The sequence below is a fragment of the Empedobacter sp. UBA7611 genome (assembly GCF_002484365.1).
Classification (GTDB): domain Bacteria; phylum Bacteroidota; class Bacteroidia; order Flavobacteriales; family Weeksellaceae; genus Empedobacter; species Empedobacter falsenii_B.
Map to the genome: position 1 here is coordinate 1 of NZ_DLJR01000017.1, position 43,297 is coordinate 43,297.

Genomic DNA, 43,297 nt, shown 5'->3' on the forward strand with positions numbered 1-43,297 from the left:
TTTAAAATGCACAACGGGTTAGTAAATATATTGTTTTATCTCCTTCTTTAGATATTTAATTTAAATGCAAAATCATATTTTACTCTTCTTTTTATAAAAATACCCCCAAATTGTTTCTAACTTTTTGGGGGTAGTGTTAAATTATTGAGCTTTTTTATTTTATAAAAGTAACAATAACTTTAGAATCAACTTTCTCATCTAAATCTACATCTTCTTCAAGAAGTAAAACCATTTTATTAGATGAAATTTCTTGAATTTTAAAAATAGTTTCGTCATCTATTATGTGTAAGTTTCCTTTTTCTATTTTATATATACCTCCATAAACCTCATTGATACATTTATCAGTTTGATAATCGGTATAATACTCATCACTTTTATAAGTATTGTGTTTATTAAAAGTTGTTGTAGACTTTTTAGCACAATCATCAGGATATTCTACTTCATCTGGTGTACCTGTCTCCTGATAAACTGTTTTTTCAAGTTTGCAGATTCCGACAATTTTATCATCTAAAGATTTTCTTGAGTCATCATCATCTTTACAACTAAAGAAGTTCAATGATAAAGCTCCTATTGTTAAAAGACAATAATTTTTTCATATTATTTAAATTTACATTGTTAATTAAGAAAAATATAATTATTATCTAAAAAAAACAATAACTATTAAAAGAAAACTACTACAAACGAATTCCAACTCCGCCCAAAACATTAATTCCGGCTTGTGGAAAATAATATCCTCCTCCATAATAATAACCGTTTGATTCGTATTCTACATCAAATAAGTTATTAATCAAGAACGAAAATTCAAGGTTTTTAATTCCTTTTACTTTTGGCGAATATCGAATCAAAAGATCCGAAACCAAATAACTATCTAATTTTCCATCTACTGGTTCTGTATTTGATAAATATTGTTCACCAATATATTTATTCGTCAAATTAATCAACACATTTTTGAAAGGAATAACTTCAAAACCAAAAGCAGAAATCACATCAGGTGACATCGAAATTTTTGTTTTTCCATAATTTTTTATAGAAGAAATTCCTTTTTCATCCCAAACCTCCTCTTCGTAATTTATATTTCTATTTTGACTTAAAGTTAAATTTCCAAAAATATTCAAGTGATTCGGAATAACCTTATAATTCGCATCCAACTCTATTCCTCTTCTATAGCTATTTCCAGAGTTAACACGCTTTCTTGCACCTACTTCATTTAACTCTCCTGTTGCAACCAACTGATTCTGGTAATCCATATAATACAAATTTGCACTCAAAGAAAGTTGTCCTACTTTTCTATAACCAAATTCATAATCTTGTAGAAATTCTTCTTTTGGTTTAGATTTAGAATCTACATAATCATTTCTCAAAGGCTCACGATGTGAAATACCATAAGAAGCATACAATACATTCGAAGAATTGATTTTAAAATTTAACCCAGCTTTTGGATTCACAAAATTGAATTTATCCGAAAAAGGTCTAAAATCTTCCAAATCATTTTCTCCATTTGGCAAATATTTCGCATCATAATCAACATAACGATATTGCAAATCACCAAACAATTCAAATTTATTCAATTGATACAACACTTTGGCATAAGCAGCCAATTGTTTTTTCACAGAACGATTGTTGTAATATTTGAAATCCTTATCTTTAAAATCTGTGCCTTTTACCCATAAGACATTTCCATAATGATCGCCATCATATTCGTTTGCAGATAATCCGAAAAATACTTTAAAATCATTTAGACGTTGATTTTCAACTTCAAGATTAAAACCATAAAAATCATTATCAAGATATTCACGATTAATTAAATTTCTTTTTTCTGAAGTTAAATAATCCAATTTATAACGTTTCAAACTGCGATTATTTTTATAGCTCTCGTAATAACCTTTACCTTTTGTGTAATGAACTGTTAAATTTGATTTCCAATTATTCCCAAAATCTTGTAACCACGAAAGAAAATAATGATTTTGACGGTAATTATCAGTGTGATTTTTATAAAAACCTTCAACCTTTCCATTTTCGTCTAAAATTTCTCCTTCAAAATTATATGTTCTATCTTTTTTTAAAGTTTCAGCATCTACACCACTCCATGCCTGATACGTTTGTTCTTTTCCAAACATATTCTGAAATCTAAACTTTGTTTTTTCATTCAATTCATATAAGGCAGTAAAATCATAAGAGATTAAATCTGACCAAGATCTGTCTACATATCCATCCGAATTTATCTTAGAAAAACGTCCATCAATACTCAACTTATTATTTAGTATTTTTCCCGTACCAGCCTGAACTGTATATTTTTGCGTTTTATAATTTCCGAAAGAAACATTTGCTTCTGCAAAAGGAACGGTAGACGGATTTTGAGATTCGATATTAACACTTGCTCCGAAAGAAGCCATCCCGTTTGATGAAGTTCCAACTCCTCTCTGAATTATCATAGAGCTTGTAGATGAAGCCAAGTCTGGCATATTCACCCAAAAAACACCTTGAGACTCAGGATTATTAAGCGGAATTCCATTTAATGTAACGTTGATTGATTGTTCATTAAGTCCACGAATTTTGATAGACGAATAACCAATTCCTGTTCCTGTATCAGAAGTTATAGAAACAGACGTAGCAGAATTTAACAAAGTTGGAATATCTTGTCCCAAATTCTTCTTTTGTAACATTTTATCAGTTACCTTTTCAACTGTAATCGGAAGTTTTTCGACAATTGAAACTTCTCCTAATTGAATTTCTTCTTTTTGAATAGAATCTTTTTCTTGTGCATAAAGAATAGATGCACCAAATAATGACAATAAAAAAATCGACCTTTTCATAATTAATTTTAAAAAATATTATGAAAGGAGCCATCTTACACTTTTATAATTTACGCGCGAATGTAATTTGGTGAAGTACCAGTTCCCTTAGCAGCATTACCTGCCCAGGTTCTTTGGGTATAATCTCAGCCTCTTGTAAAGAAGCACCCCTTTCGATTGAACTTCAAAGGTAATCTTTTTTTTGAAATTTAAAAATTAACCCAAATTCTTATTCTATCTTAAGTTCTGCAACTATTGGAAAATGATCCGATTTTATATCATCTCCACGATAAAAATTGGTCACTTTTATTTTCTTCGAAACCCAACATTGGTCAATATTTGTGCGGAAAATCGGAATGAAAGCATTCCAAGAATTATTCAATCCAAAACCAGAACGAGCATCTTTCATTTTATCTGATTGCACCAATTTGAAATTCGGTGAATAAACTGTAGAATTCAAATCTCCAACTAAAATGATATTTTCATTCGGTAAAGCATCAATTTCCTGCTTCATCAATTCGTATTGTTTATTTCGTCTTTCAAAACGAGCCTGATTTGGTAAAGGTGGAACAGGATGCGTTGCCAAAATGCTTAATGGTTTAGCGTCTACAAGAATTTCCGCTAAAATAGACGGATGCATCTCATCAATATAATTTTTTGTAGACACTTTTGTAAACGGTATTTTAGAATAAATCGCAATTCCAAAATTGTTACTTCTTACTTCTTCTTTATAATATGGATATTCTTTTCGGATAAACTCTACATGTTTTTGCCAAGCNNNNGTAATTTTAAAATTAGATTTTTCTCCTTTCGCATTTTCTCCAAAATAGAAATTTCCTAAGTTTTTGTACGTAATAATTGGAATCGCAACCAAAGGAATCAACCATAAAATATTTTTCTTTTCTTCTTTTCGAATTGAATAATTGTAAATCAAACACAAGAAAAAAGCAATAATCAGCGCATAAATAGAATATTGCACCAACATATCGAATACAAAATATTGATAAAAACTCTTGCTCGTTAAATAAATTCCAGCAAATACAAAAAATAAAATTCTACTCCATTTTGTTAACATCTCGTCAATACTTTTTTAATTCTCGTAAAAATAGAAATTATATTATTCATTAACTTCGCAATATGATAAAAATCGGAATTTTAGGAGGAGGACAATTGGGATATATGTTTTTGCAAAATGCATTGCAATATCCTTGCGAGATTAGTATTTTAGATCCAGCAGCTGATGCACCTTGCGCGCCACATGCACATCATTTTGTACAAGGCGATTTCAAAGATTATGAAACGGTTGTTGCATTTGGAAAAGATTTAGATGCGATCGGAATAGAAATTGAGCATGTAAATGTTGAGGCGTTACGTTATCTAAAATCAATTGGAAAACGCGTTGTTCCAGATCCTGAAGCTTTAGCGATTATTCAAGACAAAGGAGTTCAGAAAGAATTTTATGTCAAAAATAATATTCCGACTGCGCCTTATTTTGGATTAGATGATTGGAAAGATTTAAAATCGAAACAAGATATCAATTATCCGATTTTTCAAAAATCTCGAAAAGATGGTTATGATGGAAAAGGTGTTCAGTTCCTAAAATCTGAAGTTGATTTAGACAAAATGCTTCAAGCTCCTTCAATTTTCGAAACGCCAGCCGATTTAGATCGTGAAATTGCGGTTGTTACGGTTGCCGATCATTTAGGAAATATTGTCACTTATCCAACGGTAGAATTTGTCATCAACGAAGAATATAATTTGTTAGATTATTTATTGATGCCTTCTACACTTCCGAAAGAAATCACTGATAAAGCGGAACAAATTGCGCGAGATGTTGTAAAAGCATTGAAATCTCCAGGAGTTTTCGCAGTTGAATTATTCTTAAACAAAGATCAATCGATTTGGGTAAACGAAACTGCTTCTCGTGTTCACAATTCTGGACATTCAACAATTGAAGCGGCTTATTCATCACAATTCGATCAAATGTTAAGAACGTTAATGCAATTACCACTTGGTTCTACAAAATTGTTTACAACTTCTGCAATGGTCAATTTGATTGGTGCTGAAGGACAAACTGGACAAGCAGAAATCGAAAATATTGAAGAATTATTGACGATTCCAGGAACATTTTTGCATTGGTACGCAAAAACTATCACAAAACCAGGTCGAAAAATGGGGCACGTTACATTGGTGAACGATGATTTAGAACAATTAAAACAAAACATAAAACAAGTCAATGCAACGGTAAAAGTCGTAGCAAAAAAGTAACAACTATGGTAGGAATTATAATGGGAAGTGATAGCGATTTGCCTATCATGAAACAAGCAGCCGATCTATTAACAGAACTAAATATCCCTTTCGAATTAACAATTGTTTCGGCACATCGTACGCCACAACGTATGTTTGATTATGCAAAAACAGCACATGAACGTGGAATAAATGTTATTATCGCTGGAGCTGGTGGTGCTGCGCATTTACCAGGAATGGTTGCGTCTATTACGCCGCTTCCTGTGGTTGGTGTTCCAATTAAATCGTCTAATTCGATTGATGGTTGGGATTCTATTTTATCTATTTTGCAAATGCCAAATGGAATTCCAGTTGCAACAGTTGCTGTAAATGCAGCGAAGAATGCAGGAATTTTGGCAGCGCGTATTTTAGGTGCGACTAATCCAACTTTACAAGAAAGATTAATCAAATATCAAGAAGATTTACAAAAAGCTGTAGAAGCGAAAATAGAGCTTGTAAAAGGCGAATATCCAAATGGGTTTGATCAATAATAACTAATTTGTATGATTGAAAACTATATCCAATACTTAGGAGGTTATAATAAAGATAATATTACATTTTCTGATATTGAGAAAGCTATAATTGAAATTAATGAAACAGATGATGAACATGGCGTATTTTGGGTTTCTGTAATTTCTGATGATGATTTTGAAAATGTTATAGAAACTTCAAAATCATTAGATTTAATTATAACATTTGATGAAATAGGTACTAAGTATAAAGCTAAAGACTGGAATGAAGTTAAAGAATTATACAAACTACTTTTAGAAGAAAAGTTTGACTTAATAAAAGCTCAAATTAAATAAACCAAAAACTCCCAAACTTTATAGCTTGGGAGTTTTTTATGGTAATTTATTTATATGAGTAAAAATTGTATCGAGAATTAAGAAGAATTTTATCTTATAAATCCTTATTCTCGATACAAAATTCTAAACGAATTTCACTCGAATTGACGGTTTTATTGATAAAATTAATCTAAAATAATATTCATACTGTCACGCTTAAGTTTATTATCCAGTAGAATAACTTTTTTATTATTTTCTTTCTCTACAATCAAATTCACTTTAGGACATTTAAAACCACAAGGTATTAATATTGTCCTAGTATTGAAAAAGCCGTTTTTATCTGTAAATAATACTTTTGGTTTATAGTATTCTCCCATTGCATTAATATAGAAATCGTCTTTAATACCCTTTTTTCTTAATTTCTCTCTTTCTTCTGATAAAATTGTATCCAACTCAAATCCTACTTTTTTTATAGTATCATTTTTTCTCAATAATACGGTTATCTTAGCATCAGAAATAGGTTCATTTTCGGAATTATAAACATTACCATTAAATCTTATAAATGATTCACAAGAAATTAATGATATTAATCCAAAGAAATATAGAATATATTTTGCGTTTATCATAAATCTAATTTATCCTTAAATATAAAACAAAAACCGCCCGAAGAATTCTTCGAGCGGTTTTTTTATTTATTATAAGAAATTTTTTAAATCTTAACGTAAAGCTCTATCGCGGTTATCAACCACATCAGCAGCTTGAATCAATGATTGTAACAATGTTTGTTGGAAACGTCCTTGTAATTGACGGTTTAAATTATCCAAAATCATTGAACCTTTTTGATTCTTTTGAATTTGTTGGTTTAAAGGAATAATGTAGAAAACTCCAGCATTACCTGCAATCGCTTTAGAAGATTGATTTGGTTTTACACCAAACGCAGCTCCTACAACTTTAGGCTCTAAACCAATTCCTGTTAAATTAGAATTAGAGAAGTTAACCGTAGCATTTCCTTTTTTCGCTCCAAATTTAGATGCAAAAGCATTTAATCCACCATTCGCAACTTGCTCATCAACCAATTTAGCAACTTTTTCGTGCATCAAAACTGGCTCTACATATTGGCGAACAACACTTGGATGTGCTAAACCTTTGTCAAATTTTTCAACTAAATGAACAACGATGTAATCTCCTGTAGAAGATGTAAACAAGTTTGTCGCTCCTTTATCTGTTTTCTTGTCAAAAGCCCATTTTAAGATATCTCCATCCTGATCGTTTGGAATATCTTGACCAATTGCAGCATAACGCTCAATACCTTCTGTTGTATTATTTAAATAACCACCTTTTTTCGCAGTATTTTTGAAATCATTCAATGATTTTCCTTCAACATTCTGAACATATGTTCTAGCATTTGTAAATGCTTTTTCTGTTGTTGCTTTAGAAGGCTCGATCGTTTTTACAATGTTTGCAACTTGATAAGCTGTTTTGTTTTTCGCGTCATCAACTTTGATAATGTGAAATCCGAATTGAGATTCTACCAAATCAACTGTTCCAACTGGTTTAGAGAAAATAAATCCATTGTAAGTTTGATCTAATTGATTGTTTTTTCCAACCCAACCAATGCTTCCTTTTTGTACAGCAGATGATTTATCATCAGATTTTGTTGAAGCAACTTCTCCAAAAGAAGCTGGATTAGCTTTTACTTCAGCTAAAATTTGTTCAGCTAATTTTTTTGCTTCGTCTTTTGTACGTTTTACTCCGTTTCCAGCAGCGCTTCCTGTATAAGAAACTAAGATATGGCTAGATTTTACAGAATCTTTTACTTCTTTCGATTTCGAAAGTTTGTATAATTGGTATGTATTTCCAATTTTGAAAGGTCCACCAATTTGTCCAACTGTTGCAGTTTTCAAGAAGTTTGTTGCTTCTGGTCCTAATTGAGCTTGTTCTAATTCTGCTTTTGTAAAATAATTTGGAATAAATGGTTTCTCAGAATTTTGAGTCACATAAACCGAATCACTTTTTGCAGAACCAAACGCTGCAATTGTATCTGTAACATTGTTCACTTCGTCATGAACAATTTGAGTTGATAAATACTTTTTGATATTTGCTAAAGCAACAGCGTCATCAGCAGTAGATGCTCCCGCAGGGAAATAAGTGTAACTTAATTTTACTAAACCTTCTGCTTTGAACAATTTTGGATATTTCGCTTCGTAAGCAGAAATTTCTTCGTCTGTTACTTTTACATTTAATTTTTTAGCCAAAGTTGCGTAATCAACAAATGCATACTGAATATTTGCATTCGAAATATTGTATCCTTGTTGAATATCCGCTTCTTTACCTGTAACCGCTGTACCAGCCATTACATAACCAAAATATTTTTGAGATAAAATCTGTAATTTTATTTGTTCAGCAGTTTGCAACCAACCTCTATATTGTTGTTGCGCTTCTGGGCTTGATGCCGCATTCGCTTCTAATTGAGCAATCTGTTGTTGTGCTTCTGCACCAGATGCCATTCCGAAGTTTTGAGCTGTATAGCTCCAAAATTCATCATCAGAAACTTTTAAACCTAATTTTTCAGCATGTTGTTTCAACACTTTCTGACTAACTAAGCTGTTCCAAGTTTGTTGAGCAATTTGATTTGGAGTTGCAGTTTGACCTTGATTTTCGTACATCTTTTGTGTTTGATCGTACGCACTCTGATATTCTGCAATACCAATAGGTTCTCCGTTCACTGTACCAACTACAGACGGATCTCCAGTAAATAATTGTTTTATTTTTGAATTCTCTCCGAATAAATCTCCTGCAACGAAAGCTAACATTGCAACTCCGATTACCACGAAGATCAGCCAAGTTTTTTTACGAATTTCTCCTAAAACTGCCATTGTTTTATTTTAATGTTATTTCTATAATAGGTGGCGAAAATACGACAATACATTGAATAATAAAATAGAAGAAGCGACAAGTATGCGCTTTTTTGTTAATTTTTTTAACGCTCTTTAGAATTTTTGATTATCATCAACATACTTAAATCCTTGATTATTGAATAAAGTATAGGTTTCTAAATCGTCAGTAGCTTGCAAACCGTTTTTCGCTGTTAACGAATCGCCTTCCTTGCTAATTAAGTAAACTTCTTTCGATGTATAAACTGTTTTATTTTTCTTATTCCAAAATAATTGCTCGCTTTTCAACGAATCACCTTTCTCATTTACGATAATTACATTTCCTCTACATTCGTAGATTCCTGTTACATCACTTAATCTTCCCCAATCTGCCTGAAAATAACCTGGTTTCACACTTCCTTTTTGATAAAAGTCAAGGTTTAAACCTTTTCTAAAAATCGTGTAAGGAGAATCTACGGTTGTATATTCTTCGATTAATGGTGAACGCAAATTACCCGAAATTCTTCCAGAATCTTTGTTGATAATATTTGCATTGATAAGTGTGCGTGTTGGGAATTCTACCTTCTTTTTACTGATAGGAGGAAGTTCTTTTTTACAAGAAAAAAGCAAAACGAAAACGCTAATCAGACCAAATACAATACTCGGTTTAATTAAAACTTTTTCGTTTGCTTTTTTATACAATTTTTGTTTGTCCAAAATTAGTCAATAACTCTTTTTCTAAACCAAATATCGTTAATATCAAATCCAACTTTAACTCCTAAATAATTTTCTTTGATTAAGTTGTTTGTTGTTTTTCCTTTTTGTCCGTACTCTAACGAAATATTCATCATAGAGCCATCATTTTGTTTTCCAATTGGAAATCCAAAACCTAAAGTTGCTCCATAAGCATCAATATCTGTTCCGTGAATAGAATACTGAGCTGATTGATAATACATCCCAGCGCGATACGTTACACGATTAAAATAACTTTTGTAACTGTTATAATCTGGAATCCAATATCCTCCAACTGCCAAACGTACATTGTTTTTGTAATCTACTGCAGAAGACATTGTAGTATTTTGACCTTCTAATGGTTGAGAGAAATCTTTCCAATTATTATATTTCGCTTCTACAGCTAACGACCACGTATTATCTTTAGAATATGATGCTCCTAAAGTAAATTGTTGTGGAATCTTAGTTTTTCCATTATCAATTCTAATAATAGAAATTGTATCTACAGAATATTGTGTTGTTCCGATATATGTGTAAGAAGTTGTAAGATCTGTCACATCTGTTCTTAACTTAGTTCCTAATGTATAAGTAGCACCAATGTTTAAATTGTTATTTTTTCCAATTTTCTTCGTATACATAGATCCTAACGTAAATTGAGCACCACGATAGTTCGATTTATCGCTATAATCTACAGCTAAACTTGCTCCATCTACAGCTAAAATCTCGTTACGTTGCAACTCTCCGAAAAGATAATTAACACGCAAACCTAAAGAAAATCCTTTTGAAAGATTTCTTGAATAAAAAGCATGAAGACTATTTAACCCTCCATCACCTTTCATCTGTACAGTTTGTTTGATATTATTTTTCTCAGAAGTATTCATAATATCATATCCCAACGCTGTGTAAGGTTGAAAACCAACTCCGAAACTTCCTTTTTCACCAACTGGAAAAGCCAATGAAATATTAGAAACATTGAAACGACCTGCATTTTCTTTATCTGTTCCAGATTTGAAATTATAATTAGTTCCACTTCCACTTGCATTGAAAGTTGTCATACGCAAGTTTTGGTTTGCTGCAGGATTCGAAAAATTCGCACTTTGTCCAAAAGGATTCGTAGGAACCGTTGAGATACCGCCCATACCAGCTTGTTCAGTATTATTATCAAACAATTGCTCCCCTACTCCGTATGCCGAATAAGGTGAAACTGATATTGACTGAGCTTTTATTGTTACCACGCTAAATAGTGATAAACTACAAATAATCCACTTCATTATGAATGTATAATAGAATTCTAAGACGCAAATATGATGATTTGTTGCGAATTGTAAAAATTAGATTGCAAAAATGAGTTGTTAAATCTCTATTAAAATATTAAAACCACTCATTTTTTGCAAAGATAAAAATATTTTAAAATTTATTTCTCGGTAAATGAACAAGATAGCTTTTTCGTCTAAAAAATATTTTAAATAATGTTTGGTAGAACGGATTTTCGCTCTATATTTGCATCACAATTAAGGCGGTGCCTTAGCTCAGTTGGTAGAGCAAAGGACTGAAAATCCTTGTGTCCCTGGTTCGATTCCTGGAGGCACCACTGCTTAAAACCTCAATCATTTGATTGAGGTTTTTTTTGTTTTAATATTTAAATGTTAATAATATCTTAATTATTTTTTTAGTATTTTTCTTGAGATTACTTCATTATTAGTATAGAAATTAACAATATATTCTCCTTTTGGTAAATTAGCTATATTTATTTGGTCGCCTTTTACTTCTTTAAGAATTCTACCTGTAAAATCCAGAACACGAATTTTTTCTACTTTCTCTAAACCTTTTATGTAAACAATATCCGAAGTTGGATTTGGATAAACTGATACATGTTTTTTATTCGCTTCGTATGTTCCTAATGTTAATGCTTCTACTTTTACATTACCCAATTTTAGTATCATAGATTCCTTATAATCAGTCTTATAATGCCTGAAAATTATTTTTACTTTTTGACCAGCATACTCATCTATTGACAAATTAATATCTTTTGGAACTTCTGAATAATCTTGATCGAGCTTTTCAGTAAAAATAGGCTTTTCATTACCTGTAAACGTAGAAGTAGAAGGTAATATATAAACACTATAATTCTCTTTTGCTAATTCTAGCGACATATTAGAAATGCTAAAAGATAGTTTTAAATCCTTTTCAGAAGGCAATGTTATTTCAGGGCTAACTAGAATATTATCAGTATTTATAGGCATAAAAACTATATTAGATATAGAAATAGCACAAGAGCCAAATGGTGTTGCATCATTATAAAATTCCCACATAAAACCATCACCATCTAGTTCTGACCTTGTCCATAAATTTCTTGTTCCTTCTGGAGAAAAATTTTCTTCGAAAATAATAGTATTTTGCGCATTAGCAAATCCTAATATAAATGTAGTAAGTAGTAAAAAGTTTTTTTTCATATTGAATTAATTATTAATGATTTAAAAATACAATTATTTCACTAACAAACATTAGTTTTAAAAACAAATCTATAAAAGCTTATTTAAATAAAAAAAGCATCAATATTTATTGATGCTTTTAGTAAAATATTCTAAAATAACTGTTTACACATTAAACAAGAAATGCATAATATCACCATCTTGTACGATGTATGCTTTTCCTTCTACGTTCAATTTTCCTGCTTCACGACATTTAGATTCTGATCCGTAAGTGATATAATCATCAAATTTGATTACCTCTGCACGAATAAATCCTTTCTCGAAATCGGTGTGAATAACTCCTGCCGCTTGTGGTCCTGTAGAACCTTTTTTGATTGTCCAAGCACGAACTTCTTTTACACCTGCTGTGAAATAAGTTTCTAAATCTAACAATGTATAAGCAGAACGAATCAAACGATTAACTCCTGGTTCTTCTAATCCTAATTCTTCTAAGAAAATTTGACGTTCATCAAACGTTTCTAATTCATTGATGTCAGCTTCAATTTGTGCCGCTAAAATCAAAACTTCAGCATGCTCATCTTTTACAGCTTCTTTTACTTTTTCTACCCACTCGTTACCGTCTTTTGCAGCAGATTCGTCTACATTACATAAGTACAAAACTGGTTTAGAAGTAATCAATTGTAACGAATCCACAATTTCTTGCTCTTTTTCGTCCAAATCCATCTCACGAACATTTTTCAACTCTTCTAAATGAGAGATTACAGCTGTTAAAACTTCTACAACTTTTTGTTCGTCTTTATTTCCCGCTTTCGCTGCTTTTTTAGATTTATCGATACGTTTTGTAACTGTGTCTAAATCTTTCAATTGCAACTCAATATCGATTGTTTCTTTATCGCGTAATGGATTAATAGAACCGTCAACGTGTGTAATATTTTCGTTTTCGAAACAACGTAAAACGTGAATAATTGCATTACACTCGCGGATATTTCCTAAAAATTGATTTCCTAAACCTTCTCCCTTACTTGCTCCTTTTACCAAACCAGCAATATCTACAATTTCTACAACCGCAGGCACAACGCGCTCTGGATTTACAATTGCTTCTAACTGATTTAGACGAGTATCTGGTACAGAAACTGTTCCTACATTTGGTTCAATTGTACAGAAAGGATAATTCGCCGATTGCGCTTTTGCATTCGACAAACAGTTAAATAAAGTAGATTTACCAACATTAGGCAATCCAACAATTCCACATTTCATATATGTTGTCTCTTTTTTTTTAATGATTGAATATTAGAACGATGTTCTAATAATTTTGTGCAAAGATAATGATTTCCATTAAATTTATTTAACCGAAGAAACTCTGTTCAATTTTATGTTTAATACATTTCCAGAATATGATTTCATTTCACCATAAAAACAATCGCAAGTCGCATTATAAGTTAAATCATAATAATTAGAAGTTTTATCAAGATTTATTTTTCTGAATTTGAGTTGAGGAAAATTAAACACAACAGAATCTGTCACATCTTTTTCATAATCGTCATGAAAATCAAATTCTATTTTTAATTTTGATTTATTTCTTGAAACATCCATAATCGCATCACTTTTCGACAAAGGAACTTCTACCACTTTCGATTTATAATCCAAAAAATCTTGTTTCCATTTTCCTTCAATTGTTTTTATGTTATTGGGTACGCAACTTGTGAGAAATAGCAAAAAGATAAATACTAAAAAATGTTTCATAAGTGTTAATTTTTTATTGAAAATACAATTATTTATTTACATTTACTTAAATACTTATTACAATGAAATTAAAAGCCTTAATCGTAAGTTTTATGATTGCTTTCGCAGGAATCGTAAACGCGCAAACAGCAACAGAAATATTAACAAAAGCTCAAAATCAAGCGAAAGTTGAAAATAAAAATGTCTTCTTAATTTTTCATGCTTCTTGGTGTGGGTGGTGTAAAAAGATGGAAAAAAATATGGACGATCCAGCTGTGAAACCATATTTTGATGCGAATTATGTCAAAACATTTATTACTGTTCAAGAACGTGCTGAAAAGAAAAATTTAGAAACGCCAGGCGGAGATGCTGTCAATGAGAAATTAGGTGGAAAAGATCAAGGTTTACCTTTTTGGGTAATTCTAGATTCGACTGGAAAAGTTCTAGAAGATTCTCGCGTAAATGGAGAAAATCTTGGTGGCCCAGCTTCTGAAGAAGAAGTAAATCATTTGATTGCAAAACTTGAAAAAACATCGAAAAACGATAAAGTTGATCCAGAAAAAATCAAAGAAGTTTTTATCTTGAAAAAGAAATAGATGACTAGTCCTAAAATAATATTTAAGCCCGAAGGAATATGTTTTTTTCAGTTTTTTTATATTTTTTTTGGAGTCTTATTTTTAAGACTCAAGAGAGATCTTAGACTGTTATAGAGATAAACACTTTGTTTAAACATATTACTTTAGTTCATCTATATTTTCAGGTTTTCCTATCAAGAATTCTTGTTTTAAAACATTAAAATATTTTGTGTAATTTCGTCTTACCATAAATTGGTCACACATTTGAGAAAATTATGTCTCAATTCATTTTCTAGAATTTCTCAGTAAAGTGAATTGAGATTCAAATTGTTTTAGATTATTTTAATTATAAAAAATCATAATGCACAACATATTGTTATAGTGAGTTAAGAGAGGATTTGAGCTCATTATTATAATAATTAATTTTTAATCTGTTCAAATTTCTCGAGCTTTTTTTATTCTTCAATATAATCAAGAGGAATATGCCAAATTTCATTTTTATTTTTTTCTCGAAAGAAGTCTAAATGTCCAATTTCATTCAATCCATATTCTTTTGGAATGATATTTAAACGTTTTTTCTTCGCATTTTTCAAAACTAATTGCGCAAATAAATCTACAGATTTTGGCGTTGCCATAAAATCATCATCCAAACTAATGATTAAAACAGGTTTTGTAATTTCATCATACAAATTTTGAGTTTCATCTGCATAACCTAAAATAGAAGTTTCATTCAGAATTAACTTTCGCCAATCTTTCGCAATTCCGATTGGAATTGCTTCGCCCATTCCGACTTTTTGAGAAGGAAAAAATCCGTAAAAAGCAGATAAAATCGGAATTGCAATGCGAAAAAAGAAATTCACTTTTGGTTTATCTTTTTGATGAAAATTTTTGATATAACCGTATTGTGAGCCAATCGTTACAATTTTATCATACACTTTGTAAGCGCGTGTTAAACCAATCATAATTCCACCGATGCTATGACCAATTAAGAATTTTTCGTGATTGGGATAAAATTCTTCGATATATTGCGTCAAACCTAAAAAATCTTTGTCCGCCCAATCTGTAAAATGCGCTTCAAAATCTTTCATTTTTTTTGGTTTCGATTCTCCAATTCCGCGATAATCATACGTAAAAACTAAATAGCCTTTGTTGGCTAAATATGTTGCATATTTTGCGTAAAAGGTTTGTTTAACACCAATTGCAGACGAAATGACAATGATTTTTTTTGTTGCATTATTTTCGCCAAAAGAGGTTACTGTAATCTTGAATCCGTCGGAAGTATCGATTTGAAAAGTTTTCATATTTCAATGGTTTGAAGGTTAAAGTTAAAATTTTATCTCAAATCTTTTTTATAAACTGAAAACATCATTCAAAATCTTTATTTTTACCACATAATTATTGAACCGAATGAAAAATATATTCAGCCTATTTTTAGCATCAATTTTATTGCTTTCAGTTTTTTCGTGCAAAGAAGACGATTCGTTGGCAATATCGCAAGATCAATTGTTGCGATCTGGAAAATGGCAATTGAAAGAAATTAGAAAAACGAAAGGGAATATAACGGAAACAGACAAGTTGTTGTCTTGTGAGCGACAGTCTACATTAGATTTTTCGGATGTTACGAATTATAATTCTAACATGTATAAAACCGAAAAAGGAAATTGTGTACAAGAACAAACGACAGGAACGTATGTGTATAATACGTCTAAAACAAAACGTTTGTTAACGATGTCTCTGAATGATACAACGTACAATTATTATGTGAAGCAGTTAGATCCAAAATATTTGGTTTTGCAAGATACGTTGAGTAAAGTAGATACGATAAAGCTTCGTTTGCAAGTTTTTGAAATTGTAAAATAATAATGAAAATACCTTCCATTTTGGAAGGTATTTTTTATTCGAACATTTTTCGTGTAATAAAATCTTTGTCTAAACTCCAAGCGCGTGCAGGAGAATATTCACGTCCATAATAAATGATTTGAATATGTAATTTGTTCCACAACTCTTTTGGAAAGATTTTCTTCGCATCTTTTTCTGTTTCCTCAACATTTTTACCTTTTGTCAATTTCCATAATTTCATCAAACGATGAATATGTGTGTCGACAGGAAAAGCAGGATGACCAAACCATTGAGACATCACAACCGAAGCGGTTTTGTGTCCAACACCAGGTAATTCTTCTAATTCTTCAAAACCTTCTGGAACTTCGCCATCGTATTTTTCGATTAAAATTTCAGATAATCGTTTGATATTTTTGGCTTTTGTGTTTGATAAACCAATTTCGCGGATATAATATTTTATTTCATCTACTTCTAATAACGACATTGCTTTTGCGTTAGCAGCTTTCGCAAATAATTCGGGTGTTACTTGATTCACTTTTTTATCTGTTGTTTGGGCAGATAATAAAACGGCGATCAATAATGTAAAAGCATCTTGATGGTCTAATGGAATTGGTGGAACTGGATATAATTTTTCCAATTCATCAATCACAAATTGGATACGCTCTTTCTTTAACATCATAAGTTCTGAAACTTTTTGTGTAAAAATAATGAAACATCTTTAATTATGCTTTAAATAATCAGCCACAAGCTTTCTTACAAAAAAATAAAAGTAAATATTTAGCGACTTATTTTGGCGTTGTATAACATTACATTTGTAGTATAAATAAAAGATTAATTAGTTAAATCAGTTACGATTCAAGATTTAATCATTATTTTTACGAGAAGTTCTAAAGACAAATCAAGATGTTAAAAATAGGAGATAAAGTTCCAGATTTTAAAGGAATTGATCAAGATGGAAACGAAGTTTCGTACCAAGATTTTGCAGGAAAAAAATTAGTCGTTTTCTTTTATCCAAAAGCAAGTACACCAGGTTGTACAGCCGAAGCATGTGATTTACGCGATAACGAAAATGCGTTGAAGGCGCAAGGTTATCATTTGGTTGGAGTAAGTGCAGATTCTGTGAAAAGACAAAAGAATTTTGCTGAGAAAAACAATTTACGTTTTCCTTTGCTTGCAGATGAAAATCATGAAATTCTGAATGCTTTCGGTGTTTGGGGACCAAAGAAATTTATGGGACGCGAATTTGATGGAATTCATCGTACAACGTTCATTATTGATGAAAAAGGAATGATTACGGATGTAATTGAAAAAGTGAAAACAAAAGAACACGCAAAACAAATTTTAGAAAAATAAAAAATAATATAATGAGCGATTTAGACAATAAAAAGAAAGCGTTACAGCTAATCTTAGATAAGATGGACAAAGCTTACGGAAAAGGAACTGTAATGCGTATGGGAGATTCGGCTGTTGATGATAAAATAGAAGTAATTCCTTCTGGATCTTTGGGATTAGATTTAGCGTTAGGAGTAGGAGGTTATCCTCGCGGACGTGTTATCGAAATCTATGGGCCAGAATCTTCTGGTAAAACAACATTGACATTACACGCTATTGCTGAAGCGCAAAAAGCTGGTGGTATCGCTGCTTTTATTGATGCTGAGCATGCTTTTGACCGTTATTATGCAGCGAAATTGGGTGTTGATGTAGAAAACTTAATTATTTCTCAACCAGATAATGGTGAGCAAGCATTAGAAATTGCAGATAACTTAATTCGTTCGGGAGCGATAGATATTATCGTAATTGACTCTGTTGCGGCACTTACTCCAAAAGCGGAGATTGAAGGTGAAATGGGAGATTCTCGTATGGGATTACAAGCGCGTTTGATGTCTCAAGCTTTACGTAAATTGACAGGAACAATTAATAAAACGAAATGTACAGCGATTTTCATTAACCAATTACGTGAAAAAATTGGTGTTATGTTTGGTAATCCAGAAACAACAACTGGTGGTAATGCCTTAAAATTCTATGCATCTGTACGTTTGGATATTCGTCGTTCTACTCAAATCAAAAATGGAGATGAGGTAATCGGAAATCATTCGAAAGTAAAAGTGGTTAAAAATAAAGTTGCTCCTCCATTCCGTCAAGCAGAATTTGATATTATGTACGGTGAAGGAATTTCTAAAGTTGGAGAAATTTTGGATATGGGTGTTGAGAAAGGAATTGTAAACAAATCTGGTTCTTGGTATTCATACAACGATAGTAAATTAGGACAAGGTCGCGATGCTGTAAAAGAAGTATTGAAAGATAATCCTGAATTAGCAGAAGAAATTGAAGCTAAAATTGTCGCATTAATCAAAGGTGAGCCAGTAGATGGAAAACCTTCTGTTGATAATCCAGCTGACGAAGCAGAATTATTTGCTGAAGATTAATTCGAAAGAATTTTTATATAATGATTTTTAAGCTCTGAGGAAACTCGGAGCTTTTTTTGTAACTTTTCAGATTACTTTGAGTCTTTAAATAAAACAAAATGAAATATTTTCCATTGATATTAATCTTTTTTAGCACAATGCTTTTAGCTCAAACTAAAAAATCATTTCTTAAAATGAATCAATCAATTGATTTAGTAAATTTAGAATACATAAATAATTTACCTTTTATAAAAGTTTCGATTAATAATAAAGAGTATAATTTTTTGGTAGATACTGGAGCGTTGACATTTATTTCAACGTCAATTCAGAAAGATTTAAATTTAAAAGTACAATCTTCATCTAGTATAAGGGACTCACAAAACAATCGTGAAATCATTAATAATACCTTTGTTTCAGAAATTAAAATAGGAAAATCCTCTTTTTATAATATAGAAGCACATATTTATGATTTTAAAGGTTTTGAATTTGATTGTCTAAATATTGATGGAATTATAGGGGAAAATTTAATGGCTTTAGCACTTTGGAATATTGACTATTTAAAAAGAAATATTACTATAACAGAAGATTTAAATAATTTTGATTTATCAACGTATTTTTTAAAAATTCCTTTTTCAACAGATGGACAAAATACACCATTACTTCCAATAACAATAAAAAATCATGTTTTCAACTTTAAATTAGACACAGGTTCTAACGGAGGCTTTTCTATTGATAGAAATTTAATATCAGTAAAAGATTCTCAAAAAGTTAATGTAAAAGGTATTTCATCAATCGGTGCTTTTAATAAAAGTAAAATATCCGAAAACTATTATTTTAAATTAGATACTTTTGAGATTGGAAAAAAAGTTTTTAGTGATCATATTTTTATGTCTGGAGAAAAAAACTTAATTGGAAATAAGTTTTTAGAAAATTTTGGAGTAATAATAGATTGGAGCAACAAGTACATTTATTAAAAAAACGAACCAATAGATTTTAATAAAAAATCTTTAGATTCTTTTGGTTTTGGCTATTCATTTGAAAATAATAAACCATATATTAAACTATTATTTGAAGATGAAGGTAATCTTGAGTTAGGTGATGAAATTCTTAGTATTGAAGAAATGGATTTTACTAATTTGAGTAAAGAAAATATTTGTAAATATTTTCAGAACGATATTTTAAAGAATAAATCAAAAATAAATATTAGTATTAAAAGAAATGATAATATTAAAGACTTTATCTTAGAAAAGAAGAGATATTTAGAATAAAAATAAAAAACCACTTCTGCAGAAGTGGTTTTTCATGTTGAATTTATTTCAACATCACATATTGTTTATGATGAGAATGAAACGAATTCAGATTGATATTACGAATAATTTATTCTAAAATATATTTCAATTTATAGCCAAACATTCCACGATCTTTGATCATGTCTGCAACACCTTCTGGACATTCATTTTCCCAATCTTGCTCAGCATTTGCAATTTTTTCTAAAATTCGACGCGAATAAGAATCTAAATAACTTCTGTTGTAATTCAAAATATCTTGAATTCTTCCGTTATACAAGAAATATTTGTACAATTCGTGCACGCTATCACTTACTTGTAGATTTTTCGACGTCAACAAAATATCTTTTTCTTTGTCTAAATATGGATACAAATAAACTTTTACATTTTTCTTGAATAATTTTCCGAAAGCTTCCATAATTCCGCCAGGTAAATCGGCATAATATTGCTCATTGAAAATTTCGACCAAATTATTAACACCCATCGCTAAACCAACTTTGGTTTGATTTCGAGTAAATTTCGAGAAATAATCAACTAATTTATAATATTCAGAAAAGTTAGAAATGATAACATTGTAACCTAAACTACCAATAATATCAGCGCGATCTAAAAAATCTCGTTCATTCAATTCGCCTTCAAAACCAGAAGCAATCAAGTTAGAAAGCGTAATCTCAAATAAAATTTCGGTATTATCTGTTCTAACATCATCTTCTTGTTTGAAAATTTCTAAACCACCTTTGAACATATCCATATTTACATTCATAAAAGGACGGAAAGAGCCACGAACAGCGAAGATATTTTTTTTGTATAATAAATCGGCAGGTAAAATATTTTTTCCTTGTGGATTGAAAACCGCAACATCCGTCATTCCGTTTTTAACCAACTGAAGTGACATCAATCGATTATCAACATATTTGAATTGTGGTCCACGGAAATTAATCATGTCAATTTCTAATTGATCTTTATCCAACGTATCGTATAAAGATTTTATTAATTTTCGGGGATTATCGTAGTAATAATAAGCGCCATAAATCAAATTAACACCCAAAACACCTAAAGTTTCTTGTTGCAATTGAGCCGTATTTTCTTTGAATTTTACATGAAAAATAATCTCGTTTGCTTTTTCATCTTCTGCATTTAACTTGAAACGTAAACCTATCCAACCTTGACCTTCATTTTTCTTTGAATAATCAATTGTTGTTACCGTATTTGCGTAGGTGAAAAATGCTTTTTCTTTGTAGTGATCGTGGACTAGACGCTCTTTCATCAATTCCATCTCATGATCCAACATTTTTTTAAGGCGAGCTTGTGTCACATAACGACGATTTTCTTCTACACCATATATAGAATCGGACATTTCTTTGTCATAAGCACTCATCGCTTTTGCAACAGTACCCGAAGCAGCACCTGCGCGATAAAAAAAACGAACGGTTTCTTGACCTGCTCCAATTTCTGCAAAAGAACCGTATATTTTCGGATTCAAATTGATCTCTAAAGCTTTTTGTTTAGGAGTAAGAACTTGTTCTAATGCCATATTTTAATTTCAAATAGTTTGTGGTAAATTTACCAAATCATTATGGCTAAATCAAATATAAAAATACATTTTTTAGGAACAGGGACTTCACAAGGAATTCCGATTATTGGTAGCGATCATCCGGTATGTTTGTCAACAAATCAAAAAGATAAACGTTTGCGTTCTTCTTTGTTGTTAGAAAAGGATGGAAAGATTATTACGATAGATAGTGGACCAGATTTTAGACAACAAATGTTGCGTTATAATGCGCAAAGGTTAGATGGAATATTATATACACATGAGCATAATGACCATGTTTTAGGATTGGATGATATTCGCCCGCTTGTTTTTAAATCTGGAGAGGATATGAATGTCTATGGTTTGAAACGCGTGTTGGATGAATTACATAATCGTTTTCCATATATGTTTGCTGAACATAAATATCCTGGAGTACCAACGGTAATAGAGAATGTTATAGAAGATGAAAAATTTTCGGTTGCTGGATTTACGATTGAACCAATTAAAGTTCTACACGGACCCTTGCCTATTTTGGGATATTTAATTGATGATAAAATTGCTTATTTGACGGATGTAAAAACGATTCCAACAGAATCTCTTGAAAAATTACGAGGAGTAGAAGTTTTAATCATTAGTGCGCTGCGAGTAGAACAAGAACATTTTTCGCATATATTATTAGATGAAGCAATACGATACTCGGATTTAATAGGCGCAAAGCAGACATATTTTACACATATTTCGCATCATTTGGGATTTCATGATGAAGTAGAGGAAAAATTACCAAAAGGTAAACATTTGGCTTACGATACGTTAGAAATAATTCTGTAAAAAGTTTAAAAAATAGTTGGAAAAATAAATAAACTAACATTATATTTGCAGTCCATAAAGGCTCGGATGGCGGAATTGGTAGACGCGCACGACTCAAACTCGTGTTCCTTTGGAGTGTGGGTTCGATTCCCACTCCGAGTACTATAAAAGGTTGTTAATTATTTGATTTTCAACCTTTTTTGTTATATGGTAAAATAATAAATTACCATATTTATTACCATTGTCATGTGTTTTTCATGTGTCATGAAATAATATGAAACTAATGTAAAGATATAATTTAAATCTTTATAATAGTGAAGAATATGTATTTAATTCAAGCTAGCGAGCTTGAGAAATTTGCAAATTTGGTGGCAGAAGAAGCCATCAAGAGAGTTTTGGGTGTTGTTAACAATGGTTTCGATGGAGTTGTTGATGATATTGGAAAAAAAATTATAGATGTTTCAGACAATCATTTTAGTGTAAAAGAAGCTTCTATTTTTTTCAAACATACAGAGAGAACGATGTATAATTGGAATAAAAAAAAGAAGTTGATTTTTAATATGGTTGGTGGTCGTTTATATTGTTCCAAGGAAGAGGCTTATAAATTATTAGACAATAAATAATAAATTATGATCCGAACAGAAATCTGTTATCGAAGTTCTAAGATTTCTCACAGCATATATCTTTACATCCTCCAAGTTTTTCTCTTGTCACTCTATAAAAGATTTATAAAAAATTAAGCAGGTTTTTTGAACCTGCTTTTTGTTTATGTGTTGTATTCTGATTATTTAATATTAGCTGGTATATATATCCTCTGTTAGCTTTTAATAACACTATTGATTAATTCAACATTCGTTGTAGATATTCCATACAATCTAGATAAATCTGTCCATTGGTTAAGTGCAGATTTTGTTTGTTGAATAACTTCTTCTATGAAAGATTTTGGTAGTTTAGCACTCAACCCTAAGTTTACAAGATGGCTAACAGTAATGTTTCGCCCTTCTCCCATAACCATTGTGCTTTGTTCACCACCAGGGCCGTTAGAAAAAGTAAGATCATAAGCTGGAGATAATTTCCATTCTCCAAGAGAATTCATCAGGTAAGTGAAATTCTTAGCGTGATCGTCCCTGTTATGTGCTAGCACGTTGAAAACTGCTAAACGGAACATCTTTTCAACCTCTCGGATATCTTTAGTTAAAACAGTTGTTAATGATAGTAAGTCTTCATAATCATGAGATGGTAATCTAAAATTACTATGAACCAATCCACTAACAGTATGCATGTGAAGTCGTTTATTTTTATCTCTATCAAATCTTTTTATCGCAAAATAACCATTTCCCTTTTGTGATGAAAACAAATGAACTTCAGGCATCTCTATTCCTGCATCTTTAGCCATTAATGCGTAAACGTATTCTATCGCACCAGAATCTTTTCCGTCTTGTGAGTTAGGGAACTTAACAATCCAATGTTCATAATCATCACTTAGATTATTTGCACCATGAGAGATCTTTTTTCTTTCGGAATCTAAACCTATCAATGCTTTTGGTCTAGCACCAGCAGAAGAACCATTCAATGCTAAAAGTTCAGAAATCATGTCTTCGGAATTACCTTCTAAAACTTCTTCTGTTTGAGTTGCTAATGTATCTAAATCTATTGTTTCTTGGTTGGTTTCTTGGCTTTGGTCTGGTTCATAAACCAATGCTCCCAAACCGTGAAAACCGACATTAGCCAAACGATCTAACGGTGAAATATCCGATGATAGAATTCCTTCTGAACGAAGTTTACGGTCAAAAAGTAATCTTCCCCATCCGTCGGGTAAACTGTCATTGAAAACCCCTGCTAAGCCTTCAAAAGGATTTGGAGGAAGCTCGATTACCCCACGCATCAATGGAAGTTTTAGTGGTGATATTTCTAAATTATGTTCTAAAAAATTATCATCATACTGAAAATAGATAATATTGTTTCGGATTGCTAATCGACCAACAGGCAATGTTTCAGAACCGAAATTTAAACCTACTTTTAAATCTTTTATTGCTGTTGTCATTTTCTACTTCCTCTTTTTTTGGGTTGAACTTCGCTTGATTTTATTACCTCATCAATGGATTTGAATTCGTGTTTGTTTGGTTTTAAAACCTCAACCATTTCTTCTAATCCTCCAACAACAGACAAAATTTTTAGAAAAGAATCTAATGAAATCATTCCTTTTTGTTCAAACTTACGAAGCGTAGATAATGGCACACCAGATCTTTCTGCTAAACCTTCTTGGGTAAGATTCATTTGTAATCTCCTTTCACGAATGTTTTGAATCAATTTTTCTTGTACTTTCGAAAGTGATATAAATAACATAATAAGGGTATTTATGAATGTTATTAGTGGTTAAATAACATTATGGTATTACAAATATAAGGAATTATAATGAGATTTTTGCAAATTTATAATGGTAAAGTAAGCTTATGTATTGACAAAATAAGCTAAAAGTCAATTTATTAGTTGACTTTCTTAATATATTAATTGCGAAAAAAGCATAACTAGTATTACTCCAAACTATCATAAAATCGTTTGCTTTCAAACTCCGAATAATCTTGATAGGTTTTAAGATTGTCGTTGAGTTTTTTCAATTTTTGTAAACAATCAAGATACTGAGATTCTTCAAAAGTGTAGCAAACGTCTGAATGAAATTCGTAATCCGAAGAAGCTTTGAAACTACAAAAACTAACTGTTTTTTCTATCTGGTTTCTCTCAATTTTCATGTGTACATTAGAGCAGTCTATATATCCGCAACAATGAGAAAGACAGATCAAGTTCTCGTTCCTCTCTAATCTTGAAATATCCTGTCTTAATTCAATTATTTTTTCGTCAGATAAATTCAATTCGTTGGTGGCTAAAAATGGAGCTACAAGTAATTCAAAAGTTTGCTCAGAATGTAAACCAATCATCGGATGTTTTGGATCTACAGGCATTAAGTTTTCAGGGAAATTGTAATAAAATAGTGTTTCTTCACTTGTTGGATCTTGTGGGTGAACTCTAAAATAGTAAGAATCTTCCATGAATTCGCGAGCTTGCTCTTCGTTCTCAAAATTGACCTCAGCATGTTTACATGTAATAGAATCGTACAAAGGATTTCCATCAACCAACAATGTAATGATGATGTTATCTTCATTAGATTGTAAGCAGTAACTAAGTTGGTTGTAATATATCATTTATTGTTTTTTGTATTAGAACTTGGAGAACTCAAACCTAGCCAATTTCAATTGCTGTAATCGATAACGTAAAGCAGCTTCTGAAACTCCGTAACGTTTGGTTAATTGATTCCGTATTCCTACCCATATACCAAAAGTGAAATCATTTTTCACCAAAAGGAAATCTTGGATTTTATATCTACTTGCATTCGCTAAGATTGCCACAAAAGCAGGTTTTATTTTCTCTTCTGGCATTAGCAAACAGCTTGCGAAATAATTAGCTTCCCGTTCTATTGGATTTTGTTGGTGTCCTTCTTCTACAATATCATTGCTATTACAGAAAACTGAATTTTGATGCAATTGATGTTGTAAAAAATAATGCCCCAATTCGTGAGCTATTGTAAAATTCTTTCGTCCATGATTATCAATATTTTTATTAATCATGATATACACTTGGTTATTATTTCCTTTAGTGAGTGCTCCCACAAAATCAGTAGAAACAGAAGGAATCTCGCGTAACTTGATGTCTTCTGCGATCATAATTTCGTTGAAAACTTTAAAAACACCACCTCGTTTGACATGCTTTGTCAAAACATTATTAGCGATATGTTCTATCTCATTATTGATCTTCATCATCCATTGCATCGAAAATTTCTCTCAATACTACTTCGTCTATATCTCCACGTGCTGCAAGCTTTTGATTAGACAACCATAATGCAAAACGATTTTCTTTAATATCATCTTTTATCTTATAATCAACTGAAGGTTCCGCAACCATCGCCAATTGTTTTTCTGTGGCTTCGAGAGCCTCACCAACCGTCACTTGCCCATTCATCAGCATCGGTAACAACCAATCTCGGAGTTGGGCGAGTTCTTGGTTTTGTTTGAGGTTTTCTTGACGCTTTTTTTCGAACAATGAAATTTTATTATTGAATTTTTTAAGCAAATCAGAAGTTGGTTTAGCAATATCGTAAGCGGTTACAAAATCTTCAAACAAAAGGTTTTTAATTCCACTTGTTTTTCCTTCAAAACCAAATAAAATATTATTGTCATAAGCTCTATTCCAAGTCGAAAGAAAATAGTTTACTTCATCTTCATTTTTTAATGAAACAGCTTTACAGAAGTTAGAACAAATCAAAGGATTTTCGAAACGTTGCAATACTTCTTTAGTGATACAAGCAATTCTACCAGTTGATTGCGTTGGACTACCACCGGATATTTCTACAACAAAATCATTCTCTGATAAAAGTTTATGATTATTCTTTTCCAAAATATAACGTACAGGTGATTTTACATCTCCTTTTCCATTGATACCATTAATATCAGCTCCACGAATACATTCAACTTTTACAATGTAATTTCCTTGTTCCTCTTCCTTTCCCCAATCACCGCTTTTATCTGAATTAATAAATGATGAAAGATTCTTCACCTCCCATCCCTCAGGAATTTCACGTTTTAGCGTTGAGTTGTAGACCATTTTACCCCCAGAAGATTTATACGGTTTACCTTCTTCGTTAGGGAAATCAAACTGTACAAACCAATAATCGTACAGCGTTTTTGCCATGGCTTCCAACTCTGCATTGATTTTGTTGTTGACTTCTATTTTATCATCTAAGGCAGAAAGGACAGCTGCTATTTTTTGTTGGGTTGGTACATTTTCTTCTATATATATTTCAAAACTTTCTATAGTAGATTTAGAGACTTCTTTAAATGTTGTGCCTGTACCTAATTCTTGGATTTTAGAAATTTGTGTTTTTAACAAATAAAATAAATATTCATTATCAATTTTATCCTTTTTACAAACCATGTTTTTAAAACCTTGATTTGTAGCAGTCTCTTTTGTGCAAATACTCATTAGTCCAATAGGAGCTCGACTTGAAAATAGGATTGTACCTTTGGGTAATAAATTACCTCCAATTGAATTTAGTCCTTTTTCTGTTATATTTCTTTCACCTCTATTAATATATTTGGTCTTTTGATCAGAAATATCCTTAGGAGTAATCCAAGAAATATGACCATCGAAATTTTCTGATACAGAAGTAGATGGTGTAGAACCATTAAATATATCAACTATATCCTTTATCTTAACCTTAATCATACTTCAATCCTTTTAATTGTTTCTGAATTTCTTGGTCTAAGGCGTTTCCTTCTGCAAATAAAGTAGCTAAACGCGTTTCGAAATCGTTCATTTTTTGTTGGAACTCTTCGGGTGTGATGTCCACATATTCAATCTTTACCTCAAAGTATTGTCCTGCTGAGAACGAATAATTTTTGGCGATGATGTCTTCTTTCGTAACCACCACGCTTAAATCTTCTACCGCTTGTTTGTTGTTAAATGTTGCAACAATTTTAGCTTCTTCCTCAGGCGTTAAAACGGTGCGTTGGTTTTTTCCTTCTTTTATAGTTTCACCTAATTTAGAAGCGTCCATCAACACAATATGTTCGTTGTCTGCTTTTTTATCTAAAAACAAAACCGAAACATTGGTACCCGTACTCGCAAATATATTACTCGGCATACTTACCACACCACGTAACCAACCGTTGGCAATCAATCGTTCACGTATTTTTTTCTCAATACCACTTTGTGCGGTGATAAATCCTGTTGGCACAACAATAGCTGCCTGTCCGTCATCAGACAAACTGTACATGATGTGTTGAATAAATAGCAAGTAAATTGCCATCGATTCTTTCTTCGCTTTCGGCACATTCGGAATTCCTGCAAAAAAACGTTGCTTAAAAGCGTCTTTCTCTAAATCTTCTCTAAAATCTGAAAAATCTAACTTAAACGGCGGATTCGAAACGATATAATCAAATTTTGTATCCAAATAAGTAGGTTGAGCAATCGTATTAGTTTTGATGATATTCGGGATCGAGTGCGTTAGATCGTTCAAAACCAAATTCAGTCGCAACATATTACTCGATTTCTGAGAAATATCTTCCGAATAAATGGTACAATTTTTCTCTCCAATTTGATGCGCCAAACTCATTAATAACGTTCCCGATCCCGCACTCGGATCGTAGCATTTAACGCCTTTTACAGGTTCTGGCACAAGAATTTGAGCCATAATACGTGCAACTGCGTGCGGTGTGTAATATTCGGCATATTTACCGCCAGAATCGGTGTTATAATCTTTGATTAAATATTCGAAAATAGTGGCAAAGAAATCGTATTTCTGTTCGAACATTTCCTCAAAAGAAAACTCAAACAATTTATTGATTAAGGCTTTTGCAAACGCATCTCGTTGCGAAGAATCTGAGATAAACTGCGTTAATTCATCAAACAACGTATCTTTTGCTCCAGAGAATGATTTTACAGAAAATACATCCGCATTTTCTATGGAAATCTGACGGAGAGTATCATCAAAAGTCTTCGCAAAATCATCACTGTTTTGTATGGCAAACAAATGCGAAATCAAATGATCGGGCGCTAAACGCGGAATATTAGGATCTAATCCTGCTAATAAAAATTGATAATCGTCTTCGCTTAACGCGCGTAATGCCTGAGAGAAATTCTCAGCATCTGCCAAAGCTGGCATTTCTTGTTTTACAGCATAACGAAATTTATCATTCAAGAATTTATACAAAAATACTTGTGTGATGATCTTAAATTCGTTTCCGTCGTTCCCTAATCCATAATTCGCACAAACACTTTTTAGATTATCAATTAAGTCTTTGGTGTGTGTGATGAATTTTATATCGTGTGTCATTTTATCGTTGTTGATATTGTTGGATGTATTCTTTCGAAATCAACTGATTAATCATTTTAGTTGTTTCGAAATCCAAATCCATTTTTTCGTTCTTTTTAAATTCTTGTACCACCAATTGCAGTAAGTATCGGTTGAAATACGCTTCGTTTTTCAATAAATCTTCTTGTGTATTCATGGTATTATCAACCTGTTCTTTTACTTGCATTAATGCTCGGTGCAATTGTATTTCTTTAGCGTTTAGTGTTCCTTTCTCGCTTAGACGTTTATGGATGCGTGCATACTTTTCGTCGTTTTCGTATTTTACTTTTAACAAAGCATTTTTACGATTTAACTCTTTTGCTTCGTTGTAAATTTTTTCGAGTAAATGCTTATTGGCAATCATTTCTTCTTGCGAAACTTCACTCAGGTTTTTCTTTTTGAAGATACGCTCCAATTCTTCGCGCAAAGATACAAATTCGGGATCAGAAGGATCAAAATTTGTTTGCAAGGATTCCCTTGTTTTACGTAAAACATCTTTGAATTCATCAGCCAAAACCAATTCGCTTTCGTCCACTTTTACAAACTGAAAAATAATATCTTCTAAAGCGGTATCCAGAATATTTCTGTTTTCAGATTCGTTCCCAATACTTTCCAGATAGTTTAAATTATCTAATCGGTTCTGGGTTTCAATCAACAATCGATTCAGTAATTCAAAATCAGCAGCGGTTTTTAAACTTTCGTAGTTGTTTAAGGCGATCAAGTTTTTTAACTCTTTAGCCGTTCGTAAAGCTTTTACTAATTCCAAAAGCTCTTTTTTATCGTTAATCTGCGCTAATTGTTGCGAGAAAAGCTCACGATTTTGTGTATCGTACTTAAAAAGAATTTCCTTTATTTCGTCTATTTCTTGTTTAATTTCCTCTTCGGATTTGAACAAATGCGAATACATTTCCATCTCGTCACCCAATTGATCTTGCAATTCATCAAAATACAAACGATTGGTACGATCAAAAGCTTTAGAAATGTCAGCAAAATCAACCACATATCCGTAACGATAATCTTTGTACGGACGATTGACTCTGGTAAGTGTTTGCAATAAGTTATGATCCTGAATAACACGAGCCAAATATAGTTTCTTCAAGCGTTTTGCATCAAAACCTGTCAGTAACATATTGTACACAAATAACACATCTACATGACCTTTTTTATAAGCTTTGATGAGATCTTTGCGTATTGTTTTGTCGTTTTCATCGTGTAAAATTAAAGCTGCCGTCAATTTTGGCGTTTCGGTATTACCATATTTTTCCGTTGGTTCTGCTGCCATCAAAATACTCGCATCAATTTCTTGTTTACCGTATTTTTCTTCAAACAAACGGAACAATTCTTTGGCTTGATCGGCGGAATCACAAACCACCATTCCACCTAAACTATGATCACGTTGAACTTTTTTAAACTGAATTAAATCATTAGCGATATACTCTAAAAGTGGTGCTGCAAACTTCGGATGTTTGTAAATCTCTTTGGTAGAAATATCGCCTTTTAGGAGTTTAATTTCATCCATTACAGACTTCATCTGCATCTTAAACTGTCCTTCAATTTGCTCACGAATCAAACGCAACGTATAGCCATCGGCGATGGACATATTGTAGTAATACTTATGAATATAATTTCCAAATAATAATTTGGAATCATAATCTTTAGCGACTTCTTTCAACAAAGGCGTTCCCGTTAAAGCAATTTTGATAGCGTTTCTATCTGAATTAATCAGATTCGCTAAATAATTACCTTTCGGATTGTAGGAACGGTGCGCTTCATCTAAGAAATACACTCGTTGAATATTGATGTCGTACTCTAAATTTTGAATAACTGTCGCATCTTCCGAAAATTTCTGAATATTAACCACCGTAATTTCAGGAACACCGCTATCATTGTGGATAGCTCCAACAGTTTGTAAATCTTTGGTGAATTCCGATTTAGAATTAACCGTGTTTACCTTTAATCCACGATTCGCAAATTCACTCGAAGCCTGAATTAGTAAATCGATACGATCTACAATAAAATAGAACTTCGGAATGATTTGTTTCTTCGCAAAATAATGCGTCAAATGTTTTACATTGTAATACGCCAACGCTGTTTTACCAGAACCTTGGGTATGCCAAATGATTCCTTTGTTTTGTCCTGCTTCTAACTTTGCAACAATGGCTTTTGTAGCAAAAATCTGTGGATAACGCATGATGTTTTTTTGGTAAGATATTTTACCTGTATTTTCATCTTCATCCTCCACATACGTAATTGAAAATTGAAGTATAAAAGCCAAACGTTCTTTGCTAAATAAAGAAGTTAGAATTCGGTTTGTTGGTGTGTTTTCGCCTTTGTTGGTAATAAACTCTGGACTATGTTTGATGACGCTTATATTGTTATCTTTCAGAATTTTATTTTCCTGTTCATCAGAGAGTGCAATTAACCTTTGTTGAACTGGATAATCCAAATCTTCTCTAAAGTAATTGAACGAAACACTTCCATAGTTTGTAGTGCCATAATAAGCTCCGAAAATAGGTTCTACAATTCCGTCTTCATATTCCATATTATTAGAAAATACCAACAATTGAGAGATGTTTACAAATCGACGGAAATGTTTATTTTTAAATCGTGTTTCAATTCTATTTCGTTCCGCAATAACCCCTTCTTTGTTATGAGGTTTTTTTACCTCAATAATAGACAAAGGCATTCCGTTAATTAAAACCGCAATATCTGGGCGGAACTCTTCATCACCAGCTTTGTATGTTAACTCTGTGGTGATATGAAAATCATTGTTGTTGAAGTTTGTGAAGTCTATTAATTTAATTCCTGAAGTTGCAGTTAAACGTTCGTAGAATTTCTTCCCAAGATCTTCGTAATCCAACTCTAAGTTAATTTCATCTAAAACTCGTTTCGCTTCTTCTTCAGTAATTTCGTTAATCGTTGCAATTTTCGGAATGAAAATATCTGGAAATATATTATTCTCTTCTAATCGATCTTGTTTGTTTTGTGGTATATATTGATAGCCTAATCGCATCAAGTGCAAAAGGGCAGGAATTTTCACTCGTGAATCTTCGTTGAATTTCATTCGTTAGTCTTAATAGTAATTGTAAATATACCAAAAAGAAGTACTCGAAAATTACCATACCACAAAAGTGTTCGACTTTAAAATTTCAATACGTGATATATAGATCTTAATACTATACTGAAAACCAGCTCGTAAGACTGTTATAAGTGGGCTTAAATTTTCATTTAAGAAATAGAGATAGTTATCAATCAATTATTTATATAAAGAAATTTAATAAAATTTAAAAAACCAGAAAAGAATAGATGTTATGTAACATTTAAGCGTTTTTTTACAGGAAGAAAAGTGGGAATTATTCCACCTAATCTATCTACGCCTTTACCTATGTAATTTCTGTTGGCGTAATCAGAAATCATTTCCTCGACGTATATAATTGTTCTTTGACATCCAGAAGAATCGGTGAAAATTTCATCTGAAATATAAAAATGATTATATAATAATTCTTCTATCTTTTTTCTAATCTCTCCAATAGATAGATTACCGCGCTTAAGACCTAGATGTAAATGAAAATGATTGACATTTTTTTCTTCTTTTTCAATTACATAATAAAGATCCATGCCAAGTTTTTTAAAAATAGTTCTGGCGATGAAATCGTTGTAATCGTAATCATAATTACCAAATTTAGCGACGTCGTCAGATTTTATATTAATTGATATGTTTGTATTGTAGGGATTCTGTATTTCTCTTTTTACTTCGGAATTATTTTTTTCAGAAATAGGTTTTGATACTGTTTTTTTCGGAGCTCTTTTCCTTTGAAATTTTTCAAGAAAATTTAAATCTATTAAATATTCATCCAAATTTTTTTTATTTATTATCCTCTTAACAGCAATATCGTTCTTAATAAATAATTCTTTTACTCTTCTTCTTAATTGTCTTAAACCAAGATCAAGGAGTTTATTTTCGATTATATATTTTATGTTTTTAAAATTTTTCATAATTAATAGTAGCACTTGTTATATGGGCATAATGCGCCCAAAGCCTATATATATGTACCAACCAAAAAATAAAAAGTCAAGTTTTGATTAAAATAAAAAGAGAAATAATTTATAATAAATTGATTTTCAGTGAAATATTTTTAAAAAAAATATTCTGTAAATGATATTATGATGAGGTAATGATGCTTATGTCCCATTAAAATAAAGTTGGATTTGCTAGTTAAAATATTGAAAAAGATCTTTTTTCGGAACAAAAAAAATAAAAAAAATTAAGGAAGTACTTGGTGGTGTATTTTAAGATACAGTGAGGGAGGGTAGAAATAAGGGGATACGTAGGTACCCCCTACCTGTCTTTAATAAATATTTAATGATTCTAGTTTTTCTTTTACAGAATTAGCTTTTTCAAATTTTGAACTTCTGATATAATTCTCTAACGTTTTAATAGAAGAATGTCCGCTGATTGCGCTTAAATCTGAAAGAGGTATTGATTTCTTAGCTAGATTTGTAAACAAGGAACGGCGCGAGGTATGTGAGCTCACTAATTCATATTTAAAATAATTTCCAATAACTTTTCGTTTTCGTTTATTTTTTCCTTTACCTGTGACAACAAATTTGCTTCCTGAAACAAGTTCATTTATTCCAGCAAGTTCACAGACTTCTTTGATGTACTTATTGTATTTTACTTCACTAATTACTTTTGGTAAATTTCCGTTATTAAGTGATAATATTTCTTTTACAGGATTAAATACTGGAATAACAACATCAGTGTGAGTTTTGATTGTTTTCGTTTCTATGAAGCCGTTTTTGAACTTATCAATTGTTAAAGCAAAGAGATCTGAGATTCTTAATCCAGTATGTAGCTGAATTATAAACCACCTTCGTGCATTCTCTAAATATTTTTTATTTTGAGGAACAAAAAGATTGTAGATAAGGTTTATTTCATCATCATTGAGGTATATTTCGTTTGTTTGAACTCCAGAAAATTTGAAATTACCAATTAAGTAATCTTCATGAAGTTTTATAGATTTTGATTTCGCATAATTTAATATTGCTTTAAATTTATTCGTGTTTGTGTCTATTGAGTTTGTTCCTAATTTTGCTTCACTCTCTTGATATTTGATATAGTCTTCAAAAATTTTCGAGTCAATTTCTTGTAATTTGAAGTCTTTTTGATTCTGGTGAATCAAGAATGCTCTCCAGTAGTTAATCATAGTTGTATATCCCTTAATTGTGTTTTGCGAAAGATTTTTGCCGTTCTTAGCTTGTCCTTCAATTTTTTTATTGGTGGAGATATAATGGTTATAATAGTCTATAAAGTATGGTTCATCATCAATTTTGTCTTTATTTTGATTAGGATTCTCAAAACCAAAAAAATCGTAATATTTTTCACGCAACCATTTTGAAGTAAGCTTGTTGTTCTTTATTTCTGGAGAGTATATTTCCTCCTGAATAAATTGAGAGAATAGAATTACTGAATTGTTTACTTCTAATGATTTTTTGTAATCTTTTTCAGTTCTTTTATATCTAAAAGATTGACTAAAATTATCCCACTTGTTAAGGTCTAATACAATATGATTTAATGTTATTTTGATGTCAACATTATTGGCATGTCGAATTCTATATACCAACTTACTTCCAGATTTAGCTTCCTGAACTTTAAATTTTCCAATTACTATCATAATTAAATTTTTATGTTAAATTTTGAAGAGTAAGAAATCAAAAAAATTACCATATTTATTACCATGATAATCTTTTCAACAGCTTTCATATTGTTTCATATTAATTCATGACAAATCAAGAATTCCTTTATGACAAAGGATTATAAAGGAGTACGTTTGTCAGTGAAATTTTAATTAGGACCTCTAATTTTCTTAAAGAATGTTCCCACTCCGAGTACTAAGCAAAAGCTCGAAACATTAGTTTCGAGCTTTTTTTATTTACATTCTCCTTCTTGTATAATTTTTACTTCAAATTTTCGGGCTCTATCATCTATAAAAGTAGCTTCATTTTTATAAAACTCAGGAAGTTTGTAATGTGTATTATCCAGCCAACCACCATTTGGCCAATCAATTTTATGTAAATAATTATTTTTCGCAGTTATAGTTAATCGATATGTCTTGGTTGATTTGTTCGTTATAACCTTGACATTCGCACAATATTTTCCATCTTCAATGTGATCATTTATGTTGTGAAAATCTGAAGATGACGAACAACTATAAATGATAGTAAAGCAAAAAAGTAAAACTATATTTTTCATAATCTTTCTATTTAATCTTCGCTTAACAATCTAATGATATTCTGTTAAGCTTTGAGTTTTATTTACTGTATACATTTGCAGTAACAAAATCCTCATGTGTTAATTTATATCATTTCTCAAAATTACTTCTCTTTTCGGGAAGTTTTTTTGTTTTTACATAAAAAGTAAAAGACTAACAGCCATTACAAACATTCCGATTACAATTCCGTAAGTTGATAATTTTTTTCCAGCGTATTCGTTAGCGGTCGGAATTAATTCATTAATCGAAATATAAACCATCATACCTGCGACACTTGCGAAGATTGCTCCGAAAATTGATTCATCAAAAAATTGTAACAATACAAAATAGCCAATTAATGCGCCAATAGGTTCTGTTAATCCTGATAAAAAGGAATATAGAAATGCTTTTTTTCTATTCTTTGTAGCGTAATAGATTGGTATAGCAACGGCGATTCCTTCTGGAATATTATGAATAGCAATAGCTGAAGCTATAGAAATTCCGTAAGTTGGATTTTCTAATGCTGACAAAAAAGTTGCTAATCCTTCAGGGAAATTATGAATTGATAAAGCTAAAGCAGAAAACAAACCCAAACGCAATAATTTCTGATCGTTTGTCTCTGTTTTATTTTCATCGCAATGATGATGAGGCAATATTTTATCGATTAAAATGATGATTAAAATTCCTGCAAAAAATCCCAATAATGTATAAGTGTAACCTAATTTTTCTCCAAAAACACTTGATAATGATAATTTAGCTTTTGTTAAAATTTCTACAAAGGAGACATAAAGCATTACTCCTGCTGAAATTCCCAACATTACGCCTAAGAATTTTGGATTGAATTTTTTGTATAATAAACATAAAATACTTCCAATTCCAGTGCTAATTCCGGCAAGAAAAGTTAAACTAAAAGCAAATATTAACGGATTTGAAAACATTAATTTTAATAATTAAGTTAGATTAATCTAACAAATATAATCTTTTCATTGTTTTGAATCAAGATAAATTAAGAAACCAACAAATTTCAATGTAATTTATCAGTTGTTATAAATTATGAAAAGGATAAACTTATTTTTGTTCTATTAGTTTTTATTCAGATGGAACTTTTAGACGAAAATATTCAAAGCGATGTGTATCGCTCAATGCTCGAAATGATTGCCAAATTGGGATTATCGAGTTATTCTACCACAATAATGACAACAATTGTTCTATCAATTTTGTTAGTTATTATATTGTATGCGATCGATTTTTTATTACGAAAAGTGTTACTACTCGTTTTAACCAACTTTATCGCAAAAAGTAAAACCAAGATTGATGATTTATTGATCAAGAATAGAGTTTTGCAATTTGCAACACACATTGTTCCTGTAATTGTCGCCAAAGAAGCAATTCCACTTATCTTCAAAGGATTTCCGAATTGGATCAAAATTGCGATGCAAATAACAGATGTTGCATTGGTAATTGCTGTTGGACTGTTGTTTAATGCAATTTTTAAAGCGTTCAGAGACTTTCTTCGAGGTAATAAATCTTTTTCGGATAAACCAATTGATAGTTATCTGCAAGTGATGAATATTTTGGTTTTCTTTGTTTGCGGAATTCTAATTTTTTCGATTGCGACAGGGAAATCGCCTATTACATTTTTGGTTTCTTTGGGAGCGGCTTCGGCGGTTTTGATGTTGGTTTTTAAAGATTCGATATTAGGTTTTGTGGCGAGTATTCAGGTTTCGATGAATGATATGGTGCGCGTGGGTGATTGGATTGAAATGACGAAATATGGCGCAGATGGAACAGTTACCGAAATTAATTTAGGAACGGTAAAAGTTCAGAATTTTGATAAAACAATTACAACAATTCCGACGTATGCTTTAGTTTCAGATTCGTTTCGTAATTATCGCGGTATGCAAAATGCTGGTGGACGACGAATAAAACGTTCTATAAATATTAAAATGAATTCGATTCGATTTTTGACAGAAGAAGAAATTGAAGAATTGAAAAAAATCCGAATGTTACATGATTTTATTGTAGATAGAACGAATGAAATTAATCAATATAATGTCTCGAATAAAGTTGATCCAACGATTTTGGCGAATGGAAGACGAATGACGAATATTGGTCTTTTTCGACAGTATATCAAGACATATACCTATAATAGTCCAAAAATTAGAACAGATTTGATGTTCGAGGTTCGACAACTTCAACCAACCGAACACGGTTTGCCAATTGAACTATTTATGTTTACGAATACAACAGTTTGGAACGAATATGAAGTGATTATGGCTGATATTTTCGATCATATTATTGCGGTTGTTCCATATTTTCATTTAGAGATTTTCGAGTCACCTTCTTCGGATGATATGCGTGTAATTGCTGAAGCATTGAAAAGAAATAATTAACAAAGAAGCTGAACATTATTGTTCAGCTTCTTTGTTTTCGCTCGGTTTTTCCATCAAATTAACCATCAAATTTTTTAGTTTTTGATACATAAAAGAAGTTAATAAGATTAAAATTCCTAAAACAATAAAAGATATTATTCTGAAAATATTGCTCATTTCCCAAACATCAACGAAATATAATTTTAGAATAATCAATCCAAATAATATAATTCCAACAATAGGAAAACCTTTCAGTTGTTTTCTTAATCCGAAATAAATCAATACAAATCCTAAAACTGCCCAAATAATTGGCAATAATATCATTCGGAAAATATCGGCTTGATGCGAAAAATTAGATGAACTTTCGTCGAGTGTTATTAACATAAAACCATTGTATTTCTCGAAACTAATCACATAAACCAAGACAAACATGCTGATGATTTGTTTTGCTTTGGAGCTTTGGAAATCGCTACTTTTTACAACTAAATAAATAATGTAAGCGGTCGGAATGAGATAACTCAAATAAAGAAAATAACTACCGATGTTGTAATTTATTTTGCTTGGTAACAACGGAATTTCGGCAAACATTGGTAAAAATAGAATGCAAAAAGCCGTAGAAATTTGTAAAACAAGTTGCAAAGCATTTCCTAAATTTAGTTTTTCGCGCAGTGCTAAAACAAAAGCAATAAAGAATAATGTATAAATCAATACATAACTTACAATCATCATAAAGTTGAAATAAGGTTCGATTTGATAAATTAATTCGAACAAAATTCCTGTGTACATCAATAAAAGAGATGTTGAGATGAAAATAAATTTGGAATGATTGAGCTTAAAACCTAAAAATTGTTCTTCTGTTTCAAAATCTTTCATCAAATAAATATTTGCAATCGAACAAACTAAAGCAATAAAACTTGTGATGAAAACGTGATTGAAAATTACGACTAAATGTTTTTCAGTATCAATATAATCAAACCAATTGACGCATAAAGCAATCAATAAAAAAGGAAACATGGCAATGAAAAAGACTTTGAAAATATTTTCTTTACTTTTTTTCCAAAGAAACAGTAATAAGGTTGATTCAATCGCGAAACAAATCGAAACGACATTTGCTTTAAATTGTAAGGCAATTGTAGTTGTGATAAGCGCAATGCTCAAACCGATTAAGGTATTTTGTAATAAATTATTTTTAGATGTTTTGTAGATGTAAAATGCTCCGAAAGCGTTTATCAATCCAAATAAGAAAGCTATCAAACCATTATTATTTCCAACAATAAAATAATAAACCGAAGAAATTAAAACGGTTGATAAAATGGTATTGAAAATTAATAATAGACAATTCCAAACCGAAAATTCTCCTTTTTTGAAATAATTCAGCAAACTTGTTACCGTAAAAATAATGTAAAGCAAGCCAAAGAAAAGATATTGCGTTGAGGTTTTGGAATCGTCAATCCACGCAATACTATATATAAAGGTAAAAGCAAACGCGATAAATGAAATGATTTGCCAGTTTTTTCGCCAAGCCATGTAAAGCATACTCAAGTTTAGAATCGTTAAATAACCAAACAGAAATACAAAATTGCTTTCGCCTGTACTAATCATCAATGGAGCGGTAAAACCACCAATAATCGAGAAAATGGCTAAAACTTGTCGATTATATAACATCGCCATCACGATAGAAAAAATCGTCACAATTGTTAATAATCCAAAAGTGGTATTCTGAGAAAGTAAATGATATTCTCGGAAGGCGATGGTTAAGGTGAAATATAAAACGGTTAATCCACCTCCAATTAAGATGGAAGAAAAGATTTCAAAATTTTTCCGAATAAAATGAGCAATTCCAATAATTCCTAAACCAACTCCAATTCCAATCATTACTCGGAAAGTTTCGTTGATCCAATTTTGATCAATTGCATATTTTACGAAATAATCAATTCCCAGAACTAAGGTTACAATTCCGAAAATCGTCAAGAAATTGTCTTTGATAAATGCAATTGCATTGTTGAGATTTTTATCAAAACTGCTTTCAGTTGTTTGTCTTGGTGGAATTTCGTCAAAAATACGTTTTGGCGTTTCGATTTTATGATAGGAAACAACTTCTGGTTGAGGTTCAATTTTTTTCTCTTCAACTATTTTAGGTTGCTCAATAATTGGTTTTGATTCAGTTTTAATTTCTTTTGCATCCAATTGCTCTTGTAAATGCTTTAGCTTAGTTTCTTGATAATCAATTTGTTTTTTTAGTTTCGAAACTTTATTAAACAAAATAACAATCAATACGAATATAATAATGGCAATTAAAAATTCCATAAAGTGTTTTTTAGGTAAATTGAAGTTAAGCTTTTTTTCAGAAAGCCTAAAATTTTGTTTTGCATATACCAAAATCATTCTGTTTTCGTTATTCTACAAAATCTTTATTTTTGCTAAATGTTTAAAAAGCTAAGTACATTATTGTTTATCGCGCTATCGACTTCGATTTTTGCGCAAGATGGAACGCGTGTTTACGAGTTTTTGAACATTACAACTTCTCCACGTCAAGCGGCTTTGGGAGGAAATGCAGCAACTTCGTGGGATGCTGATCCCAATTCTTCTTTGTGGAATCCTGCGTTGATGAACCGAGAAATGCATGGTCAATTCGGAATCAATTACGTCAATTATATTGCGGATGTAGATTTCGGAACATTTTCGACGGTTTATGAAATCGATCAAGAAAATTTTGTTTCTGTTCATGGTCAATATGTTGATTACGGAAAATTAATTGGAACTGACGAAAATGGAAATGTGACAGGGAATTTCAAAGCAAATGATGCCGCAATTACAGTTGGTTATGCACGTGTTTTGGGCGATTATTGGACAGTAGGAGCAAATTTAAAATACATTAATTCTACAATAGAATCATATAAATCCTCGGCAATTGCTGGAGATATAGGTCTTTCGTACCACGATTTCGATAAAAATATCAATGTTTCGTTGGTTGTGCGCAATATCGGTCAACAAATTCAAACGTATAATGGCAAAAAAGAAGACATGCCAACGCAAGTTAATTTGGGGATTTCGCATCGATTAGAACATGTTCCGTTAGAATTTACGTTTTCTTTGCACGATTTGCAGAAGTTTGATATTTCTCAACCTTATAATAAAAACGGACAAGAAGTTTCTGCTGGAAGAAAAATGATTGATCACCTTTCGGTTGGTGCAGAATTATTTCCCGAATCTGATTTTAATATGCGTTTAGGGTATAATTTCAAACGTGGAAATGAATTAGCAGCCGAAGGAATTCGTTCTCTATCTGGCTTAACATATGGTTTTGGAATTCGTATAAATGCTTTTCGATTCGAGTTTAGTCATGCGAATTACCACAAATCTGGAGGTTCTAATCACTTTGGTTTGATTCTCAATTTAGACCGAATTATTCAAGGTCGAGATTATTGGAGAAGTAATCCTTGGTTATAAAAACTTTTCAAACAACTATAAAATCTTATCTTTGTCTTCAATTCTATATAGATGAAAGAAAATTTAATTATTGCAATCGACGGATATTCTTCTACAGGAAAAAGTTCGATGTCAAAAATTATTGCAAGAAATCTTGGTTATACACATATTGACAGTGGCGCAATGTATCGCGCTGTGACTTTGTATGCATTTCAACATCAGTATATTGTCGATAATAAAATTGATGAGCAAGCATTAATAATCAATTTATCTGACATTAAGATAGAATTTAAACAAGATCTTATAACTCAAAAGAATCTTACCTTTTTGAATGGTGAAAATGTAGAAGCTGATATTCGTACGATGGAAGTTTCTAAAATGGTTAGTCCAATTTCTGAGATTCCTGCTGTTCGCGATTATTGTGTAGCGCTTCAACAGCAAATGGGAGAAAAAGGAGGTATTGTGATGGATGGTCGCGATATTGGGACAACAGTTTTTCCAAATGCAGATATCAAAATTTTTGTTACAGCTTCACCAGAAGTTCGTGCGCAACGTCGCTTTTTAGAATATCAACAACAAGGGAAAAATATTTTTCTGGATGAGGTGTTGAAAAATGTGAACGAAAGAGATTATATAGATTCTCATCGCGCATATTCTCCACTTCGTAAAGCAGATGACGCAATAGAAGTTGATAATTCGAACATGAATTTAGAAGAAACGGTGAATAAAGTGATGGAGATTATCAATTCTAAAAAATAGAATCCTCTGTTGCGGTTGTAAATTCTTCCAGAAATTTCATTCCTCGGTAGGAGTTTCCTTTTAAGTTTAATTTAGGACTCCAAACTGAAACAATGTAATATTTGGGCATAATTGCAACAATTCCTCCGCCAACACCACTTTTTCCAGGTAATCCAACACGAAAAGCAAATTCACCAGATTCATCATAGAAACCGCAAGTTTGCATAATAGCGTTGATTCGTTTTGTTTGACTAATGTTTAAAACTTGATAATCATCAAATAAGTTTTTTCCTTTATTAGCCAAAAAAGAAAAAGTTTTACTCAACTCCATACACGACATTTCAATCGAGCAGATATAAACATACAAATCCAGAACATCTTCTGGAGAATTATGAATGTTGCCCAACGATTTTATAAAATTTGTCAAAGCTGTATTACGATAAGCGGTAGAAAACTCACTTTTTGCAATTTTATCAGAATATTGAATAGAATAATTACCAGAAACCTTTTTGATAAAATCTAAAAAATATGCTTTCGGATTATCGCAAATATCAATTAAGATGTCGCAAACCACTAAAGCGCCCGAATTAATAAATGGATTTCTAGGAATTCCTTTGTCAGTTTCTAATTGCAATAATGAATTAAAAGGCGTTCCCGAAGGTTCTACATCAACTCTTTCCCATATTTTCTCGCCAATTTCTCTATAAACTAAAGCCAAAAGCAACACTTTTGAAATACTTTGAATCGAGAATTTTTCTTCACAATCACCAAATCCAAATTGAAGTTGATCCGTAAACAATAAAGAAACTCCAAATTTCTTGCCGTCTATTTTAGATAATTCTGGTATATAGTTAGCTGTTTCACCTAAATTCTCTTCTTCAATTACTTTTAGGTAAATCTTATTTATTATCTCAAAATATTCTTTTTCTTTCGAAATCATCGCGCATATTATATATATAGTACGAATGTAAATCTTTTTTACACGTTAAACAAAATTAGAAGTTTATTTATTTTTTTAATTAAATGTATCCCGTTTCATGGAATTCCTCCTGAGTAGTTCCTTTAAAAGTATCCATTTTGCTTTTCTTTTTTGGAAGAAAAGTAAAACGTCAAATCATTTTCTGCGGTAAAAACGAAGTTTTAGAATCTAAAATCTAATATCTCACTTCTCACATCTAAAAAAAACAAAAAATATTTCCCATCGTACCAGCAACTTAAGGGAAGAATGTAAAATAAATGTAAAGTATGTTTGGAAGTTCGGAAAAATGGGTTGTATATTTGCAATCCCAATACGAAAGACGAGTAGTATTGAAATTGACATAGGGACTTATATAGCGGCAAAATTATTTTAAAAATAAATTTGTGAGTTTAGAAATAAGTTTTACTTTTGCAAACCGATTCCGAAAGGAGTTTGGGAGTGAAAGTAAGAATTGACTTATTGAAATAAAAACTTTAAAATTCATCAAAATAAATTTTGTTAGTTAAAAAATAAGTTTTACCTTTGCAACCGCAATTACCGAGAGGTTTTGCTAAGATGA

Annotated in this window: 39 protein-coding genes, 2 tRNA genes and 1 pseudogene; 15 read left to right on the top strand and 27 right to left on the bottom strand. The window is 31.3% G+C overall.

The window, feature by feature from the left end:
• Window positions 1-154: 154 nt before the first annotated feature.
• From B3R94_RS01790 to B3R94_RS01800, 3 genes are all read right to left on the bottom strand, one after another.
• Window positions 155-556 carry a lipocalin family protein gene (locus B3R94_RS01790; RefSeq protein ID WP_291061501.1) on the bottom strand — a complete coding sequence of 134 codons (402 nt, stop codon included), beginning with the start codon at window positions 554-556 and terminating at the stop codon, window positions 155-157.
• A 118-nt stretch (window positions 557-674) separates the two neighbouring features.
• Window positions 675-2,813 carry a TonB-dependent receptor gene (locus tag B3R94_RS01795; RefSeq protein WP_291098211.1) on the bottom strand — a complete coding sequence of 713 codons (2,139 nt, stop codon included), beginning with the start codon at window positions 2,811-2,813 and terminating at the stop codon, window positions 675-677.
• A gap of 208 nt (window positions 2,814-3,021) precedes the next feature.
• Window positions 3,022-3,867, bottom strand: coding sequence for an endonuclease/exonuclease/phosphatase family protein (locus B3R94_RS01800; protein WP_291098214.1), 846 nt, complete (start codon window positions 3,865-3,867; stop codon window positions 3,022-3,024).
• A gap of 62 nt (window positions 3,868-3,929) precedes the next feature.
• Between B3R94_RS01800 and B3R94_RS01805 the strand changes: the two genes are divergently transcribed.
• The 3 genes from B3R94_RS01805 to B3R94_RS01815 are packed head-to-tail and all read left to right on the top strand — an operon-like array spanning window position 3,930 to window position 5,884.
• Window positions 3,930-5,060 carry a 5-(carboxyamino)imidazole ribonucleotide synthase gene (locus B3R94_RS01805; protein WP_291098217.1) on the top strand — a complete coding sequence of 377 codons (1,131 nt, stop codon included), beginning with the start codon at window positions 3,930-3,932 and terminating at the stop codon, window positions 5,058-5,060.
• A 5-nt stretch (window positions 5,061-5,065) separates the two neighbouring features.
• A complete protein-coding gene (gene purE / locus B3R94_RS01810) occupies window positions 5,066-5,569 on the top strand; it encodes a 5-(carboxyamino)imidazole ribonucleotide mutase (RefSeq protein ID WP_280049219.1) in 504 nt (167 codons plus the stop codon).
• A gap of 12 nt (window positions 5,570-5,581) precedes the next feature.
• Complete coding sequence (locus B3R94_RS01815; RefSeq protein ID WP_291098221.1) at window positions 5,582-5,884, top strand: hypothetical protein; 303 nt, start codon at window positions 5,582-5,584, stop codon at window positions 5,882-5,884.
• Between the two features lie 164 nt (window positions 5,885-6,048).
• On the opposite strand, the gene B3R94_RS01820 is transcribed toward B3R94_RS01815, so the two are convergent.
• From B3R94_RS01820 to B3R94_RS01835, 4 genes are all read right to left on the bottom strand, one after another.
• The gene (locus B3R94_RS01820; RefSeq protein ID WP_280049221.1) at window positions 6,049-6,489 is read right to left on the bottom strand and encodes a hypothetical protein; all 441 of its coding nucleotides are present in this window, start codon (window positions 6,487-6,489) and stop codon (window positions 6,049-6,051) included.
• Between the two features lie 90 nt (window positions 6,490-6,579).
• The gene (locus B3R94_RS01825) at window positions 6,580-8,739 is read right to left on the bottom strand and encodes a SurA N-terminal domain-containing protein (RefSeq protein WP_291098225.1); all 2,160 of its coding nucleotides are present in this window, start codon (window positions 8,737-8,739) and stop codon (window positions 6,580-6,582) included.
• A 114-nt stretch (window positions 8,740-8,853) separates the two neighbouring features.
• Window positions 8,854-9,438, bottom strand: coding sequence for an LPS export ABC transporter periplasmic protein LptC (gene lptC / locus B3R94_RS01830; protein WP_257468087.1), 585 nt, complete (start codon window positions 9,436-9,438; stop codon window positions 8,854-8,856).
• Window positions 9,439-9,455: 17 nt separating this feature from the next.
• On the bottom strand, window positions 9,456-10,739 hold the full coding sequence (locus B3R94_RS01835; RefSeq protein ID WP_257468088.1) for an OmpP1/FadL family transporter: 1,284 nt from the start codon (window positions 10,737-10,739) through the stop codon (window positions 9,456-9,458).
• Between the two features lie 247 nt (window positions 10,740-10,986).
• Between B3R94_RS01835 and B3R94_RS01840 the strand changes: the two genes are divergently transcribed.
• Window positions 10,987-11,059: transfer RNA gene (locus tag B3R94_RS01840), tRNA-Phe, on the top strand.
• A gap of 70 nt (window positions 11,060-11,129) precedes the next feature.
• On the opposite strand, the gene B3R94_RS01845 is transcribed toward B3R94_RS01840, so the two are convergent.
• The 3 genes from B3R94_RS01845 to B3R94_RS01855 form a co-directional block, all read right to left on the bottom strand.
• The gene (locus B3R94_RS01845; protein ID WP_291098230.1) at window positions 11,130-11,921 is read right to left on the bottom strand and encodes a T9SS-dependent choice-of-anchor J family protein; all 792 of its coding nucleotides are present in this window, start codon (window positions 11,919-11,921) and stop codon (window positions 11,130-11,132) included.
• A gap of 144 nt (window positions 11,922-12,065) precedes the next feature.
• Window positions 12,066-13,157 carry a redox-regulated ATPase YchF gene (ychF, locus tag B3R94_RS01850; protein ID WP_291098232.1) on the bottom strand — a complete coding sequence of 364 codons (1,092 nt, stop codon included), beginning with the start codon at window positions 13,155-13,157 and terminating at the stop codon, window positions 12,066-12,068.
• Window positions 13,158-13,241: 84 nt separating this feature from the next.
• Complete coding sequence (locus B3R94_RS01855; protein ID WP_280037818.1) at window positions 13,242-13,643, bottom strand: hypothetical protein; 402 nt, start codon at window positions 13,641-13,643, stop codon at window positions 13,242-13,244.
• Window positions 13,644-13,705: 62 nt separating this feature from the next.
• Here B3R94_RS01855 and B3R94_RS01860 point away from each other — a divergent pair, with 62 nt between their 5' ends.
• On the top strand, window positions 13,706-14,218 hold the full coding sequence (locus B3R94_RS01860) for a thioredoxin family protein (RefSeq protein WP_115002182.1): 513 nt from the start codon (window positions 13,706-13,708) through the stop codon (window positions 14,216-14,218).
• 163 nt (window positions 14,219-14,381) lie between these two features.
• Here B3R94_RS01860 and B3R94_RS14230 read toward each other — a convergent pair.
• Both B3R94_RS14230 and B3R94_RS01865 read right to left on the bottom strand, forming a co-directional pair.
• Window positions 14,382-14,470 (bottom strand): annotated as a pseudogene (locus tag B3R94_RS14230) (IS982 family transposase); the annotation flags it as partial.
• A gap of 182 nt (window positions 14,471-14,652) precedes the next feature.
• Window positions 14,653-15,498 carry an alpha/beta fold hydrolase gene (locus B3R94_RS01865; RefSeq protein ID WP_291098236.1) on the bottom strand — a complete coding sequence of 282 codons (846 nt, stop codon included), beginning with the start codon at window positions 15,496-15,498 and terminating at the stop codon, window positions 14,653-14,655.
• 106 nt (window positions 15,499-15,604) lie between these two features.
• Between B3R94_RS01865 and B3R94_RS01870 the strand changes: the two genes are divergently transcribed.
• A complete protein-coding gene (locus B3R94_RS01870; protein WP_291098239.1) occupies window positions 15,605-16,057 on the top strand; it encodes a lipocalin family protein in 453 nt (150 codons plus the stop codon).
• A gap of 34 nt (window positions 16,058-16,091) precedes the next feature.
• Here B3R94_RS01870 and nth read toward each other — a convergent pair whose 3' ends face one another.
• On the bottom strand, window positions 16,092-16,712 hold the full coding sequence (nth, locus tag B3R94_RS01875; RefSeq protein ID WP_038333161.1) for an endonuclease III: 621 nt from the start codon (window positions 16,710-16,712) through the stop codon (window positions 16,092-16,094).
• Between the two features lie 221 nt (window positions 16,713-16,933).
• On the opposite strand from nth, the gene bcp reads away from it, so the two are divergent.
• The 3 genes from bcp (at window position 16,934) to B3R94_RS01890 (ending at window position 19,415) form a co-directional block, all read left to right on the top strand.
• The gene (bcp, locus tag B3R94_RS01880; protein ID WP_125349907.1) at window positions 16,934-17,389 is read left to right on the top strand and encodes a thioredoxin-dependent thiol peroxidase; all 456 of its coding nucleotides are present in this window, start codon (window positions 16,934-16,936) and stop codon (window positions 17,387-17,389) included.
• Window positions 17,390-17,400: 11 nt separating this feature from the next.
• Window positions 17,401-18,462: a recombinase RecA gene (gene recA, locus B3R94_RS01885; RefSeq protein WP_038333157.1), complete on the top strand. Its 1,062-nt coding sequence runs from the start codon at window positions 17,401-17,403 to the stop codon at window positions 18,460-18,462.
• A 98-nt stretch (window positions 18,463-18,560) separates the two neighbouring features.
• Window positions 18,561-19,415 (top strand): retropepsin-like aspartic protease, encoded by an 855-nt coding sequence (locus tag B3R94_RS01890; protein WP_291073600.1) that lies wholly within the window; start codon window positions 18,561-18,563, stop codon window positions 19,413-19,415.
• A gap of 403 nt (window positions 19,416-19,818) precedes the next feature.
• Here B3R94_RS01890 and B3R94_RS01895 read toward each other — a convergent pair whose 3' ends face one another.
• Entirely contained in the window at window positions 19,819-21,261 is a 1,443-nt protein-coding gene (locus tag B3R94_RS01895; RefSeq protein ID WP_125350665.1) for a TonB-dependent receptor, read from the bottom strand.
• Between the two features lie 42 nt (window positions 21,262-21,303).
• On the opposite strand from B3R94_RS01895, the gene B3R94_RS01900 reads away from it, so the two are divergent.
• From B3R94_RS01900 to B3R94_RS01910, 3 genes are all read left to right on the top strand, one after another.
• A complete protein-coding gene (locus tag B3R94_RS01900; RefSeq protein WP_219034245.1) occupies window positions 21,304-22,086 on the top strand; it encodes an MBL fold metallo-hydrolase in 783 nt (260 codons plus the stop codon).
• A gap of 60 nt (window positions 22,087-22,146) precedes the next feature.
• Window positions 22,147-22,227 (top strand) — tRNA-Leu (locus tag B3R94_RS01905).
• Window positions 22,228-22,388: 161 nt separating this feature from the next.
• Complete coding sequence (locus B3R94_RS01910) at window positions 22,389-22,688, top strand: hypothetical protein (RefSeq protein ID WP_280051716.1); 300 nt, start codon at window positions 22,389-22,391, stop codon at window positions 22,686-22,688.
• A 194-nt stretch (window positions 22,689-22,882) separates the two neighbouring features.
• Here the strand turns inward: B3R94_RS01910 and B3R94_RS01915 are convergent, their stop codons facing one another.
• The 11 genes from B3R94_RS01915 to zupT all read right to left on the bottom strand — a co-directional run bounded on the left by B3R94_RS01915 (window position 22,883) and on the right by zupT (window position 36,158).
• Window positions 22,883-24,055: a type II toxin-antitoxin system HipA family toxin gene (locus B3R94_RS01915; RefSeq protein WP_291098242.1), complete on the bottom strand. Its 1,173-nt coding sequence runs from the start codon at window positions 24,053-24,055 to the stop codon at window positions 22,883-22,885.
• A gap of 50 nt (window positions 24,056-24,105) precedes the next feature.
• Window positions 24,106-24,411 (bottom strand): helix-turn-helix domain-containing protein, encoded by a 306-nt coding sequence (locus B3R94_RS01920; RefSeq protein ID WP_280051719.1) that lies wholly within the window; start codon window positions 24,409-24,411, stop codon window positions 24,106-24,108.
• Window positions 24,412-24,599: 188 nt separating this feature from the next.
• Window positions 24,600-25,265, bottom strand: coding sequence for a hypothetical protein (locus B3R94_RS01925; RefSeq protein ID WP_280051720.1), 666 nt, complete (start codon window positions 25,263-25,265; stop codon window positions 24,600-24,602).
• Window positions 25,266-25,280: 15 nt separating this feature from the next.
• Window positions 25,281-25,880 (bottom strand): ImmA/IrrE family metallo-endopeptidase, encoded by a 600-nt coding sequence (locus B3R94_RS01930; protein WP_291098246.1) that lies wholly within the window; start codon window positions 25,878-25,880, stop codon window positions 25,281-25,283.
• Window positions 25,864-27,342 (bottom strand): restriction endonuclease subunit S, encoded by a 1,479-nt coding sequence (locus B3R94_RS01935; RefSeq protein WP_291098248.1) that lies wholly within the window; start codon window positions 27,340-27,342, stop codon window positions 25,864-25,866. The genes B3R94_RS01930 and B3R94_RS01935 overlap by 17 nt, the downstream gene beginning before the upstream one ends.
• On the bottom strand, window positions 27,335-28,951 hold the full coding sequence (locus tag B3R94_RS01940; RefSeq protein ID WP_291098251.1) for an HsdM family class I SAM-dependent methyltransferase: 1,617 nt from the start codon (window positions 28,949-28,951) through the stop codon (window positions 27,335-27,337). Before B3R94_RS01940 ends, B3R94_RS01935 begins: the two co-directional genes overlap by 8 nt.
• 1 nt (window position 28,952) lies before the next feature.
• A complete protein-coding gene (locus tag B3R94_RS01945; protein ID WP_291098253.1) occupies window positions 28,953-32,033 on the bottom strand; it encodes a type I restriction endonuclease subunit R in 3,081 nt (1,026 codons plus the stop codon).
• Window positions 32,034-32,278: 245 nt separating this feature from the next.
• Window positions 32,279-32,965 (bottom strand): hypothetical protein, encoded by a 687-nt coding sequence (locus B3R94_RS01950; RefSeq protein ID WP_280037701.1) that lies wholly within the window; start codon window positions 32,963-32,965, stop codon window positions 32,279-32,281.
• Between the two features lie 353 nt (window positions 32,966-33,318).
• Entirely contained in the window at window positions 33,319-34,644 is a 1,326-nt protein-coding gene (locus B3R94_RS01955; protein ID WP_280037703.1) for a tyrosine-type recombinase/integrase, read from the bottom strand.
• 254 nt (window positions 34,645-34,898) lie between these two features.
• Window positions 34,899-35,222 (bottom strand): hypothetical protein, encoded by a 324-nt coding sequence (locus B3R94_RS01960; RefSeq protein ID WP_280037704.1) that lies wholly within the window; start codon window positions 35,220-35,222, stop codon window positions 34,899-34,901.
• A 153-nt stretch (window positions 35,223-35,375) separates the two neighbouring features.
• Window positions 35,376-36,158 carry a zinc transporter ZupT gene (zupT, locus tag B3R94_RS01965; RefSeq protein ID WP_221856744.1) on the bottom strand — a complete coding sequence of 261 codons (783 nt, stop codon included), beginning with the start codon at window positions 36,156-36,158 and terminating at the stop codon, window positions 35,376-35,378.
• Window positions 36,159-36,317: 159 nt separating this feature from the next.
• On the opposite strand from zupT, the gene B3R94_RS01970 reads away from it, so the two are divergent.
• On the top strand, window positions 36,318-37,613 hold the full coding sequence (locus B3R94_RS01970) for a mechanosensitive ion channel family protein (RefSeq protein ID WP_286479995.1): 1,296 nt from the start codon (window positions 36,318-36,320) through the stop codon (window positions 37,611-37,613).
• Window positions 37,614-37,628: 15 nt separating this feature from the next.
• Here the strand turns inward: B3R94_RS01970 and B3R94_RS01975 are convergent, their stop codons facing one another.
• Window positions 37,629-39,899, bottom strand: coding sequence for a DUF2339 domain-containing protein (locus tag B3R94_RS01975; protein ID WP_291098260.1), 2,271 nt, complete (start codon window positions 39,897-39,899; stop codon window positions 37,629-37,631).
• Window positions 39,900-40,016: 117 nt separating this feature from the next.
• Here B3R94_RS01975 and porQ point away from each other — a divergent pair, with 117 nt between their 5' ends.
• Both porQ and cmk read left to right on the top strand, forming a co-directional pair.
• Window positions 40,017-41,042, top strand: a complete 1,026-nt coding sequence (gene porQ / locus B3R94_RS01980) for a type IX secretion system protein PorQ (RefSeq protein WP_280050350.1) — start codon at window positions 40,017-40,019, stop codon at window positions 41,040-41,042.
• Between the two features lie 51 nt (window positions 41,043-41,093).
• Window positions 41,094-41,780 (top strand): (d)CMP kinase, encoded by a 687-nt coding sequence (gene cmk / locus B3R94_RS01985; protein WP_291098264.1) that lies wholly within the window; start codon window positions 41,094-41,096, stop codon window positions 41,778-41,780.
• On the opposite strand, the gene B3R94_RS01990 is transcribed toward cmk, so the two are convergent.
• Window positions 41,770-42,699 carry a glutaminase gene (locus B3R94_RS01990; protein WP_291098266.1) on the bottom strand — a complete coding sequence of 310 codons (930 nt, stop codon included), beginning with the start codon at window positions 42,697-42,699 and terminating at the stop codon, window positions 41,770-41,772. The genes cmk and B3R94_RS01990 overlap by 11 nt on opposite strands.
• Between the last annotated feature and the right edge of the window lie 598 nt (window positions 42,700-43,297).

Excerpts from the sequence above, each read along its gene's own strand:
- B3R94_RS01795 (WP_291098211.1), bottom strand. The coding sequence starts at position 2,813 with ATGAAAAGGTCGATTTTTTTATTGTCATTATTTGGTGCATCTATTCTT.
- B3R94_RS01805 (WP_291098217.1), top strand. The coding sequence starts at position 3,930 with ATGATAAAAATCGGAATTTTAGGAGGAGGACAATTGGGATATATGTTT.
- purE (WP_280049219.1), top strand. The coding sequence starts at position 5,066 with ATGGTAGGAATTATAATGGGAAGTGATAGCGATTTGCCTATCATGAAA.
- B3R94_RS01815 (WP_291098221.1), top strand. The coding sequence starts at position 5,582 with ATGATTGAAAACTATATCCAATACTTAGGAGGTTATAATAAAGATAAT.
- B3R94_RS01820 (WP_280049221.1), bottom strand. The coding sequence starts at position 6,489 with ATGATAAACGCAAAATATATTCTATATTTCTTTGGATTAATATCATTA.
- B3R94_RS01825 (WP_291098225.1), bottom strand. The coding sequence starts at position 8,739 with ATGGCAGTTTTAGGAGAAATTCGTAAAAAAACTTGGCTGATCTTCGTG.
- B3R94_RS01835 (WP_257468088.1), bottom strand. The coding sequence starts at position 10,739 with ATGAAGTGGATTATTTGTAGTTTATCACTATTTAGCGTGGTAACAATA.
- B3R94_RS01845 (WP_291098230.1), bottom strand. The coding sequence starts at position 11,921 with ATGAAAAAAAACTTTTTACTACTTACTACATTTATATTAGGATTTGCT.
- ychF (WP_291098232.1), bottom strand. The coding sequence starts at position 13,157 with ATGAAATGTGGAATTGTTGGATTGCCTAATGTTGGTAAATCTACTTTA.
- B3R94_RS01855 (WP_280037818.1), bottom strand. The coding sequence starts at position 13,643 with ATGAAACATTTTTTAGTATTTATCTTTTTGCTATTTCTCACAAGTTGC.
- B3R94_RS01860 (WP_115002182.1), top strand. The coding sequence starts at position 13,706 with ATGAAATTAAAAGCCTTAATCGTAAGTTTTATGATTGCTTTCGCAGGA.
- B3R94_RS01865 (WP_291098236.1), bottom strand. The coding sequence starts at position 15,498 with ATGAAAACTTTTCAAATCGATACTTCCGACGGATTCAAGATTACAGTA.
- B3R94_RS01870 (WP_291098239.1), top strand. The coding sequence starts at position 15,605 with ATGAAAAATATATTCAGCCTATTTTTAGCATCAATTTTATTGCTTTCA.
- nth (WP_038333161.1), bottom strand. The coding sequence starts at position 16,712 with ATGTTAAAGAAAGAGCGTATCCAATTTGTGATTGATGAATTGGAAAAA.
- recA (WP_038333157.1), top strand. The coding sequence starts at position 17,401 with ATGAGCGATTTAGACAATAAAAAGAAAGCGTTACAGCTAATCTTAGAT.
- B3R94_RS01890 (WP_291073600.1), top strand. The coding sequence starts at position 18,561 with ATGAAATATTTTCCATTGATATTAATCTTTTTTAGCACAATGCTTTTA.
- B3R94_RS01895 (WP_125350665.1), bottom strand. The coding sequence starts at position 21,261 with ATGGCATTAGAACAAGTTCTTACTCCTAAACAAAAAGCTTTAGAGATC.
- B3R94_RS01900 (WP_219034245.1), top strand. The coding sequence starts at position 21,304 with ATGGCTAAATCAAATATAAAAATACATTTTTTAGGAACAGGGACTTCA.
- B3R94_RS01910 (WP_280051716.1), top strand. The coding sequence starts at position 22,389 with ATGTATTTAATTCAAGCTAGCGAGCTTGAGAAATTTGCAAATTTGGTG.
- B3R94_RS01920 (WP_280051719.1), bottom strand. The coding sequence starts at position 24,411 with ATGTTATTTATATCACTTTCGAAAGTACAAGAAAAATTGATTCAAAAC.
- B3R94_RS01925 (WP_280051720.1), bottom strand. The coding sequence starts at position 25,265 with ATGATATATTACAACCAACTTAGTTACTGCTTACAATCTAATGAAGAT.
- B3R94_RS01930 (WP_291098246.1), bottom strand. The coding sequence starts at position 25,880 with ATGATGAAGATCAATAATGAGATAGAACATATCGCTAATAATGTTTTG.
- B3R94_RS01935 (WP_291098248.1), bottom strand. The coding sequence starts at position 27,342 with ATGATTAAGGTTAAGATAAAGGATATAGTTGATATATTTAATGGTTCT.
- B3R94_RS01940 (WP_291098251.1), bottom strand. The coding sequence starts at position 28,951 with ATGACACACGATATAAAATTCATCACACACACCAAAGACTTAATTGAT.
- B3R94_RS01945 (WP_291098253.1), bottom strand. The coding sequence starts at position 32,033 with ATGAAATTCAACGAAGATTCACGAGTGAAAATTCCTGCCCTTTTGCAC.
- B3R94_RS01950 (WP_280037701.1), bottom strand. The coding sequence starts at position 32,965 with ATGAAAAATTTTAAAAACATAAAATATATAATCGAAAATAAACTCCTT.
- B3R94_RS01955 (WP_280037703.1), bottom strand. The coding sequence starts at position 34,644 with ATGATAGTAATTGGAAAATTTAAAGTTCAGGAAGCTAAATCTGGAAGT.
- B3R94_RS01960 (WP_280037704.1), bottom strand. The coding sequence starts at position 35,222 with ATGAAAAATATAGTTTTACTTTTTTGCTTTACTATCATTTATAGTTGT.
- zupT (WP_221856744.1), bottom strand. The coding sequence starts at position 36,158 with ATGTTTTCAAATCCGTTAATATTTGCTTTTAGTTTAACTTTTCTTGCC.
- B3R94_RS01970 (WP_286479995.1), top strand. The coding sequence starts at position 36,318 with ATGGAACTTTTAGACGAAAATATTCAAAGCGATGTGTATCGCTCAATG.
- B3R94_RS01975 (WP_291098260.1), bottom strand. The coding sequence starts at position 39,899 with ATGGAATTTTTAATTGCCATTATTATATTCGTATTGATTGTTATTTTG.
- porQ (WP_280050350.1), top strand. The coding sequence starts at position 40,017 with ATGTTTAAAAAGCTAAGTACATTATTGTTTATCGCGCTATCGACTTCG.
- cmk (WP_291098264.1), top strand. The coding sequence starts at position 41,094 with ATGAAAGAAAATTTAATTATTGCAATCGACGGATATTCTTCTACAGGA.
- B3R94_RS01990 (WP_291098266.1), bottom strand. The coding sequence starts at position 42,699 with ATGATTTCGAAAGAAAAAGAATATTTTGAGATAATAAATAAGATTTAC.